Consider the following 57,671-nt stretch of genomic DNA (forward strand, 5'->3'; position numbering starts at 1 on the left):
GAGCACTGCGAGGTGCCGTTGGTGCACTCGTTGATGTCGTTGCAGGTGCGGCCGTTGCCGGAGTAGCCCGCCTTGCATGCGCAGGTGTAGCTGCCGGGCGTGTTGGTGCAGGTGGCGTTGGGGGAGCACTGCGAGGTGCCGTTGGTGCACTCGTTGATGTCGTTGCAGGTGCGGCCGTTGCCGGAGTAGCCCGCCTTGCACGTGCAGGTGTAGCTGCCGGGCGTGTTGGTGCAGGTGGCGTTGACGGAGCACTGCGAGGTGCCGTTGGTGCACTCGTTGACGTCGGTGCAGACGCTGGGGCTGCCCTGGCAGGTGTAGCCGGGCTCCACCTGACAGATGGTGCTACAGCCGTCGTTCGCCGTGCGGTTGCCGTCGTCACATGACTCGCCGGTGCTCACGCGGCCATCGCCGCACAGGGGGCCGGTCGTCTCGACGGCGTCGATGAGGTAGAGGCCCGCCAGGGCGCGGTTGAGGCGCACGTAGCGGTACGGGGTGGCGTTGGAGTAGGGGACGTCCACGGAGAAGCGGCCCACGCCCAGCTGGATGAGGTTCGCCTGACCGGTGGCGATGACGGTGCGGTCGGCGCTCAGGAAGTCCACCGTGAACAGCACGGTCAGCGTCAGGCCGCCGTAGTGGATGCGCAGGGGCCCGCGGCCCTCCTCACCCTGGCCCATGTCCAGGAGCAGCGAGCCGCCGAGGATGGAGAGCACGGTGGCGCGCTGGCCGTCGGGGGCGCCCACGGCGTTGTTGGGGTTGAGGACGACGTTGAGGCCGCTGGGCGTGGCCGCGTCCGCGTACGGGTCCACCACCGCCAGCTCCGCGCTCTCTTCGGACTGGGCGTCCTCGAGTGGCGTCTCCGACTCGCCTTCCAGCGTCTCTTCGTCCTGGGGATTCGCACCACAAGCACCGAGGACGGTGCACAGCAACACCGCGCCCAGCGCGCGCCACGTCGTGGCCCTTCGACTGAACTCCATGTCTCGCTCCATTCCAATCGCTCACCGACGGGCTTCCCGGGGGATGTCCCCTGGGCGGAAGCCGTCGGAGCGCATGGAAGGCACGATGTCGGTCTGGCGCCTGGAGCAAGGGGGCTTGTCGCACCCGACCCGTGAACCAGGTGACAGGCGTGTCGTTGAGTGTCGCGGTGTCGCGTGGCGGCGGACATCGGAGCGGCCCGGCGAGGCGACGTGGCGTGCGTGGCCGTGCGGGCCTCCCAGCGGGGCTTCAGCGCTTGCGGCGCCACGCCTTGAGCTCGGCCTTCTTCTCCGCGCCCAGCGCGTCCAGCCGCGCCTGCCAGCGCTCGCGGTGTGGCTTGAGCGCGGCCACCACGGCGCGGGCCACGACGAGGTTGCGGTACCACTTGGCGTCGGAGGGGACGATGCACCAGGGCGCCTGCTTCGTGGAGGTGCGCGCGAAGACGTCCTGGTAGGCCCGGGTGTAGTCCGCCCAGAGCTTGCGGTCCTCCCAGTCACCGGCGCTGATCTTCCACGCCTTGCGCGGCTCCTTCTCCCGGTCCATCAGGCGCTGCTCCTGCTCCTGCTGGCTGATGTGGAGGAAGAACTTCAGGACGATGGTGCCGTGCTCGGCGAGCATCTCCTCGAAGTCCTGGATGTGGCCGTAGCGCTCCTTCCAGAGGGACGGGGGCGCCAGCTCGTGCACGCGCACGGCGAGCACGTCCTCGTAGTGGGAGCGGTTGAAGATGGAGAACTCGCCCAGGCGCGGGGTGTGGCGGTGGATGCGCCAGAGGAAGTCGTGCTCGCGCTCCTCCAGCGTGGGCGCCGCGAACGACGCGACGGAGACGCCCCGGGGGTTGAGGCTGCCCACCACGTGCTTGATGGTGCCGTCCTTGCCCGCGGTGTCGCGGCCCTGCAGGACGATGAGCACCGAGTTGAGCCGCGAGCCCCACATCAGGTCCTGGAGGTCGAACAGCTCCTCGCCCAGGGCCTCGAACTCCGCCTTCGCGTCGACCTTCTGTTCGTGCTTCGGAGGCGTGGTGGAGAGCTTCTCCAACCGCACCTTGGCTCCCTGACTCGCGCTGGTGATGAGCTGCATGACTTCCTTTCGATGAGGCGTCGGTCCGGAGGCCAGCGTGCCACCCGAGGCGTCCGGGGCTGAGACAATCGTGCGGGCGCCGTGATGACTTCGTGAAGATGTGAGCACAGCCGGACACGTACCTTGGCCGCATGCTCCTTCTTGGACTGGGTTGGGCCGTCAGTCAGCTGCTGCACGCCTCCACCGAGGCTCCCATCACCGACGTCACCGTCTACAGCGACCGGGCGCGGGTGGTGCGGACCGCCTCCCTCCAGGTCTCCGGCACCGAGCGGCTGGAGCTGCCCCTGTTGCCGGAGGCGGTGGACCCGGACTCCATCCAGGTGGAGGCGGAAGGGGCCCGCGTCGCGTCCGTGGAGGTGCGCGCGGCCCAGCCGGCGCCGTTCCCCGTCGCGGAGGCCACCGCGTTGCTTTCGACGTTGGACCGGCTGGGGGACGAGCTCTCCCGCGTCAACGCGGAGCACGTGGCCAACCAGCGCCAGGTCGCCGCGCTCGGCCGCATCCAGCCGAAGGGGCCGGGCGCGGACGCCGACGACGCGAGCGGAGCGCTGGCGCCCGGGGGCTGGAGCCAGGCCGCCGCGTTCCTCGTCGACCTGCGCACGAAGCGCGAGGTGCGGATGCGGGAGCTGGAGGCGCGCATGCAGGTCCTGCGAAACGAGCTGGACGCCCGGCAGGTGGAGGCGGGCCGCCTGGGGGCGCTGCCCTCGCCCCGGGGCTTCGAGGTGCGGGTGGCCCTCACCGGCTCGGGCGCCGCGAAGGTGCGCCTGTCCTATGTGGTGCTCCAGCAGGCGCGCTGGTACCCGCGCTACGAGCTCCAGCTGAACCCGGCGCAGCAGCGGGTGCAGGTGGCCTTCTCCGGACGCGTCAGCCAGGAGACGGGCGAGGACTGGACCCAGGCCCGCCTCACGCTCAGCACCGCGCTGCCGTCCACCTTCACCGCGCTGCCGAAGCTGACCACGTGGAGGCTGGGCACCGCCGAGCGCTTCATCCCCACGGCGCGCAGGACCGACGAGCTCCCGAGCGAGCCGCCGCCGCTGCCCCGGCCCGTGGCCCCGCTGGACGTGGTGGCGCTGCTGCGCCGCGAGCTCGAGACGCGAGCCCAGGGGAAGGGCGCGCCGCGTGCCCCGCAGCAGGTGGCCCAGGCGTCGAGGCCGGCGCCGACGCCGACCGAGTCCCGGAGCCCGGAGCCGGAGTCTTCCCGTCCTTCGCCGACCGCGCGCGTCGCACCGGGCGGTGATGCCTTCGTCCTGGGCAACGTCATCGATGCCCAGTCGCGAACTCCCGTGGGCGACGTCGTCGTCACCGCCACCTCGCCGAGCCTGCCGGGGGAGGAGACCACCGTGACCGACGCGCAGGGGAACTACCGGCTCCCGCCCCTGCCGCCCGGCGTCTACACGCTCCGGTTCGAGAAGGAGCAGTTCAAGCCGTACGCGCGCGCGGACATCCAGGTGTGGATGCAGCGCACCGTCCGGATGAACGTGGAGCTGCTCCCGGAGAGCCTGGGCGAGGTCGTCGAAATCGTGGGCGCGCCGCCCACCGTCGACGTGGGCAGCACCCACACCGGGGTGGGCTTCTCGCTGCATGGCGCGCCCATGTCCAACTGGCGGCCGGAGCCCGTCGTGGACCGCTACGTGGGGCTGGCGCCGCCTCCGGGCTGGCGTCGTCCGGCGCTGGACTCGCAGCTGCCGGCGTCGCTCGCGGGAGGCCACGACCTGGCCTTCACCGCGCCGCGCTCGGAGACGGTGCCCAGCGGGCAGGGCGAGCGCACCATCCCGCTGCTCCTGGAGTCATGGCCCGTGCAGGTGGAGCGCCGCGTCTTCCCCGCGCTGGCGTCGGAGGCGTACCTGGTGGCGCGGCTGAAGAGTCCGTCGCGAAGCGCGCTGCCCGGAGGCACCGCCTCGCTCTTCGTGGGAGACGACCCGTCCGGCACCGCGTCGCTGCCGCTCATCGTCCCGGGCGAGCCCTTCACGCTGCCCCTGGGCATGGACCCGGCCGTGCGCACCGCGCGCGACGTCCGGCTGGTGCAATCAAAGGAGGGCTTCATCTCCAAGGACGACCTCAACACGTACGAAGTCACGCTGGAGGTCTCCAACCCCTATCCCTTCGCGATGCAGACGCACGTGGTGGACCAGTGGCCCCTGGGCTGGGGTGGCGACGTGGAGGCGACGCTCGTGCGCACCGAGCCCGTGGCGAGCCAGGACCCCAAGACGGGGGTGCTGCGCTGGGACGTGGTGATTCCCGCCTCCAGCAAGAAGACGCTCACCTTCGAGTACCGCCTGAAGCGCCCCCAGAACTGGAAGCTCACCCAGTAGCCGCGAGGAGCCACCATGACCTTGTTCCCCTTGTCCCTCCTGGTGCTCGCCGCCGCGCCCCAGGTGTCCTCCGTCGTCGTCTATCCGGACCGGGCCCACGTCACGCGCACCCAGGACGTGACGTGCCGTGGCCCCACCACCGCCGTCTTCGAGCAGGTGCCGGAGGCCGCCTCGCGCGAGAGCTTCCGGGCGCGGGCCCCTGGCGCGGACCTGGAGGGCCTCACCGCCGAGCGCCAGACGCTCGAGCAGCAGCTCTCCGCGGAGCGCCGCGAGTGGAGGGCGCGGTGGGACGCGCTGACCCAGGAGGAGCTCACGCTGGACGCGGCGCTCGCGCGGGTGACGGGGCTGGAGCGGCTGTCGGAGGGCTACACGGACGTGGCCGTGGACCACGTCACGCGGGAGCTGACGGGCCGCAAGCCGGACACGCGCGCGTGGGCCTCGGCGTTCGACGCGGCGTTGTCGGTGCGGATGCGCGCGGTGAGGGAGGCGTGGGAGCTGGCGGAGAAGCGCCGCGCGCTGAAGCAGCGCCGCGACGAGGTCTCCGCGCAGCTCTCGCGGCTGAGCACCGAGGCCGCCCGCGCCGAGTACCGGGTGGAGGTGCGCCTGTCGTGTCCCGAGGGGAAGAAGGCCCGGGTGTCGCTGACGTACCTGGTGGGCGGCAGCTCCTGGGAGCCGAGCTACGAGGCGCGCGCGGATGAGGCCTCGGGCACGGTGGAGCTGACGGCGCTCGCCACGGTGCGCCAGCAGACGGGCGAGGACTGGTCGGGCGCGAAGCTCGTGCTCTCCACGGCGCTGCCTCGCAAGAACGCCACGCCGCCGGAGGTGGCGCCGCTGCTCGTCCGGGCGCTGAAGCAGCCCAAGGAGCGCCAGGTGCTGACGGCGCGTCAGGAGGCGCGGCAATCCGTGGAGGGCGGCGTCGAGGGGGAGGCGGCCTCCGGCGAGGGCCCGCGGGCGGTGTCCCAAGGCGTGTCCGTGCAGTGGGAGGCCGAGGAGGCGGCGCGGGTGCCTGGGGACGGCGTGGCGGTGCGCGTGGTGCTGGGGCGTCACCGCCTGCCCGCGGAGTTCTCGTGGCGCACGGTGCCCAAGCTGCACCCGGTGGTCTTCCGCGTGGCGCGGCTGGCCAACACCACGTCCTTCCCGCTGTTGCCGGGTGAGGTCAGCCTCTTCCGGGGCACGGGCTTCCTGGGACGTCAGCGGCTGGAGCGCGTGGCGAGCGGGCTCCCCTTCGAGCTCACCTTCGGCATCGAGGAGGCCCTTCGCGTGACACGCACGACGGTGGAGGAGGTGAAGCGCCCGCAGGGGCTCTTCGGGGGCAAGCAGCGCTTCCGCTACGCCTACCGCTTCCAGCTCACCAACCTGCGTCAGCGCGAGGAGAAGGTGGTGCTGTCCGAGCACATCCCCGTCTCCGAGCTGGACGACGTGAAGGTGGAGGTGGCGCCGGAGTCGACGGCGGGCCTGGCACTGACGAAGGACGACGGCATCGCCACCTGGCAGGTGGCGCTCGCGCCCGCGGAGACGAGGACCTTGGAGCTCGTCTTCCACGTGGACGCGCCCTCCAGCTACGTCAGCGGAGGGCTGTAGGGACGCTCGCGGAGGAGTCATCCTGGGGAGTGTGGCTCCTCCGCGGGCGGGGTTGTTCCGGCGCCTCGTTTCCCTGGTCAACGCGTGGGAAGGGCGCTTGGATGGCGGGCATGTCGCCGCTGCTGCCGGACCCGGACCGTGCGCTGGGGGAAGCCAATCCGCTGGTCCTCACCCTCGAGGACCTCCTCAACGAGCACGAGTGCCAGGAGCTGGTGGAGCGAATCGAGGCGCTGGGGCCCTCGGCCGCGCCCGTCACCACGTCGCAGGGCATGGTGATGCGCCCCGACCTCCGCAACAACTCCCGGGTGATGTTCGATGACCCGGCGCTGGCGGACCTGCTGCACCAGCGCGTCCTCACCCACGTGCCGCGCAGGCTGGAGCGCACCTGGGAGCTGTGCGGCGCCAACGAGCGGCTGCGCTGCTACCGCTACGAGGCGGGGGAGTACTTCGCGCCGCACTACGACGGCGCCTTCGTGCGCGACAGGAACGAGCGCAGCCTGCTGACGTACCTGGTGTACCTGAACGACGGGGCCGAGGGCGGCGCGACGAACTTCCTGGACCTGGGGCGCTCGGTGACGCCCCGCCGGGGGATGGGGCTCGTCTTCAACCACCACCTGTACCACGAGGGCGCGACGGTGACGGGCGGCCTCAAGTACGTGGTGCGCACGGACCTGATGTACCGCCGCGCGCTGCCCTGAGGACCCGCCTCACCAGTTGGTGAGGCGGTAGTCCTTGAAGAAGTTGCCCCAGGAGTAGTCGCCGGTGTTCTCGGCGGTGGTGATGGGGTCGATGATGCGCGCCGCGCCGTCGACGATGTCCAGGGGCGGCTGGAAGTCCAGGTCCTCCACCTTGCGCTGGGAGAACACGGCCGGGTCCTCGTCGGTGACCCAGCCGGTGTCCACCGCGTTCATGTAGATGCGGTCCTTGGCGTAGTCCGCCGCGGACGTCAGCGTCATCATGTTCAGCGCGGCCTTGGCCATGTTGGTGTGCGGGTGGCGGTCCGTCTTCGTCCCGCGCGAGAAGCTGCCCTCCATGGCGGACACGTTGACGATGTGGCCCGGCGTGGTGCGGTCGCGGGTCATCAGCGGCTTGAGCTTGCCGCAGAGGATGAAGGGCGCCACCGCGTTCACCAGGTGCACCTCCAGCATCTCCGCCGTGGACACGTCCGCGAGCTTCATCCGCCACGAGTTCATGTCGCGCAGGTCCACCTGCTGCTCGTCCGCGTCCAGCCGGCCCTGGGGGAACAGGGCGCTGGTGTCACCCTCGTTCTCCAGCGCGTACGGCAGGAGCGACAGCGCGGCGGAGGAGTGGATGCCCAGCGCCGGGTCGTTGCTGCGCCACGAGGTGGTCATCGCGGAGGGCTCCGTGCCGCCCGCGCCCAGGACGGGGTTCAGCTCGGTGAGGCAGGCCCGGTGGCTGGCGAGCAGCGGGCGGGCCGCCTCGGGCAGCTCCTCGAACCGGCGCAGCTCCCCGTCGAGCAGGTGGGCGTAGAAGCCCGGCGGCCGGCGCACCGTCTGCGCCGCGTTGTTGATGAGGATGTCCAGCCGCGAGTGCGTCTGCTCGATGTGCCGGGCGAAAATCTCCACGCTGGGCGCGTGGCGCAGATCCAGCCCGTGGATGTGCAGCCGGTGGGACCACTCCGCGAAGTCCGGCTCCAGCATGTAGCGCCGCGCCGAGTCCTGGGGGAAGCGCGTGGTGGCGATGACGGTGGCGCCCGAGCGCAGCAGCATCAGCGACGCCTGGAAGCCAATCTTCACCCGCGCGCCGGTGATGAGCGCGACCTTGCCGGACAAGGGCGCGCGTTGGGTGCGCTTGGCGTAGTTGAAGTCCGCGCACTCGATGCACATCGCGTCGTAGAAGAAGTGCAGCTTGCGGTACTCCGCCTTGCACACGTAGCACTTGCGCGGCGTCTCCAGGAGCCGCTCGGGGCCCTCCTCGACGGGGACCTCGCCGGCCGGAAGCAGGGGCGCGTTGAAGACGGGGGCGCGGCGCATCGTGCGGATGCGGGTGCTGGCGCGCACCTCCCGGTCCTTGGTCTGCTTGTCGTGGCGCTTCTCGCGCCGCAGGGCCTTCTCCAGGCGGGACTTCGCGGTGCGGTCCGGCATGACGATGCGGCCGGCGGCGATGAGCAGGGCGCGCTTGTCCTCCTCGGGCAGCCTGGCCAGGAGGATGCGGTCCTCGGCCATGGCCTCCAGGAGGCGGGTGCACCGACGGACCTCGTCGAGCGAGGCGGGGGCTTCGGGGGGCGGGGCGGCGTCGAGCGCGGGCGAGGTTGTCTCAGCGTCCTTCATGGCCGTCGGTGCATATCCCGGCAGGGGGCCTCGAAGAAAGGACCGCTCGCGGGCCCTCCCTGGATGGAGGGGGGACGGCCGGGCGTCAGTGCCAGATGACCCGACCGCCGCCGTCCACGTCGATGTCCCGCAGGGAGGCGCTCCCCCAGAGCTCCACGTCCCCGGAGCCCTCGAGGGAGACCTTCACGCTGCCCCCCTCGACGCGGGCCTCCACGTCCCCGGAGCCCTCCAGCCGGACATCCAGGTGGACGGCCCCGAGGGCCCGGGCCTCCAGGTCGCTGCTGCCCGACAGGCGGGTGTCCAGCCGCTCGGCATGGCCCGAAAGCCGCGTCTTCCCGGAGCCCTCGCTCGTCACCCGCACGGTGTCGGCGGCGCCCGACCAGGACAGGGCCCCGGAGCCGGACAGGTGCAGCGCCACCGACTGGGCGACCCCCGACTCCGGCATGCACACCTTCAGCTCCCCGGAGCCGTCCAGGTGGGCCTCCAGCACGCGGGCCGCGCCGCAGTAGCTGAGCCTTCCGGAGCCCTGGGCGCGCAGGCGCACGTGCTCGGACTGCTGGCCCACGAAGCCGTCCACCCGCACCTGGCCGGAGCCGGAGAGTGAGGCGCCGGTCAGGCGCGGCAGGGTGACGTCCACATGCGCGGGGCCCTGGGGGGCCAGGTGGCCGTCCGTCTCGATGCGCAGCGTCCCGTCGGACTGGACGAAGGCGCGCACGTTGTCCTGGAGGTTGGAGTCCAGCGTCACCTCCACGGAGGAGGTGGCGCCCTCGCGTACGCGCACGTCCAGGTGGCCCTCGTACGCCACGGCCTCGAAGCCCTCGGCGCTCCGGGCCTCCGTCACGGTGTCGCCGTTGCCGCGCTCGTGGACGTCACACCCCGTCACCCAGCCCGCCATGAGCAGCACCACCGCCGCGCGCATCCACATGTCCATGTCTCCCCCGGGCCTGGGGCCCGCGTCCGGGGCCTGGAACACCGGCCGCGTGGGAAACTGTCACCGGGCGGGCGTGGGGGCCGAGGGCAGGCGCGTGGCGGCCACCGCCAGACAGAGGGTGGCCACGACGAAGTAGTAGTAGTTGCAGAACGCCTGTTTGTTGAAGGCGAAGAAGGTGGCGTAGGTGAGCGCGGTGGCGGCGGCGAAGCCCGCGGGGGTGCGGGGCGCGCGCCACAGGCTCAAGCCCAGCGCGGCGGCCACGGCGGCGAAGGGAATCCAGAGGGGTGGGGTGGGATGACCCTTGGCCACCCACGCGGCCAGGTAGCTCAGCGAGTCGACGCGGAACGGCTGGTGGATGTGCAGCGCCACCACGCTGTGGAAGAACGCCTTCGGGTCCGGCAGGGCGAAGGGGAGGCTGACGGCCAGCGCGGTGGCGGCGGCACGCCACAAGAAGCCCCAGAGCTGCTGGCGAGGCTCGGGCAGGAGCAGCAGCGCCAGCGGCAGCAGGAACACCGTGTGCTGCTTGATGGCGAGCGTCAGGCCGAAGACGTACGGCAGCGCGCGAGGGAAGCGCACGGCGCAGAAGACCGTGGCCGACAGCAGCAGCACGAGGAAGGGCTCCGTCCAGGACTGCTCCAGCACGAAGAAGCCGCGCGGCGTGAGCAGGTACAGCGCCGCGGCGCCCGCGCCCAGACGACCACCCCGCGTCCAGGCCATGAGGCCGGCGGCGAGCGCTGTGGCCACGAGCTGCGCGTGGCGCGGGTCCGTCGCCAGCGCGCGGCCCAGGGTGGCGAACATCAGGCTCAGGGGCGGGTAGGGGAAGCCGAACAGCAGCCGTCCGTCCCGCACGAGCCCCTCGCCGTACCAGTGCCCATGGCCGTAGATGTTGGGGAACGTCATCGCGTACGGGTTCTGGCCGCGCAGGAGCTCGTCCGCGCCCTGCACCTGGAACACGAGCACGTCGATGTGGGGCGAGGGCGCGTGGCGAAGAATCCAGAGCCCCAAGAGCAGGTACACCCCGAGGAGCGCGGGCACGCCGACCTTGCGCAGCCAGTTGGGCCCCGCGAGCAGCGCGCCACTGATGAGCGCCGCGGCCGCCAGCCGCTCGTGGAAGAGCGCGAAGGGCCAGGGCCCCTGGAGCCTGAGCGCGGACGACGGGTAGTCGGTGAGGAGCACCTGGAGCTGCAGGAGCAGCCCGACGCCCAGGCCCAGCGCGAGCGCCGCCTCACCCCACGTCCACGGGCGCGAGCCGCCGGGGCCGACGACGGCCAGCAGCGCCAGGCCCAGCGCCAGCGTGAGGCCTCGCAGGGACGTGTCCAGCAGCGTGCCGTTGCTGAGCTGGAGCGTCAGCGCCAGCACCACGGCGGCGGCCAGGCAGAAGAGGGGAAGACGCCAGGGGTCGACGCAGTCGCGCGCGGTGGGAGACGGGAGGCCGTCCATCCGGCGACTTATACTCCACGCGCGCGCCCCGTCATCCGCGCCGCGGAAGATGGACGCTGAAGGTCGTGCCCTCCGCTTGCGTGGACGCCACCTCGACGCTCCCTCCATGGGCCCGGGCAATCTGGTCCACGATGAACAGGCCCAGGCCCACGCTGCGCCGCTCCGCGCCGTTCGTGGTGCCGCGCTTCATGGGCTCGAAGAGGGTGGAGAGCACCTCCTGCGGGATGGGGGGCCCGTCGTTGTGCACCCGCAGGACCAGCTCCCCGTCATGCGCCTCGCTCGACACCTGGATGCGCGCGCCCGAGGGGCTGTACTGCATGGCGTTGGCGAGCAGGTTGTGCAGCACCTGGGCGATGCGGTCCGCGTCCCAGGTCCCCTGGCCGTGGCCCTTCGTCCGGACCTCCAGCACGCGCTCCGGCGCGACGGCCTGGACCTCCTCGACGACCTGACAGGTCAGCTCGTGCAGGTCCATGGGCTGACGGTCGACGGGCAGCACCTGGCCCATGCGCGCCTGGGTGAAGTCGAGCAGGTCCCGGATGAGCCGCTGCGCGCGGTCCGCCGAGTCGACGATGCGCCGCACCGCCCGGCGCGCCCGCTCGTCCAGGTCCGTGCGGCGCACCAGCGTCGCGGCGGACATGAGGATGGCGTTGAGGGGGTTGCGCAGGTCGTGGCTGACGATGCCGATGAGCTGCTCGCGCAGCAGGGCCGCCTCCTTCTCGTCGAAGAGCTGGGCCGCGCTGCGGTCCAGCGCGTCCTGGTTCTCGAGCTGATGGCCGATGAGGTCTCCCAGGTGTCGGAAGACCTCCAGCTTGTCCTGGGGGAGCGCGGCCGGGTTGGAGTCCAGCGCGCACATGACGCCGAAGAAGGCCCCATCCCTGCGGTACAGCGGCACGGCGATGTAGCTCTCCACGCCATAGAGCCTGGGCGCGGGGTGGCCCGCGAAGCGGGGCTCCTGGCTGGCGTGGTTGACGAGCAGCGGGGTGGCCGAGGTGCGCACCGTGTTGCAGAACGTCGTCGAGATGGCGAGCGTGTCGCCCGGCTTGAGGCCGAAGCTCATCTCGTCCAGCACCGCGCAGCAGCGCCACTCCTGCGCGGTGACGCGGGCCACGACGGCCAGCCGCAGGCCGGTGGTCTGAAGGAGCACTCGCAGGACCGTCTTGACGGCGTCGATTCGAGCGATGGCCTGGACGTCCGGGGTGACACCGCTCGCTGGAGACGGCTGGCTGGAGGCGGGCTGCGGGGTGTCTTCATGGACGCGCATGAAGTAGGCAACGCGGAGGACCCGGCGCGTCATCCTCTCTCTTCGAGGTGGGAGCCTCGGGGGCGAGGGCGGGCGAGGGCCTGCTAGACTCCTTTGCTCTCCGGGCTCCTCGAGGCCATATGCGCTCCGCGCTGTTCGTGCTGCTGCTCCTGACGATGGGCGCTTGTCGGCGCCAGGAAGCCCCACGCATCGAGAAGGTGGGCCCCGCGGAGCTCACGCACCAGCGCTCGTGCGAGTGGCTCGACTGGGAGAACAACTCCTGTCGCGCGGACTCCGTGCTGCGCGCGGGCGAGGTCCGCTTCGAGCAGGTGACCTTCGTCGAGGCGAACCCCAGCGCCACGCGAGCCCTCGTCGGCCAGCTGGCTGGCTCCAGCTCGCTCGTGGACCTGCGCTCCGGGGACATCGTGCTCCGCTTCCCGCCGCACACCTCGAAGCGCGCGTGGTGCGGTGACTCGCGACTGGTGGTGTCCTCGCCCCTGGCGGACTTCGGAAGCGCGCAGGGCTTGCTGGGCACCACGCTGGAGGCCGTGTGGTTCGACCCGGGCGGGGCCGCTCAGCGCGCGGTGCTGCACCGGGGGCTCAGGGCCGTGCCCCGGCTGTCCTGCGGCCCCGGTGACTCGCTGGCGTTCATCGTGTCGGGGACGCGCGGTGAGGCGCCCATCGAGCTGTATCGCTGGAGCCCGAAAGAAGGCTCGAAGCTGCTGGAGACCTGGGTCGGTGAGGTTGAAAACGGTGATTCATCGGACCTCGATATCTCCTGGTCTTCGTCGGGGCAGCCCGAGTGGTGCGCGTGGGTCCGGCCGTACAGCGTGAATCGCTGCGTGCCTCCGGTGCGTCCGATTGCCCGGTGAGCGCGCCGTGAAAAAGTCACACCCTGCCGAAGGGCTCGAGCCGAGCGCGGTCAGCCGCCGGCCAGCCGCCGTGAGCCAGGATGCGACCTGAAGACGCGAATGCGGTGTGCCACGCTGGGAGCCCTGGCGCTGGGCGCCGTGGGCTGTGGAGACGATGCGCCGCCCGCGAAGGGCTGGGCATGGATGACACCAGCATCGGCATGCTCGACATCGACGGCGTCAACATGGTCGCCATCCAGGCGCTGGAGCGGCGCACCCGGCAGCTGCGCGAGCGCGACGCGGAGGTGGACGCGCCGGGGGCGGAGCTGGCGGAGCTGCGCCGGAGCGTGGCCGAGCAGAAGGCCGCGATGCCCCGCGCGCGCTGAGGCGGCGGTCCGTCGTCGCGAAGGGCCCGGGGACTCGGCTCCGGGCCCTTCGTGCGTTCAGGGCAGCACGGCCCGCAGGCGCTTGCCCGACTCCGAGGGCGCCTCCACCGTGCGCAGCGGCGCGGTGTTCCCCGCCGCGTCCCGCGCGTACACGGTGATGCTGTTCGTGCGCGCGTTGGCCACCCACAGCTCCTCGCCGGAGGCATCCAGCGACACGCCCGTGGGCTGCGACAGCCCCGTCGTCTTGCCCTGGAGCACGCGCAAGGGCTTCACGGCCGCCGCCTTGGTGTCGAGCAGCGACGCCAGCGAGTACACGGCCACCGCGTCCGAGCCGTAGTCGGCGACGTAGAGCTCCTCGTGGACCGCGTCCCACGCGAGCCCCGCGGCCCGGTTGAGCTTGAGCTGCTCGCCCGTCCACCGCGCGCGCGGCGCCGTGTCGCCCTGGGCCTGCGCGTCGAAGAGGGCGAGGTACGCCCCACGTCCTCCCTTCGGCCCGGCCGTCAGCCCCGTCGCCTGGCCCTTGCCCGAGCCGGCCACGAAGAGGCGCTGGTGCTCCGCGTCGAGCGCCAGACCCAGCGGTCCGCTCAGCCCCGTCTTCTTCCCGGCGAGCACGCGCGCGGGCTGGAAGCCGCCCTGGTCGTCATGGCGGAAGACGGCCACCGAGTCTCCGCCCGCGTTGGCGACGTAGAGCTCGTCGCGCCGCGCGTCCAGCACCAGGGCCGTGGGCTGCTCCAGGCCCTCCTCGAGCTTCCCCACCGCGGCGTGGTTCTCCAGGCTCAGGCGCGCCACGGCGTTGGCGCCGGTGTCCGCCACGAGCAGCTCCTGCCGCTTCGCGTCCCGCGCCAGCCCCCACGGCTGCTCCAGCGCGGACGTCACGGTGCTGGACGCGATGAGCGTGCGCGGGCCGAGCGTCCCCGGGGCGATGCCCGGCGGCGAGAAGGTGAAGCTGCGAATCCAGAACCACAGCTCGAAGTCTCCGCCCTGCCGGCCGTCACCCCGGTTGGGGAGGCCGGCGGCGAAGCGCTGCGCCAGCGAGCGCGAAATCACCTCGCCATCCAGGACGCGGCTGCCGTCGCGCGAGTGGACGTAGCCGCCCCGGATGCGCAGCTTCACGAGCAGGCGGGGATTGGCGCGGTCCTCGGTGTCGTAGTTGCGCAGATGGCCCAGCCACCGGTAGGACTCCAGCGAGGGAATCCAGACGATGTCCGAGCCGAAGATGCGCGCCTCGCCGCGCAGCTCGAAGGTCTGATGACCGACGATGCCCACCAGCCGGCCCATCTGCTCGCGCCACCACGTCGAGTCGTGGGTGGTCAGCGGGTAGTTGATCTCCACCGACAACGACACGACGGGGCGGGGGAGCGGCAGCGGCGCACCCGCGGGCGACATGAGCGGCGCCAGCTCCTCGGAGCAGATGATGCGGATGCCCTGGGCCAGCGTGACGAAGGGCTCGAACTCCACGACGCTGTCGTTCTCGATGGCGAGTTGGGCGTTGGTGGCCATCTCCACGCGGGTGACCTTGACCGAGGGCTCGGCCGCGACGGAGACGGTGGAGCGCGCGTTGAACAGGATGGGCGGCACCCGCGTGGGCGTCTGGGCGTCCTCCACCAGCTGGGCGGACACCCGCTGCGTCGGCGCGTTCGACAGCGTCCACAGCGCGGCGGCGATGCCCTGCGTGTTGGTGCGCACCAGCAGCGACGCGCCGGGCGTGCCCGTTCCCTCGGCGGGGCGGAGGCTGGCGCCATCGGCGACCTGGAGGATGCGGAAGTGCACGAGCGCGTTGGCGACCGGGTTCTCGCCCTGCATCACCGCCACCATGAGCGGCGTGGGCAGCTCCTGCAGCGGCGCGCCCTCCTGGCCGTCTCCGCCCAGGTACAGGAACGTGCGCTGGCGGCACAGCGTGTCCAGCGCCTCCTGCACCGTGTCCGCGTTCAGCAGCGTCTGGCACCCGCCGGACTGGTAGGCCACCCGGTTCGCCAGGCTCAGGCGCGCGGTGAACACCAGGGGCAGGTGGGCCTCGACGAGCGGGCCGCCCTCGGACACCAGGAGCCGCGCCTCCACCTGCTGGGTGACGTCGTTGGGGTTGGGCAGCCACTCCACCAGGGCGAGGCCGTCGTCGCCGGTGGTGACGACGATGCTCTCCGTCCACGGGTTGCCCGAGCCCGCCAGCCGCACGCCGGTGTACTGGCCGCCGGCGCCGCTCAGCACCCGGAATCGGACCGACTGGTTCGCCGCGCGGCGCTGGTGACGGGCCACGCCCACGCGCAGCGGATGTGGCAGCCGCTCGCCGGGGAGCACCTCCTGGCCGTCACCGCCCTCGTACGTGAGCACCAACTGCCGGCTCAGCGTGTCCAGCGCCTGCTGGACGGTGTGCGTGTCGTTGAGGATCTCCTGCGCGTCGTCCGGGTCGTACGCCACCTTGGACGCGACGCTCAGGCTCGCGAAGTAGCGCAGCGGCGCGTGGATGGCCTCGTTCCCGTGGTCCAGCAGCCGGGCCTCCACCACCTGGCTGTGCCGGGGGTCGTTCACCGTCTGCCAGCCGTCGATGGCCGGCGTCCAGAAGACCTCCGCGATGCCGCTGGCATCGGTGTAGACGACAATCGTCGTCTGCGCGTCGTCCGGCAGGTGGACGTCCGCCACGGTGCCCTGGCCCTCGGACAGCACCACGCTGAACTGGACGCGCGCGCCCACCACGGGAATCCGCCCGTTGAACACGCCCGCGCGCAGGGGCCTGGCCAGCCGGCTGGGCGGCGCGGGCGGACGGGCGGGCAGCACCTCCTGGCCGTCGCCGCCCGCATACACCAGCGTCTTGTGCTCGGTGAGCGGGGGGAACAGGTTGCGGCAGTCGTGCACGTGCCAGCCGTCGGAGTTTCGCTCCAGCACGGCCAGCGCGCAGTAGTGGTGACGGATGCCGTGGGCGGGCTCGGAGACGGGCAGCCCTCCGTCCTGGGGCCACAGCACGTTGCGCGTCACCGTGCGCGCGGGGATGAGCCAGTAGTCGCCCGTGCGGTAGCGGCCCGCGGTGAAGCGCACCTGCACGCCGCTCTCCAGCGAGGTCCACCCCAAGGCCGGGTCCGCCGGAGCTGGGACGATGTCCAGCGCGCCCGTAGGACCCACGTTGTCCCAACCGCGCACGGTGAGCGCGCCGGAGGGCAGCGTGGCCGGCCACGTCGCCGCGTCGATGGTGATGCGGTTGCCCGTCATCGCCTCCACGCGGATGAGCTCACCGGGCTCGCCGCGCAGCACGCGCTCCTCGGTGGTCAGCTCCAGCCACTGGTTGGGCTGGAAGCGCCGGTAGCCGTCCTTTCCCGGCTCGGTCACCACCATGCGCCGGTTGAGGACATCCACCGACTCCACCTGGGTGAAGAGGATGCCGTTGTCGCGCGACCACTTGAAGGTGGCCGTGCCGCCGCCCGTGTTGCCGCGGTGCACCTCCACCCGGTAGAGCTGGTTCTCCAGCCGGCGGTAGCCCGCCTCGGCCGCGACGATGCACGGGTTGTCGCTGGCCTGCTCGGGCTCGCCGCGCGCCGCGAGCGTGCCGGTGCTGGTCAGCTCGTCGGGCAGCCACTCCGGGGTGCCGAAGGTGTGGCAGGGCACGCCCTCGATGGGGCCGGAGGCGTTCGTTCCCGTGAGCCGCAGCAGCCGCACCTGCCACACCGTGCGGGTGCGCGTGGCGGAGTCCGGGCCGCCCAGCGCCACCTCGCGCAGCTCCGGGTCCTCCAGCGCGGTGACGTGGCGCTGCCACACGTCCAGGAAGGCCAGGTAGCGCCCGTGCGCCACCGGCAGCGTGAAGCCGGGCAGGTCCGGCTGGGCGTCCAGCGCCACCGCCTGCTCGTTCTCGCAGAGGACGCCCTCCACGTAGTAGCGCCCGGCGCGCACGAAGGGGCGGGTGCCCTGCGTGAAGAGGGCGAACCCCGCCTGCTCGGCGGGCGTGCCGGGCTCCTGGGGTGTCCCGCTGTGGCCGATGACGTCCCGGCGCGTCGTCTGGTCCAGGTACTGCTGGATGTCGACGTGCTCGTTCCAGTCGGCGTCCAGCTGGACGCGTCCCTGCTGCATCCGCACGGTGGAGTAGTGCTTCGCGGGCCGGAAGGTGTTCCGGCTGAAATCGCCCTTCATGGCGTCTCCTCAGGTCACGAAGAAGAACCCGGCCTCGAGTCCGAAGCGCAGGTAGTCGGTCAGGCTGGCGCGCAGGTTGGCCTCGCGCTGCGGTTGTTGGAGGTGGTGGAACACGCCCATCTCCCCCTCGTCACTGGCACCCCGGCGGATGCCCGAATCGGTGTCGTCGCGGAGCTGGCAGTAGCCCGGCTCCAGGTAGCGGTCCGACGTGAAGACGGGCTTCACGCGGCGCTCGAGCTCCAGCCGCACGTCCTCGGGCGTCCCTTCCGCGTACGCGGGCTGGCAGCGGAAGCGCTGGGGCACGTGCGAGCCGGGCGGCACGTAGCAGAAGCGCATGCAGCCCTTCTGCCGCTGCACCACGTTCACCCGGCCCGTGAAGAGGCTGTCGCTGGCTAGCTCCAGCACCGTGGTCTCCACGGTGCCGAGCACCGTGCTGGCGAGCACGTGGAGCGTGCCCGTGAGGCCCTCCGCCTCCAGGTCCTCCTCCTCGGGGAGCAGCGGCCCCGGAGGTGTGGGCAGTCCCTGGAGCGCGGGGCCTCCCAGCCCGTCCACGATGCAGTCCTCCAGCCGCAGCACGGTGGCGCGGCCCGTGCGCACGGGGCCGGTGATGCAGCGATGCAGGAGCACGGTGCAGTCGCCGTCCTTCTCGCCCTTCACCACCAGGCTCGGCTCGGTGGTGCGCGGCTGGCCGTCCGGCAGCAGGTCCTGTCCGGGCACGAGCGTGCAGTGGCGCAAGTCCAGCGTGGCGTTGTCCGCGGCCTGCACCTCCAGCACGCCGCCGCGCACGAGCAGTCCGCTGAGCACCAGCGTGGCGCCCTCTCCCAGTCGTATCAGCCCCCGGCCGCCCTGCAGGTCGATGACGGGGCGCTGGAGGTTGGCGGCCCGCAGCTCCAGCCGCGAGCCCACCGCCACGTCCAGCGTGGCCAGCGGATAGCGCTCGCTGTCGAGCACCTCCACCAGCGCGTCCCCGCTGGCGCTGCTCGCGCTCAAGGCCGAGGCGAGCGTGGTGTAGGGGCCCACGCGCGTGTCGACGCGCCAGGCGCCGCGCTGCTCCAGCGGGAGCAGCGTCTCCTGGCGGTCATAGAAGCCGCCGCCCACCTCGCTGCTGAAGCCATACGCGTAGCTGACCGACAGCGCCGTGGGCACCGGCAGCCCCTCGGCGAAGGCGAGCCGCCCGTTCACCGGGTCCACCGCGACGCGGATGCTCCGGTTCACCGGCGGCAGGCTCGGGTCCAGCGGCGGGTAGGGCAGCGTGGCGGGCGGGCGGTGCCAGGTGGACAGGTCACAGATGAGGACCTCGTCCGGGGAGATGGCCTCGAACGCGCCGGGCCCCGCGTCCAGGTGGAGCGTGAAGGGCGGGGTGGCGCCGAAGTAGCGCTGCTCGGGCGTCTGGCCCCGGGCGAGCGCGGCGCGGCGGGCCTCCAGCTCGTCATACAGCGGCCGGCGGCGCAGCGGCGTCGGCACGTTGAGCTCCCCGGCCAGCGAGCTGAGCGTCGTCTCCGACTGCGGCAGGTTGAACAGGTGCGTGTCGCAGCCGAGCGCGTCGAAGCGGAAGAGCCCCTCCTCGGTGGCGCCGGGCTCGGAGGCCGGGAGCACCGGGTACGCGGGCGCGAGCACGACGGGATAGGACTCCAGCCGCCACAGGAAGAGGCCCACGTTGGGCAGGTTGTGCTGGCCGCGCTGGTTGTCGATGTGGCGCACGTCCACGGTGCGGGTGGCGTTCTCGAACGGGGTGCCCACCAGCTCCAGCGCGTTGGCGTCGCGCAGGTCCGGCGTGCGCAGGCTCGTCAGGCGCGGGTGGTTGAGGTACTGCGTCGTGCCCACGCGCTGGAAGAACTCCACGGCGCGCGCGGGCCAGCCCGTCACGTCGCGCGCGAGCTGCTCCAGCATGGCCGCGGTGCCCTTGCGGCGCCGGTACGCCAGGGTGTTGGCCACGTAGGCTCGCTGGCTGAAGAGGCCCGGGTCCACGGGCACCAGGTCGCGCACCTTGAGCAGGTCGCCGATGTACGGCACCACCCACTCCTGGCACGTCTCGATGAACCAGTTGTCATGCAGCTGGCCGATGTCCTCCTCGAGCGCCAGCAGCTCGTGCTCCATGATGGCCAGGAGCGCGCGCAACGGCTCGCCCTGCAGCGTGTCCTTGGCGCGGTGGATGGCGGGCAGCAGCTTGTACAGCCTGTCCCTGGGCGAGGGCGTCACGGGCTCACCTCCAGGTCGTGCACCAGCGTCACGCCCCGCCGCTCACCCTGGAGCGACGGGTCCAGCAGGAGCAGCTGCGCGGGCCGCAGGAGCGTGCGCTCCCAGCGGGCGCCGCGCGCGCGAATCACCGAGAACAGCTTCTGCTCCGGGATGAAGGGCGTCGTCGGGTGCAGCCGCTCCAGGTCCACCATCACCACGCCCGGCACGTCCTGGAGGACGCGGATGACCTCCGCGCCGCTCACCGCCTGGGCGAACTGGCGCCGCTCGAAGGAGAACGCCTCGCGCAGCGCGGCCTCCGCCCGGGCGAGCACGTCCTCGGGCAGGTAGCGTGTGTCCAGCCGCAGCCGGGCCTCCACGGCGAAGTAGAGCCGCTCGTAGGAGGAGAGCGCGAACTGGCGCACCGGGTCGTGGTGCGCGCGCAGGGCCTCCTCCAGGCTCTCGTGCAGCTGGGTCCCCGGCTCCACCGGCTCGCCGTTGTTCGCGGCCACGGTGACGTGCACGAGGATGCGCTCGCCGTTGGTGAGGTCCGCGGCCTGGGCCTTGCCGATGCCCGCGAAGGTGGATGCGAAGTCCTCGTAGTCCTGCAGCGACACCACGCGGCGCAGCGTCAGCACCGACGCGGGGGCGTTGTCGCGCGCCTCGTCCCGCGACTCCGGCGCGGCGGCCCCGGTGGCGGGCAGCGGGTTGCCCACCTCGCGGATGCCCAGCGGGCGCACCTTGAGGAGCGCGAGCTGCCCGGAGTCCACCTCGCCCTCCGGACCGATGCCGGAGCGGTACACCGCGGTGATGTTCTCCTGACCCGTGGGCAGGCGCGCGCCGGACACGCCGTCGCCGAACGTCACCACCACCGTGCCGTCGTCCTGCAGGCGCACCATGTAGACCTCGGCGCGCTCGTCCTGGCCGAAGAGCGTGGGCACCTCCTTCCACAGCACGCCGTTCACCCGGATCTCCAGCGTGCTCTCTCCGCCGGTGTCGGTGGGCGCCGCCACGTAGGTGAGCGGCGGCTTGCGCAGCACGAAGCGCTGATGCGTGCGCGAGCCGTCACCGCCGCCCAGCACCTCGCGCACCGTCTCGCCGTGCGTGGAGGGCGCCACGTTGCCGTGGATGAGCACCGTGTCGCGCGCGAGCGGCGCGGCCAGGGGCTCCTGGAGCACCAGCCGCGTGCGTCCGTCCGGGAGCGCCTCCGCGCGGTCCAACGCCACCACCTGCCGCAGCCACTCGCCCGACTGCCCGTCCACGAGCGTCCTGCCCTCGATGAGCAGCACGTGCTGGGGCTCCAGGCCCGCCACCGCGCGGTCCAGCTCGATGGAGTCGCCCTGCACCGCGTCCGTCCGCGGCATCTCGCCGATGGGCAGCTCCTCGCTCTGCGCGAGCACGACGGTGCTGCGCAGCGGGAAGTAGGACAGGTGCTCGTTGGTGTCGAACGTCAGCCGCGTCACCTTGGCGGTCATCGTGAAGTCTTCCCGCGCCCAGGGCTGGATGTCGGTGATGCGGTAGAGCTCCACGTAGCGCGACTTCCAGAGCGCCACCCAGCTGCCGTGCACCAGCGTGGGATACTCGCGGTCCAGGTCCACGATTCCCTGCACCGCGGTGGTGTTCTCGAACTGGGGCCACTGGGTGAAGCGCCCGTCGCCGGGGCGGTAGTCCGGGTTGTAGCGCTGCTTGATTTCGTCCGGCATCGCCTTGAAGGACGGCGCGTTGTAGCCGAACAGGTTGCCGCGCAGCCGCAGCACGAAGGCGCGCGGGTGGTCCGCCGGGTCCATGCGCGGCGTCTCGCTGCCCAGCCCCGGCTCCCACGTCACCACGGTGTGGTTGAGCTCGGGCTCCTTCGGGTTCGGCACCTGGGTGACGGTCTTCACCCAGCGCAGGTCCCACTGCTCGCTGCCCGGCTGGCGCTCGCGCTCCTCGCCCACGAGCAGCAGCGCGTCGCCGGGCTGGATGCCGGGCTGCAGGCCGCGCAGGTACAGCGTGCTCTCCCCGCGCAAGAGCGGCTGGGCTTGCGTCCTGGGCACCCGGAGCAGGTTCCACTCCGCGCGCGCCTCCAGCGCCTCGGTGGTCTCGAACGTCTGGGGCCGCGCGTCCTGGCCGGGGATGCTGAGCACCTGCACGCCCACCGGCACCTGGACGCGCGAGGGCGCGCCGGGCGCCGTCTCCACGGTGAAGACCAGGTACGTGCTCGCGGCGACGCCGGGCTTGAGCTCGTAGCCGAGCTGCCGCGCCAGCTCCAGCACCGAGCGCCGCTCCGTGGCGGTGCGCAGGAAGCCCTCGTTGGCGATGCGCTCCTGGTAGAACGTCAGCACGTCGGCGGCCGTGGCCCACGCGTCCAGCATCGCGATGGACAAATCCTCGGTGCCACGCGTGGACAGCGCCGCCAGCGGCCGGGTGCCGGCGAACTCCCCGTCCGGCAGGAACTCCCCCGGCAGGCGCGCGAGCATGCGCTGGAAGAAGCTGGAGTGCGTGCCGATGCGGTACGCGAGCGCGGGCTGGCCGGGGCGGTTGTACAGCGGCGCCGCCTCCGTCGCGCCTTGCGCCTCGCACGCGTCGCAGTCCCCAGAGCCCTTGATGGACGTGCTCACAGGCCCCCCTGCATGTAGAAGTCGAGCTTGCCGTTCTCCGGCTGGCTCGGGTCATTGTCGAGCCGGGCAATCTCCAGCCGGTCCATGGCGATGAGCCCGTTCTTCCACTCGTCGCGAGGCACCTGCCCGAAGCGCCGGAAGCGCTGCGGCTTGCCCGGCGCGTCCTCCGTCTCCACCCACGCCACGCCGGGGACCTTCATCGCCGTGGCCACCAGCTGGCTCAGGTACACCGGCTCGCCGAAGGTGAAGTTGTCCGGGTGGAAGAACGCGCGACGGCCATCGGGAAGCTCCCCGTTGCCGAAGACCTCCAGCAGCGCGGCCTTCACGTTGGCGGCCAGGTAGCCCGGCAGCACGCAGACGGTCATCGCGATGTCCAGCGGGACGAAGAGGGGCGCGTCGACGCGCAGGTCGTACCCGGCCAGCCGGAAGCGCTCCAGGAAGGTGGTGAGCCGCTCGGAGAAGTCCGCGTCCACCGGGAAGCCGCCGCGTCGGTCCACGGTGATGAACATGGTGTGCCAGCTCCCCGTCCACCGCAGGCTGCCCACCGCGCGCTGCACCTCGGGGTGGCGCTGGGCCACCTCCGCGTAGTCCTCCTCCGTCACCGCGCGCTGCTGGATGCGGAAGGCCTCCGGCGCGTCGATGCGCACCCGCTCCACGGCCTCCGGCTCCACGCCGCCCTGCGCCGGCAGCGGGTTGCGCACGCGGAGGATGCCGTCGCGCCACGCGCCGCCCACGGGCGAGTACACATGCGAAATCGACTCCGCGCCCACGTTGCCCGCGCCGCCGTTGCCGATGCGGTACGTGGCCGTCATCCCCACCCCGGCGCCGGGGCGCTCGCCGAGCACGTTGTCGCCGAAGCGCAGGCGGGCCCGGCCGTCGTCCTCCACCTCGGCCACCAGCTCCCGGCTGAAGCGGCCGCTGTTGAGCAGCGTGCGGCGCGGCACCCAGACGCGGCCGCTCTCCGCCTCGCGCAGCCAGAGCGCGGGCAGGGACTCCTCCGGCGCGGAGCGCAGCGCGGCGGTGGCGGACGCGGTGGGGTCCACCGCGCGGCCGCCCTCCACCCGCGACACCTGGGTGAGCGGGCCACGCGACAGTCGGGGACGGTAGCCCCCTGTCCCGGGCACGGCGGGCAGCTCCTCCGTCAGCGTGCGCCCATGGTCCACCAGCACCACGTTGCCGCGCGCCACGCTCACCGGCGCGGGCTGGCCGGGCACGTCCTCCTTCTCCCCGGTGGAGTCGTGGGGGACGGTGACGGTCCACAGGCACAGCTCGAAGGGCAGCGCGTCCTCGGTGTGCCAGGACACCTCCACCACGTCCACGCCGAGCAGAGGGTCCTCGCCGAAGGCCACCTGCGTCAGCCGCACCGCGTGGCGGCGGGACGGGTCCGCGTCCACGGCGCGCCCCGTCGAGGCGCCGCGCGCCTCCTCGAGGATGAGCACCTTGCCCTCGGAGAAATTCTCCGGCGTGAAGGTCTTCTTCGTCGGGTCCGCGGGCGAGGGCGGGTTGAGCAGCGTGGCCGCCGTGGCGCCCCGGGGAAGGCAGCAGCGGTCCTCACCCCAGGTGTGGAAGGTGATGCGGCCGTGGCCCGAGTAGAGCGTGGTGGGGTGGAGCGACTCGAACACCTCCGCGCCGGAGACGATGGCGGCCTGGAGCTGCCGGGCGTCCACCACGCGGGGCGCGTCCACGGTGGTGAGGAACACCGTGCCGGGCGTCACCTCGGTGGGGCCGGCCAGCGTCGTGCCCTCGGCATCGGGCGTGAGGCTCACCGTCACCCACGCGCGGGCGTTGCCGCCGTCGTGCATGGGGTAGTCGAGCAGCCGCGCGTGGCGGCGCACGGAGGTGCGCTTGCGCGCAGTGCCCAGGTACGCCTCGGTGGCCACCGCGTCCTGGTAGTAGCTGAGGTAGTCGGCCGAGTAGGCCATCAGCTCCACCAGCGTCACGCCCAGGTCCGCGGGGTTGCGCTCCTTCCACTGCGGCGCCACCTCCGACAGCCGGTCGAGGAGCAGCCGCCGGAAGCTGGCGTAGTCGCGCGTGAGGTAGTCGAGGGTCGGGTCCACGCCGTCCGGCGTGACGGCGGACTTCGGCGGGGCGCAGTCGAACTCGCTCGGGCACTCCACCTTGAAGGTGAAGTCCACGCGCGACAACAGGGCGTCGAAGCCCTCCAGGGGCACCGTGTCCAGGAAGCCCCGCAGGAGCGCGAGCGTGTACGTGGAGAAGTCGCCGGAGGACGTGGTGCGCACCACCAGCGTCTGCTGCGTCTCCGTCGTGCCGTTCTCCACGTCCAGCGCCACGCGCCGCGCGTACTCATCGCGCTCGGGCTGGGTGGTGAGCGGGTCCGGCGGCGGCTGGTCCATGCGGAACGCGAGCGCGACGCCGATGTCCTTCAGGCGCACGCCGCCGGTGATTCCCACGTTGTCCGCGCTGATGGTGACGGGCAGCGGCTTGTAGCAGCGCACCCACAGCGTGCGCTGGCGCTCCAGCTCGAGGGTGGCGGCCTCCTCGTCCAGGACCTCCAGGTAGTCGATGCCGTTGAAGGTGGGGTGGGCCTCCACCAACCGGCGTCGCTGCTCGCTCTGGCAGACGTAGCGCGCGCCCATGTCAGAGCTCCCGTGAGAACTGCGCCGTCTGGCGCTGCTGGGTGCGGCGCACCACGTAGCGCACCGTCACCTGGAGGGCGGCCTCCTCGCTGTGCGTCTCCACCGCCTCCACCTGGATGAGGTCCCCCAGCCACTGCTGGAGCGCGCCCTGCACCAGGAACTGCGTGGCGGTGGCCAGCTCCGAGCTGTTGGGCGCGAAGACGAGCTGCCCCAGGCCCGTGCCGAAGGTGGGCCGGTTGACGCGCTCACCGGGCGAGGTGAAGAGCACCTGCTCGATGAGGTGCCGCACGTGCGTGTCCAGGTCCGCGTCCGCCGTGCGGCCCCGTCCATCCAGGCGATAGGGGAAGGCGATGTGCATGGCTCAGGTCCCCCTCACGCGGACCTGCGTCATCACCACCTGCGGCGGTCCCAGGGGCGCGGCCCCCAGGGACATCCCCACGCTGTTCTGCAGGATGACGAACTGGCCCCCCACGCGCACGCGCACCGAGGGCACCATCCACTTCACCTGCACGCACGGCCCTCCGCTCTGTGGCGGGAAGGTGCAGCCCGTCACCAGGTACTGGTCCGCCATGGTGGCGACGAACTGCCCGCCCACCTTCACGCGCGGGTTGCCGGGCATCGTCTGCACCTGGCCCCCGTGCGGACACATCACCGTGGCTCCGACGTGGACGACGAAGGCTCCCATGGCTAGATGACCTCCAGCGCGCCGTTGTTGACGTTGACGCCCGTGGGGCCGAGCTTGATGTTGGCGGCGCCGAACGACAGCTCGATGCCGGTGGCGCTGAGCACCACCTTGGCCGTGCCCCCGTGGTTGATTTCGATGCCGGCCGCGGTGAAGGTCGCCTTCAGCGGCATGGGCACCGCGGGCGGGCTCACCTCGATGCTCAAGCCCCCCGCGCCCGGCAGGTCATCGAGCTTCACGGTGACGGCGTCCGTCTTCCACACCTTGGTGGTGGGAAGGCCCGGCGTGGCGGGCGCCTCGCCCTCGCCCCAGAAGCAGCCGGCGACGATGGGGTAGTTCAAGTCCCCGCGCTCGAACTCCACCCAGACCTTGGCGCCCACCGCGGGCACCGCGAAGAAGCCCTTGCCGCTGCCGCCGTACGGCATGCACGGCATGGCCCAGCCCAGCTGGCTGTCGCCCAGGACGGTGGGCACCTTCACCTGCACGCGGCCCATCATCAGGGGGTCGATGTTGTTGACGACCTCGCCGCGGTACTTCCCGAAGTAGGAGCTCATGGCGGCACCACCGGAGTGAGCGCCCCGGCACCCTCGCGCGTGAGGGTGAAGCGCTGCTTGTACTCACCGGGGCGGATGGAGTGGGTGACGTTGCGCACGTAGAAGAAGCCGTCGTGCTGGAAGCCCGCGCCGCGCACGCCGACCAGGCCCCGGGGACGCAGCACGTCGCCGTAGCGCGTGGCGTCCAGCTCCCCGGAGCCCGTGAGCACCTGGTCCGTGGAGGCGTCCGTCTGCCCCTGCGCCCGGGCGAACGCGGCGAGGTAGCCCGCGCCGTCCGGTACGTCCTCCAGCAGCGACGTGCGCACGCTGGACTGGGTGAGCAGCGCGGGCTGGCTCGCCAGCGGCGGGACGCGGAGGCTGGCGAAGGTCTGCACCGGCAGCGCGCGGCCGAAGACGATGGCCTGGCCCTTCACCGTGGTGGGCGCCAGCGCGTTGTACTGGAAGTCGAGCGAGTCCACGTTGGTCTGCGCGCCCAGGTTCACCGAGAGCGCCCGCTGGGGGATGCCCAGCCGGTTGGGCGGGCCCCAGTACGCGGTGTTCATCAGCGGCGCGGGGCCGGGGGTGACGTGGAAGACGTAGCCGTAGCGGCTGGCCATCTCCTGCAGGTAGGCGTAGTCGGTGCCTCGGAAGACGGGCGTGCGGTAGATGGGCAGCGGCACGTCCAGCGTGGGCGGCGGGATGATGACCGGCACCAGGCCGTACTGCGCGTAGCCCAGCACGAGCTGCGCGATGATGATGGGCTCCACCTGCGCGGGGTGCTCGTGGACCTTCTGCTCCAGGTCCATGGCCACGCTGATGTCCTCACCGGTGACGGTGAGCGTGGAGGCGCCCGGCTGATGGGAGGGCGTGAGCGTGCGGTGGGTGATGATGCCGTCGAAGAGCACCTGGGGCACCACGTTGAACGTCACCAGCAGCACCACCCGGTTCATGGGCTTGAGCAGCGGGTGGCCCACCAGCCCGTAGTCGAGCAGGTCCATGGCCCCCGCCCGGCCCACGCCGAAGGTGAGCTGGAAGCCCGAGCGGCCCTCGTCGTTGTGGGTGACCTCCACGTTCTGGAGGGCCTCCATGAACGACGCGGGCGCGGGCACCGCCACCGTGGGGCCCACCAGCAAGGTGAGATGGATTCCCAGCAGGCTCATCGGGCGCTCAGAACTCCGGCATGGCGATACGCACCACGGAGCCCGTCTCCCGCATCAGCTCGAAGGGGTTGAGCGTGTCGTTGGCGTCGCACACGCGCCAGAAGTGCTCCGGGTCTCCCAGCGTCCGGTGGGTGAGCAGGTCCAGCCGGTCTCCCTCGGTGACGGTGACCTCGGCCAGGACCTTGAGCGCGTTGCCCGCGGGGATGAAGCGGCGGCGCTTGTAGGCGGCCACGCGCCCGTCGGGCAGCGTGAGGGTGGCGGTCTCGAGATTCGCGTAGCGGCTGGTGGGGTCGAGCATGGTGACTCCCGGGTGACGAAGGGGCTTCAGCGAGGCAGCGAGGCGTTGGCCACGCCGGAGACGCTGCCGACGACGGCCAGGGCTTCCTTGACGACCTGGTGCGTGAGGAAGAGGGCGTAGCCGGGGTGCGTGAGGGGCAAATCGTTGTACGAGAGCACGCGCAGCCCCAGGGACACCTTGGCGCGGATGGGGTTGAGGTTCGGGTCGAAGGCTTCCTCGGTGATGGTGAACTCGGTGAGCTTCACCGGCAGCACGCGCTTGGGGCCCCAGACGAAGAGCGTCAAGGGCGCGGTGGCGGGGACGACCTCCAGCGTGCCCACCTGCATCAGCACGGCGTTGAGGATGACCTGCGCGGACTTGGGGTAGACGAGCATCTCCAGCGAGGACAGCTGCGGGTAGATGCCCACGCTGCCGGCCAGCGCGTCCCCCTGGGCGAGCTGGTCCGTGGCGTCTATCTCCACCTCCACGCGGATGTTCTCCACGGGCGCGCCCTTGAGCCTGAGCGCCTCCGTGCGGTCCCCGCCTTCGCCCGACATCTGGGGCGTCAGCGTGCGCGTCATGGTGTCCGGGTTGTATTGGAACACCACCAGGCTCGCGACGGGGTTGAACGGGTCCAACCCGACGATGGCGCCGCGCTGCGTGCGCGGGGTGCGAGGGAACGAGCTCATCGCGTCGGTCCTCCCTGGCCCAGGCCCGCGTACACCGCCTGCGCCACCTGGACGCCCAGCGACTGGGGCGCGGCGTGGGGCCTCGTGTGGATGGCGCCCGCGTCCACGCGCGGCACGGCGCCGGACAGGCCCTGGGGCAGGCCCCGCTCGGTGAGCAGGCGCGTCAGCTCCACGCGCACGGCCTCGCCCACCTGCTCGCGGTGGGAGGCGGGGACGCCGTGGAGCACCAGCTCGTCGATGTGCAGGCAGATGTGTCGTGGCGTCGTCATGTCCACCCCGAGACCTCGGCCTCCGCCAAGGGCTTGTCGAGCTTGCTGAACTCCGAGCGCACCGCGCGCTGGAGGTGGGCCATCCGCACCGGCTCGTTGGCGTCGGCGGCCAGGAACGCGGCGTTGAGGGCGATGGTGCGGATGTTGCCGCCGGTGACGCTGAGCCGGGCCAGGCGCGCGACGTCCAGGCCTTCCGTCGGCGTGGCGGCGGGGAACATGCGCCGCCAGATGTCCGCGCGCTGGGCGGCGTCCGGGAAGGGGAACTGCAACACGAAGCGCAGCCGGCGCAGGAAGGCCGTGTCCAGCGCGTCCTTCATGTTGGTGGTGAGGATGGCCAGGCCCCCGTACGACTCCATCTGCTGGAGCAGGTAGCTCACCTCGATGTTGGCGTAGCGGTCGTGGCTGTCGCGGACCTCCGAGCGCTTGCCGAACAGGGCGTCGGCCTCGTCGAACAGGAGGATGGCGCCGCCCTCCTGCGCGGCGTCGAACACGCGGCGCAGGTTCTTCTCCGTCTCGCCGATGTACTTGCTGACCACCTGGCTCAGGTCGATGCGGTAGACGTCCAGGCCCAGCTCCAGCGCGAGCACCTCCGCGGCCATCGTCTTGCCGGTGCCGCTGGCGCCGGCGAACAGGGCGCTGATGCCCAGGCCGCGCGCGCCCTTGGAGGCGAAGCCCCACGTCTCGTACACGCGCGTGCGCTGGCGCACGGCGGCGGCGATCTCCTTGAGGATGGCCTTCTTGTCCGGCGGGAGCACCAGGTCCTCCCAGCCCGCGGTCGGCTCCAGCCTGCGCGCCAGGTCCTCCAGCCGGGGACGCGACTGCACGCGGCAGGCGTTCCAGAGGGCCGCGCCCAGCGCGCCCTCGTCGTCGAAGGGGCCTTGCTCGCGCACCTCCAGGCTGGCGGCGCGGATGGCGTGCAGGGGCAGGTCGAACTGCTGGGTGATTCGCTCCAGCGCGCCGTTGAGCGGGACACCCTCGGGGCCGAGCGCTCCGGTCCACAGCGCCTGCTGTTCGACCCGCGTGGGCCGCTTCACCTCCAGCGGCAGCGACGCGCGGCCTCTCAGGCGCATGGGCTCGCGCGCGGCGAGGATGACCATGCCCTGCACCTGCTCGGCGAAGGCGCTCGCGGCGCGGAGCGACTCGGCGCTGGTGCCGTCGTCACACTCGATGAGCAGGCCGCTGCCAATCAGCAGGGCCTCGCGCTCCCAGAGCCGGGCGAGCATCCCTCGCTCCTCGGCGCCGAGGGGGAGCTGGCTCGCGCGCGCGACGTGGAGCTGCAGCCCCAGGGCCGCGCAGGCCGTGCTGGCGATGGCGCGCGCGCCTTCGGACTCCACGCCGCACAGCTGGATGACGGCGGCGCTCGCCTCGCGCTCCCAGAGTCGGTACATCCGCTCGGCGAGCTCCTGGTGCGAGGGCGGCGGCGGGGCCTGCGCGGGGACGGGCGAGACGAGCTCCTGGAGCCGGCGGTCCAGGTACGACAGGCCGGTGAGGTAGTGGAGGACGCGCTCGTCGATGCGCAGGGGACTCGTGGTGAGGCCGTCTTCCGGCGCGAGGGTGAGCAGCTCCCAGCGGCGCAGGGCGGCCACGGGGGTGAGGGCGCTCCAGTGCGCGTCCGGCAACATCGACAGGGCCAGGCCGAACGTGGGCCAGGGGCGCCGCGGGTCCCGGTTCACGGCGGCGAACAGCGCCCCGAAGCCGGTGCCCAGCTCCACGCTCGCGCAGCACAGCAGGATGTCGCGCTCGAAGGGGGAGAGCTGGAAGGTCTCGCACAGGTTCTCCAGCGCGGACGGGGCCGGCATCGCGGAGCCCGCCTGCGCGAGCGCGGCCAGGGCGGCGTCGATGTCGCTCCCCTCGGCGGGGAGGGACTCATCGCCCGTCGCGCGCACCTGCTGGAGCAGCCGCGCGCGCACCACCGCGAGCGCGGCGGTGAGCTGACGCTGGTTGGCCTCCTGCCAGGTGGTCGGCGCGGAGGTGCTCATGTGACGCTCACCCGCTGGGTGGGGTCGAACACGGGCGGGGTCTGGCTCCGGTCGATGAGGAGCGAGTCCACGCCGTCCACGCGCAGCCGGACGTGGTGGTCGCCTGCGTTGAACCCGCGTCCGGTGAAGGTGAGGTTGTCCACGGCGGCGACGCGCTCGGGCGCGGGGAGTTCCTGGCCACCGAGGAGCAGGGACACGCGCTGGTCCGGACGGACGTGCGGGCCGAAGGTGGCGGTGAGCGTGATTTCGCCATCGGGGCCGCGCGGCACGGGCGAGGGCGCGAGCGAGAGGATGCGCGGGGCGAGCGTGAGCGGCAGGGCGGGAGAGGCGTGCTCGACGCCGTTCGTGTCGGTGACGATGACGGACACGGCGTAGGTGCCCGCGGGCCAGTTGACCGCGTCATTCGGGATGGAGGTGGTGAGCCGCGCGGCGGTGACGTCGGCGGCGGGACGTGTCACCGGCGTGGTCCAGAGCGGATGCTGGAAGCGCACGCCCACGGTGTTGCCCGCGAGGTGGTGGCCGGTGAGCACGAGCACGTCCCCCAGGCGCGCGCTGGCCTGCTGCTGTGGAGGCGTGATGGCCTCGAGCAGGGGGAAGGGGGGCAGGGTGTCCGGCTGGACGGAGAGGACGGGACGCAGCACGGGGAGCGGCGTGGCGCGCGGACGGGTGCTCTCGATGAGGACGACGGAGACCTGGTAGACGACGGAGACCCGGTACTGCGTCTGGAACATGGTCCAGAGCTTGGAGAGCTCCTCCAGGGAGAGCGGCTCCGAGGTGATGCGCACGCGCTCGGCCTGGCGGTGGAGGTCATTGCCGGGGACGGCGACGCGGAGCTCCTCGGACCCGAGCAGCGGGTGGTCGTGGAGGACGCTCATCGCCTTGCCGAGCAGCTTGTGGCTCTCCACGTCGTCATCGGACGGGGCGTAGGGCGTGAGCAGGTACGTGAGCCGCAGCGCGAGGGGCGGGAGGCCCGACTCGCCGGGCTTCACGTGGGGCGGGAAGGTCGTGTTGCGGAGCGCGGCGTCGTGACCGACCTGGAAGAGGAAGAGGTTGAGCTGGTGGTGCGTGGCGTCCCGGGCGCGGGCCTTGTCCGGAGGCAGCGTGGTGACGGTGACGTCCGGCGTGTCCACCTGGAGGTGGTTGAACAGGAGGGTGCGCAGCGTCGCCGTCACCGTCGCGATGGAGAGCGAGTTGCTCATCGTCCACCTCCCAGGCGAGGCGCGAGGCGTGATGCATGTCGTGCGGCCATCCCGGGTCGGAGGAGATGACTCTTCGCCTGCCCGGACGCCCCCCGTGACGCATGACGCGTGGATGAGGTCGGGTGCGCGCAGCGTGAGGCCGCCCGTCGCGGTGCGAGGCACAATGCGTGGCGCGCGGCCATCGTCCGGCGAGGGAGGCGGTTCATCGGCCCCCTCCGTTGCGGCGCGCGAGGTAGTCCTCCAGCGACGGAGACGCAGAGGGGCGCGCGGGTACGCCCCGAGGAGGCGCGGCGGGCGCCACCGCGCGCACCTCGATGCGACCGATGGTGACGTTGATGACCGGGGCCTCCGGTGCCTGCGTCATGGAGGGCGGTGCGGCGCGGGGCTCCTGTCCGCCTCGCGCCCTGTCGCCCTCGCCCGATTCGAGCGCCGCGGCGAGCGCGCGCGCCTGACGAACGGGCGAGGCGGGGCGCATCGTGCGGTCCTGCTCCTCCGCGAGCGAATCGCGCGCCAGGCCCCGCGTCGTCTCCAGCGCGACGGACAACCCCAGGGCCGTGATGCCCCCGCGAGTCGCCTCGTGCGCGCCAGGTGCCGCGCGAAGTGGCTCATCCCGAGGCATGATGCTCCCCTCGCCGCGCGAGGACTCGTGCTCCGTGCGAGGCGTGAGCTCCCCGGCTCGCCGCGCGTGACGAGACGGGGACGCCGCCGAACCGTCGGAATGCTCCGTCGAGCGGGCGAGCGGTGACCCGGCGTCGGTCTCCTCCGCGCCCGGCGCCGACCTCGCACGCGAGGCAAGGCCCCCGTGCCCCGACGTCCTCGCACGCGGGACGACGCCTGACTCCCCTGACGTCCCTGCACGCGGGGCGACGCCCGCCTCCCCTGACGTGCGTACGTGCGTGAAGGACCCCTCGGCCCCCAGCGTCCTCGTACGCGGTTCACGCGTGAAGGCACCGTCCGCGCTGTTCCACGCGGACCCCGGCTGATGCCGAGCCTCGTCTTTGCGCCCCTCGTGTGGCGTGCCCGCCGCGCTCCATGACGACTGCTTGAGCCCCGTCGCGGTGTCGCGGTCCTTCGAATCCGAGGCCCGTCCCTCATCGGCGCGCGGGCCCAGGGCCGAAGCCGTCGACACGCGCGGACCGGGGTGTCGCGCGGGGCCCTCGCTCACCAGGGCCTCCGCGCGCTCACGGGAGCTCTCACCCCTCGACGCGGCCTCCGTCGATTCGGGCCCGCGTCCGAAGTGCCCCTCACCGACGCCAGGGCCTCCACGGCTCCGAGGCTCGCCGAGCAGCGGACCCACCCCGTCCCGAGCCTCTCCGGACCTGGGGGCCTGCGTGCCCAGGGGCTCGGCGAGCACCTGGCCCACCGCGCTCCAAGGTTCGCGGTGAGGCCGGACCTGGCCGAGCGGGGCACGCGATGCTTCACCTGACGTCTCCTCCAACTCCCTCACCACGCCCCGCGCCTCGGGCGCGAAGTACGACGCACTCCGAGGCCGGACTCCCTCCGTGGGGCGGACCTGCCGGGCCACCAGATGGCTCAAGTAGTCGCTCATCGCCCCACCAGCTCCAGATAGCGCTGCCGCTTCCAGGGGCTCATCGCGAGGATGTGCTCCTCGGACCAGCCATACAGGCTCGCCAGCGTGTGCACGTCACGCAGCAGCCGCTGCGCCCACGCCTCCACCTCGCGCCACAGGAACTCCGCGATGTCGAACCCCGCCGCCCAGCCATGGCCACAGCCGGGACACGTCGTGGCCAGCTCCACACGGGCCTGTGGATCCGCGGCCTCCATCGCCGAGCTGATGGCACCCACCACGTCCTCCGGCAGCTCCCGCACCTCCACGTGCGCCCCCTCTCGACGGGCCTCCACCACGCACCGCGCCAGCATCTGCCCGGGCCCAGCCGCCTCCCGCCCCGCCGCCAGCGCCGCCAGGTCCCGACTGTCCGGTAGCCGGAAACGCACCACGTGGCCCGCCCGCTCCACCTCCAGCACCTCCGGCGCCGCCGCCGTGGGGACGCGGATGTCCCCCACCTCGAACGCCAGCTCCACCTGCTCTGCGCACCGCGGACACGCCACCAGCCCCCAGATGGCCCCGCCGAACGTCCCCTCCCGCAACGACAGCAGCAGCGCGTCCCGGGCCCCCACCGGCAGCCGCGCCAGCTCGCCCAGGCTCCGCTCCGGGAAGGCCGCGCCCAGCAGCGCGAGCGCGCGCCCCGCGGACGGGTGCGGGTAGCCCGCCTCCCACGCGCCCAGCAGCTCCGAAGCCGTCAGCGAGCGCATGGGGCCTCGGTGCGTCAGGGATTGGGCTCGTTGAAGGTGGGCTCGGTGGGCTCGGTGACGTCGTAGTCACGCTCCCAGCCCTCGTTCTCCAGCTTCAGCGTCTGGATGGCCACCGCGTTGGCGTTGGCGTCCAGGTCCGGCATCGCCTGGTACTCCGACACCCAGCAGCGGTAGAGCTTGTAGGAGATGGCCAGCTGTCCGGCCTCGTTGTAGACCTCCAGGATGATGTCCTTCCTGAAGTCCTTGAGGGACACCTCGGCGCCCAGCCCGGAGCCGTAGTTCCAGACCTTGTTCGCCCAGCGCTCGAACTCGGTGTCGTGGGTGACGCCGCGCTCCAACGTAATGGCCTCGTACTCGCTGCGGCCCGGGGACTTGCGGCTGCTGCTGGGGTCGCCGCCCTCGCGGTGCTTCACCACCTCCGTGGTGCGCTTGAGCGCGCCCACCTTGCTGATGCCCGCCACGTAGCGGCCATCCCACTTCACCCGGAACTTGAAGTTCTTGTACGGGTCGAAACGCTGCGCGTTGACGCTGAACTGAGCCATGGAATGGGTCTCCCTTTACGCCGCGACCTGGCCGGCCATCTGCTGGAGCTTGAGGACCACGAACTCGGCCGGCTTGAGCGGCGCGAAGCCCACGACGATGTTCACCACGCCGAGGTTGATGTCGTTCTGCGTCGTCGTCTCCTTGTCGCACTTGACGAAGTACGCGTCCCGCGGCGTCTGGCCCTGGAAGGCGCCCTGCCGGAAGAGGTTCTGCATGAAGGCGCCCACGTTGAGGCGGATCTGCGCCCACAACGGCTCGTCGTTGGGCTCGAACACCACCCACTGGAGGCCCCGGAAGAGGCTCTCCTCGATGTTGAGCGCCAGCCGGCGCACCGGCAGGTACTTCCACTCGTCGGCGAGCAGGTCATTGCCGCGCGTGGTGCGCGCGCCCCACACCACCCGGCCCGCGGCCGGCAGCGAGCGCAGGCAGTTGACGCCCAGCGGGTTGAGCTGGCCGTTCTCCGGGTCCGTGAGCGGCACGCTCAGCTTGGGCACGCCGGTGAGCAGCGCGTCCAGGCCCGCGGGCGCCTTCCACACGCCGCGCTGGGTGTCCGTGCGGGCGATGACGCCGGCCACCGCGCCGCAGGGCGCGAAGGTGTCCAGCTGGCCCTCCCGCAGGGGGTTGGCCTGCACCAGCCGGGGGAAGTAGAGCGCCGCGTTCTTGCTGCGCAGGCTGCTGGCGTTGAAGCCGGAGACGGCGTCCGCCACGCTGTCCCAGGCCGCCGGCGGGTCGGCGATGAAGATGGCGCGGCGCTCCTCGCAGTAGGCCGCCGCGTCCGTGGCCAGCTCCGGCTCGATGTCGCCGCCCAGCGTGTGGGGCGCGATGCACAGCAGGTTGAAGACATCCACCTTCTCCAGCGCGAACAGCCCCTTCTTGTCCGCGCGCAGGCCCGCGGCCTGGGTGAAGTGGGTGCGGGTGAGCGCGCTGCCGTTGGTGCCCGCGTCGGCCGCGGCGGGCGTGTAGGTGCCCGCCGGAGGCCGGGCCGCGGTGGCGGGCAGGGTCCTCACCCGCAGGAGCGTGGAGCCCTGCGCGAGCACCGTCGGGTAGTAGCGCGCGCTGGCCGCGTCGATGGAGAGGTTGATGAACTTCTCCGTCACCTTGGTGCCCGTGTCGGTGACGGTCAGGTTGAAGAGCAGGTCGTCGACGGCCGGAACGCCCGTCTTCTTGGTGTTGTGGTCCACCACCACGCTGAGCTTGCCGCCCCAGGCGCCGGGGCTCGCCGCCTCCAGCACCAGCGGGCCTTCGGTGGTGGTGATGCTCAGGTCCGCGGTCTCCGAGCCGTTGTCCAGGCGGACGACGACGGCCTGGCCGCCTCCATTGAGGAAGAAGTCGCGGACGGCGAAGCTCATCGCTCCGTCCTCCCACAGACCTCCGAAGCTCCGCTCGAAGTCACCGTAGCCGTTGCAGACCACCGGCTCGTTCACCGGCCCGCGCAGCGCGCGTCCGACGAAGGCGGTAATCGACGTGGGCACCCCGGTGATGGTGCGGACCCCACTGGGAATCTCCTCGATATAGACGCCCGGATAACTGAGAGCTGCCGGCATGGACGACTCCTCCCTCTGCGGGTTCGTCGACTCCGCCCCGACTCACGAGGCAAGAGCCCTGCTACGCGCGGCGTGCTCCCAGTCCCCAGGGAGCACCCCGCACGTCGGGTGACACATTCAGCTGGAGGGGTTGCGGCAATCCATGCCGTCGTGGCAATTCCTATCGCGTGAAAACCGCGCGACCCCCCTGGTCTCGGAATCCTGGCTCACTGCTCGGCGACGTCTCGGGACTCTGCCAGAAACACGACGGAAAGTCATTCATTCCGTCGTAGTGGTTTCTACTTATGGTGCTTGGATGTGTCACGGGTCGGGTGCGCCGGACCAATCCAAGACATTGGATGCGGTGTGTTACACGGCTTCATTCATGGCCACCGTTGTACGAACGACGGCGGAGAGATTCCTTCGAAAGTCGTTTCAGCGGGGGCGTGGCGGTGCGTCACGTTTCGTCGGTGGCGTCCGAGTCCGCTGTGCCTGTCGCGTCCGCGAGGATGGCGGCGAGCCCCGCGCGCGTGCGGGCCTCCTGGATTCGCGCGGTGAGCTCCTCGGAGGTGCCTTCGGGGAGTCGGTCCAGGGCCTGCGCTCGGAGCTCCTCGGTCGCGGGGGCGCCCATCCGCAGCGTGAGCGCGCCCGCGACGGTGGCCTGGTGCTTCGCGTGGAAGGACTGGGCCTCGGGGCCCTGCATGTCGAAGTACCACCGTGAGGTTCCCTCGGCGTCATCCTCCCGGTTGAAGTTCTCGAGCGTGAGGCTGTCCTCGCCGTCGCGTGCGATCACCGCCGCGAAGTGGAAGCTCCAGAGTTGCTGTGGGTCCTCGGCGGTGCGCTCGCGGGTGCCGACGATGGCGTAGGACTCTCCGACCTCGGGACGTGCGTGGGCGTTGACGCCAATCCGTCGGCTCCTCTCGCTCATCGTCTGCTCGGGCAGTTCCCGGTAGGCCGTCGTCGTGGCGTTCCTGTCGTCCGCCAAGCGGGCATCGAGGTGCTGGGCGAGCCGGGTGGCCCAGCCCGCCTGGGTCTCGAGCTCCTCCCCGACATGGCCCGCCTGGATGAGCGGGGTGAGCACCTCCACGGCGAACTGCTGGAAGCCTGGCTGGTACTCATACCGGTCCTTCATGATGTTCTTGAGCAAGGCCCGGCGCAGCGGTTGGCTGGGGATGGCGTCCTCCAGCAGCGTGGAGGCCTCTTGCAGCGAGCTGGTCTCGACCTCGAGGCCGTCCCCGTAGGTGAAGCGGAATGATTCCAAGTCGTCCTCTCCGAAGCGCGCTTCCTGGGCGGCGACGACACCCTGAGGGGTGGGCGCCTCCTGGTTCGTCAGTTCCCGGGCGATGAGGTTGAGCTCCCCGACGGCCCCCGGGTAGGGGTTCTGTCTGCGCAAGGCCAGGTCGGCGTCATCGGGGCCCTGGTAGAGGGCGTGGGTCTGCCCCGAGTTCGTCACGCGGTCCGCCACATCGATGCACTCGTGGACGTCGAAGAGGGGCTGCTCGGCGACGACCGCCCTGGGCGTCACGGACTGCATTCCCGCCAGTGCTTCGGGGGCGTCGTCTCCAGCGAGGAGCCTCACGCGCGAGCCCATCGCCTCGAGGATGCGGTTGGACCGCTCGATGAGGGCGGGCGTGGCGAAGAACCGCTGCGTCTCGTTCTCGGCGGGCAGCGCGAACGCGCGGTTCGCGGAGATGCGATAGCCCGCCTCCTCGGTGAAGCGCTGGACCACGCCGCCGGGCCGCGCGGTCGACGTCCTCGCGCGCGCGCCCTGGTCCGCGTCGCGCTGTCGCTGGAGCAGCGACTGGACCGCGGGCCGGTGGTCCAACATCCGCTGCAGCGTGCGTTGGCGTGCGCCCGAGGCAGACTCCAGGCTGTCGCCAGCGGTGGCGCGAGGCTTGTGTGCTTCGGCGTGGTGCGTGGTGTTGCGCGGCCGCTCGTGGACCTTCATGGGCATCACGCTCCCTGGACGGAGCCACGAGCTTAGAGAGGCCGCGGGATGCGCTGAACGCCCTGGCACATCTCACGAGACCGAACTGGTGCACATGTCCCACCACACGCCTTGTCAGTCCAGGCAGCCGAGCAGGGTAGGTCCTGGGGGCACTTTGCACGGGGAATGACACGACACACCCTCCCTCCCAGTCTCTTCAGTAGGGGGCAGCATGTCGTGGCGCGGTGGGTGGATGGTGTCGTCGTTGCTGGTGTTGGGGGCGGGTTGTGGCGGTGCGCTTCCCGGGGAGGAGGTGCCCGCCCCCGCCGAGGAGGCAGAGGAGCGGTTGGATGGTTCCTATTGCCTGCCGACGGAGGATTCCACCCAGCGTGTGAAGACCATCCTCCCGCCCTCGGACATCGGGATTCCGCGCTACGCGTCGAGCCCCAGTGACTTCGTGCGATTCAAGGGCCAGCTGCACTTCGCGGTGAACTACGAGGATGGGAAGCGGGCGCTGTGGCGCAGCAACGGCGCCGCGGCGGGGACCACTGAAATCAAGAGCCTCCCCGCGACGGAGGGGAACTTCACGCCGCCGCTCGGGGGGCTCACGCCCACCTCGTCCCTGCTGTTCTTCCGGGCGGCGGACGTCGTGCACGGCACGGAGCTGTGGGTGAGCGACGGCACCTCGGGCGGCACCCGCATGGTGGAGGACCTGACGCCGGGGACGGCCAGCTCGTATCCGACGCACATGACGGCCACGGGCAGCGGCTCGGTGGTGTTCTTCCTGGAGCGCTACGAGTCGGGCTCCACGCGCGTGCGCTACGAGCTGTGGGCGTCGGATGGCTCGGCCGGCGGCACGTCACGCGTGCGTGACTTCGGCGCGGACGCGGAGGTGAGCTACCTGTCCGGCGCGGCGAACAACACGCTGCGCTTCTTCGTGCGGGACTTGTCCGGCGGCACCAGCCTCTGGAAGACGGACGGCACGTCGGCGGGCACCGTCCAGGTCAAGCGGCTCACGTCGGGGCCCAATGCCTTCATCAAGGACGCGCGGACCCAGGATGGGCTCACGCTCTTCATCCTGCGTCAGGACTCGGGGCTCCAGGAGCTGTGGAAGACGGACGGCACGTCGGGCGGCACGCTGCGCCTGGCGTCCTTCGGCGCCACCCGGGACGTGCGCCTGCTGGGCGCGCTGGGGTCGACCGTCTATGTCACCACCACGTCCCTGACGACGCAGTACATGGTCCTCTACCAGGTGCCTCTGGCGGGCGGCACCCCGACGTCCGTGGTCAGCCTGCCCAATGACTACACCTCGCTGGGCGAGGCGTTCCCCTCCATCGACAGCGTCAGCATCCCCCCGGGAGGCTCGAAGCTGTTCTTCTCCGTCATCATCGGCAGCAATGGCCCCGCGCCGCGCGACTCGCAGCTCTGGGTGACGGATGGCACCGCGGGCGGAACGGTGCGGCTGCGCCGGCCGCTGAGCCTCTCGGACGAGTACGCCTCGCCCGTGTATGCCGTGTCGGACGACCTGGTCTTCTTCAGCGCCTACGAGGCCGACGGAGGTGGCATCGAGCCGTGGGTGAGCAACGGCACGCCGTCCGGCACGCGCAAGCTGCGGGACATCGCGAACACGGCCCTCTCGACCTCGTCCTACCCTCGTGAGTACTTCCGGCTGGGCTCGCGGGTGTACTTCAGCGCGTATGACGACACCGAGGCGGGACAGCTCTGGTCCACGCAGCTGACCGACGCGTGCTTCGCGCCGCAATCCCAGCCGTAGGCTCGCGGAACGCAGTCACTCCTCGCGCCAGGTTGGGGGCGTGGGACACGTCAGGGCCGGTGGCTACGCTCCAAGGCCTGACGCGAGGAGTGCCTCATGAAGAGCTTCGAGTCGCGGCGCGCGGTGCTCTCATCTGAAAAGACAGGGGGTCGAGTCGCCCCTGTCCCCGCGGCGCCGACCTCCCGCGAGGCCGCGCTCCAACGGATGGAGGCCCGGCTCAACCAGTCGCCGCGCGTGGTGGCGCAGGCAAAGTTGTCCGCGAGCCTGTCGGGGCGTGATGCGTCCGCCCCCATCCAGCGGGTGGGCGGGCCGAAGTTCGGGCTTCGCCCCGCGGAAGGTGCCGACGGCTCGGAAGGGCTCGTCAGGCTCACCGCCGCCTATGCGGCCTACAAGGAGCAGGTCCGCAACCAGAAGCAGATGGCGCGGGCCGCCTTCACCGGGCACGAAGGCGACCACGGGGCGCAGACCGTCTACAGCCAGGCGCTGGCGGCCGCGGAGCTGACCTCCGAAGGGCTGATGGGCGCGCTCGGCGAGGGCTTCACTCGCGGCGAGGACGGGCTCATCTCTCATGGGGGCATCGCCGTGGCGAGCCTGCTTACGGGGGATGACGCCTATGAGGAGGTCGAAGAAGAGGGGCTCGCGCAACCCGTCTACAAGAAGCACACCCTGGAGGGGCTGAGCGGGAAGGATTACATGAGGGTCCATGGCGCCTATCTGCGACGCATGGCCTACCGTGGAATCACGCCTCCGGAGCGCAAGGCCTATCAGGAGGGTGAGGCGCTGCGGCCGCTCAACGACGGACCTGACGCGCGCGTGCAGGGACAGATGGGCTACACGTTCAAGGAGTCCGGAGTGGCGAAGGAGCGTTCTCGCAAGCCTCAACCCGGGGACGACGACAAGGAGCGGCAGACGGACCTGGAGTGGGCCCAAAGCCACTTCAACGACGAGCTGGAGTCCTTCGAGGACGACGAGCAGTTGTTGTCCTTCCTCCAGACGCGCAAGGGGGTGGGGAAGTTGCTGTCCGCCAGGTCCACGAAGAAGCCCATCACGTCCAACGCGGGCAAGGGGTTCTCCGGGTTCGGTGAAGTGACGATAGACCTCGCCCGCGTCCCCCCCGAGTGGATCTTCCACCACTACGCCGAAGGCGGCTTCGATGCGGGGGCGCTGGCGGGCCTGCTCGGGAAGGACCACGTCCCGGGTGCCTTGAGGTGGGAGGTCGACCGCGCGAACGAGACCGTCCTGCGCAACCGGGAGATCGTGCTGGCGGGAATCCCTCGGGAGGCCGTGACGAGGTTGAAGGACGTTCCGTCACGCGAGGCGTATGACCAGGAGTTCCGCCGCCTGTATGCGCCCCACTATCGGGAGGCCTATGAAGCCTTGGTCGAGGAGGCGACAGGATTCCAGGAGCCCGCGCCCGAGCCGGAGCACATCCCGTCGCCACAGGACCACTTCACGCAGCTGCAGGCGCGCTCGGACCTGAATGTGGCGCAGGCCCGGGCGGAGGGCCGCGGGGACGCGCGTGCGCGCATCGACTACATCGACCAGTTCCTGAAGTCCTACCCTCATGCGTGGACGCAGGCCTACGAGGACACGCTGTCCGAAGAAGGCGATTGGGAGCGATTCGATTATCCGGAGGCGCCCAAGGCGCCGAGGCCCGTCTCGGTGCCGTCGATGGGCGAGGAGCCCGACGCGGGAGTCGCGGGAAAGGACCAGGGCGCGGTGGAGGGCGCGGCGGCCGCGAGGGCCTTCCTGGCCAGGCTCGTCGAGGGCTCCAGGTCCGTGGAGGACGAGGGCGCGCAGCTGGATTCCGGCGAGGACGAGCCTGCCGCGAAGAGCCAATCCAAGAAGGGCAAGGCCAAGGCGCCGAAGAAGCAGCAGGGGAAGAAGGGCAGGGGCAAGGGCCACAAATAGCCTTGCCCGCATGCGCGAACGGGACACTCCCTCTCGACAGGGGTTGTTTGTCCGTGGCATTCCGCGCCCGGGTGCTGTTGTCTGTCGAGCATGGAGAAGACTGTTCCGACAGACCGCGTGGAGTCACCCCAAGAGCCGTTGCCGGCGCTGGATGGCCCTCGCTGCCCGCGGCACCCCGAGGTGGAGGATGCCCAGCCCTGTCCTCGCTGCGGCGGGTTCTTCTGCGAAGCCTGTCTGCCGGACTTGCTCGTGGTGGAGCGGACGCACTGCGCGGACTGCCTTGCCCGCGACAAGGCGCCAGAGGCTGTCCGGACGGCGCTCCTTCGAGACCTGACCCGGGTGCAGGTGGGCGTCATCGCCATCCTCATCCTCGAGGCCCTGTTCAGCACGTCCCTCGCGCTGGGTGCGCCCCGTGGCGTGATGCTGTTGGGCAGCCTGTGTCTGATGTCGCCCATCATCGCCCTCACCTTGCTGTTCGCGAGGTCTCGCAGTGCCACGGTGGGCTGGGTGCTGTGTGTCATCGACCTCGGCATGGGGCTGCTTCAGCTGTTCGGGGGAGGCAATGCGCTCGTCGGGGCCGCCGTCCTGCTCGCGGGGGTGCTCGCCGCCTTCCAGCTCTTCAAGCTGGGAAGTCTCCCACGACTCACCGCCTCGCCGGACTGAAGACACCGCGTGCGTCGGGTTTCATGTCATCACCGCGCTGTGAGCCATTCACGATGAGGCTGCAACCTCTGTTTCGTGGGTGAGACGTCGATGCACCGCCGTGAACAACCGATGAATCAGGAGCACCACGGGTCCATGACGAAGCAGCCGACGGTGACGCAGTGGGGGACGGAGACCTCCGCGAAGGAGGTCTGGTCGAGGGTGGTGGCGGCGGCGACGCCCGCGTGGCGTGAGCGTCTGTCCTCCTACTGGGAAGACCTGTCCCAGGACACGGTCCTCTTCCACGAGGGCGACCTGGAGACGGACGCGCTGGAGGTCGGCCCCAGGCCGCTGGTGGTCTCCGGAAGTGTCCGGCTCGCGGGGCTATTGTTGGATGGGCATCAGGCGGACCACACGCTCCTGGTCGTGCTCGGGGAGCTGGACGTGGAGAACGTCGCCACGGTGTCCGCGATGTTCGTCGCGGGGGACGCGCGGATTCGCGGGCTGCTCTTCGGCGACTCGCTCGGGGACGACGTCTTCTGTGTCGGCGGAGGGCTGAAGGCGAGGGCGCTCGTCGAGCAGCACCACCACCTCTTCGTGGAGGGCGCGCTCGACGTGGACGTCCTCGTCGGAAGCAAGCTCACCGCGAAGGGCGCGCCGCGCAAGCGACTGGAGCCGCATGAGGCGCTGCTGCCGGGCGCATGGACCGGCGAGGACGAGGATGACGACGGCAACGTCACGGACTCCACGCTGGACACCCGGGGCCTGCGGGCGATGTTGCGCGCGGGGCAGCCCGTGCTGGCCGACACGAAGCTCGGGCCGGTGGAGAAGGCGCTCGCGGCCGTGCGGGAGAAGGTGGCGCGCGGGGAGAAGGCGCCCAGGCTCTCGCTCGCGCAGAAGAAGCTGAAGGTGATTCCCGACGAGGTCTTCTCCCTCACCGCGCTCGAGGGGCTCACGCTGGACTTCAACCCCATCGACGTCGTGCCACCGCGCATCGGTGAGCTCAAGGCGCTGCGCTCGCTCAGCCTCGAGGACCTGCCGGTGACGTCCCTGCCCGAGGAGCTGGGCCAGCTGACCGCCCTCAGAAAGCTCAGCCTGCGCTACTGCAAGCACCTCACGCGCCTGCCGGAGTCGTTCGCCGGCCTGGAGTCCCTGGAGGAGCTGTACCTCGACGCGAAGGGGCTGGAGACCTTCCCCGAGGTGCTCACCCGGCTGCCGAAGCTCAAGAAGCTCTGGTGGTGGCGCTTCTTCGGCACGCCGCCGGAGAAGCTGCGCGCCCTCGTCGACGGCCTGGGCCGCATGCCCAGGCTCACCCACGCGGGGTTCCTGCAAGGCGAGCTGGGGCAGCTGCCGGAGGACCTGTCGCCGCTCGCCCGTCTCCAGCAGTTCAAGCTGGGCATGGACAAGGCGCCCGAGTCCGAGGTGCGTCGACTGGAGGCCGCGCTGCCACCAGGGCGCCTGCACGTGGGGTACTGAGGCGCCCCTGGTGGCGTGCGAGGAGGCATGAGGTCGCCCGCGGGCATCCCGGGCGCCCGACACCTGTCGAGCGTCCCCGCGCGCCCGCGACGCTTACCGACGCGGCGGGTCATGGCCACATGAGGACATTCACCGCTGACTGGGGAGGTCGTGGGGATGCACCGTCTGTGGCGTCACCTCCGGAGATTCTTTCGTCTCCAGCCGGGCCGGCCCGCCTGGGCGTTGGGGATTCGCGCGGCGCTGGCCGTGACGATTCCGTACTCGCTCGCCACGTTGCTGGGCCTCAAGGACGCCGGATGGACGGGGCTCACGGGATTGCTGGTGACGCTGGCGAACCCGGGCGGCGCGTACCAGGGGCGGGCGAGGGTGATGGGGGCCGTGGCGATGCTCGGCGCGCTGGTGGGCACCGTGGCGGCGCTGGCGGGCGGGCGGTTGTGGCTGGACGCCACGCTGATTCTCGTGGGCGTCTTCGTGATGACCTTCGCGCGGTGCTACGGCGACACGGCGGGCTCGGTGGGGGAGAAGCTCGCGGTCATCTTCGTGGCGTCGCTGGGGGCGCACGCGGTGGAGCTGGACGCGGCGCTGACGCGCGGAGGCGCGCTGCTGTTGGGCGGCGGCTGGGCGATGCTCCAGTCGCTGGTGCTGTGGCCGGTGCATCCGTACCGCCCCTCGCGCCGGGCCATCGCGGACGTGTACCTGTCGCTGGCGGCGGGAGCGAGGGACCTGGCGACGCTGTCGCGTGAGGGCGCCTCGGCGGACACGTGGGCGGTGGCCACGGCGCGGCACCTGCCCCTGCGCGCGAAGATCGAGAAGGCGCGCCAGACGCTGGCGACCACGCGGGTGGGGCGCGCGGACGAGACGCTGCGCGGTGAGCACCTGCTCGTGCTGTTGGAGCTGAGCGAGCAGCTGCTCGGCGTGCTGTTCGCCCTGGAGCAGGCGATGGAGGTGGCGAGCCCCGAGCGCGGGCTGGGGCCGGTGCGCGAGGAGGTGGCGCGGGTGTGTGACTGGTCCGCGGACATCTCGGAGCGGGTGGCCAAGGTGTCGCTCTCCCCGGAGGCGGCGGCCGTCTTCTGGCCCCTGTTCCCGACCAACAGCGAGGAGCTGGGTCGACACGATTCGTGGCTGCGGGTGGTCCCCGTCTCGGTGACGGAGTTGCTCGCGCGCCTGCGGGGCCACTGCGTGGCGGCGCAGCGGGCCGCCATGGCCATGCGGCGCGGAGACCCGGTGTCGCTGGAGAACGCCCGGTCGCTGCTGCCCTCCGACGAGCGACGGCCGCTGCTGCAGCCCTTGCGCGCGAACCTGCACTCGCGCTCGGTGGTGCTGCGCCATGCGCTGCGCGCGGGGACGGTGGCCGCCGTGGCGCTGATGCTCACGCGCGCGTTGGGGCTGGGCGAGGCGTACTGGGTGGTGCTCTCCACCATCGGCATCCTGCAGCCCTACTCGGCGAACACGGAGGAGCGCGCGCTCCAGCGCGTCACGGGCACGCTATTGGGCGGGACGCTCGCGGCGGTGATTGCCACGCAGGTGGGCTCGCCGCTGGTGCTCATCGTGGTGATTGGGGTGCTGACGGCCACCTCCGTGTCGCTGTTGCCCCTCAACTTCGGCGCCTTCCAGATTCTGCTCACCCCGGACTTCCTCCTGCTCGCGACGCTGAGCGCGGGGGACTGGACGGTGGCGGAGAACCGCGCGCTCGGGGTGCTGCTGGCGTGTGTGCTGGCCTTGGCGGGGGTGTGGCTCTTGTGGCCCTACCCGGAGCGGCGGCGCTTCCCGGACGCGGCGGCGACGGTGCTGCTCGCGGATGGGAACTACTTCCGCCAGGTGGCGGCGAGCCGCGATGGACGCGAGCCCCGGGTGAGCGCGGCGCGGAGGGATCTGGGCCTGGCGCTGCTCGACGCGGAGGCCTCGTTCGAGCGGCTGATGGCCGAGTACCGGGGCCCCGCGCACCGGCTGGAGCCCGCGATGGCGCTGTTGACGTACTCGCGCAGGCTGGCCGCCTCGGTGACGGCGTTGGGGGAGCAGAAGGGCGTGATTGCCTCCTCGGAGGTGCTGGACGTGGTCGCGCACAGGGCGAGCGGCACGCTGGATGTGCTGGCGGAGTCCCTGCGCAAGGGACAGACGCCGCCGCCGATGCCCGAGCTCCCCTTGCGACGCATCGCGAATGACCCGGTGTCGGGGAAGCTGGTGGAGCGGGTGCCTCGGCAGTTGGAAATCCTCCATGGCGCGGTGGAGAAGCTCACTGTCGGATGATTCCGCGTAAGGGGTTTCCGCCAGTGATTGTTTCCGGTGGGTCGTGAGGGACGGTTCGGTGGCAACCCGGGTTCGCGGCCTCCGATAATCCAGACATGAGCCCCATCAACGAACTGAACCGCCGTCGCCAGCCCGTCGTCCGTCCGCCGGAGCCGCCGCCGGCGGAGAAGACGCCCGCCCAGGCGAAGCCGGCCGCGCCGAACCGCGTGCTGCGGGACGAGTCCCTGTTCGAGGCGCCGGGCGCGAAGCCTCGGCTGGAGCTCAACCCGCAGCGGACGTTGGCGGAGAGCCCCGCGACGCCGCCCAAGGGCGGCCGGCTGGACATCGAGGCCATCTCCAACATGACGGACCCGGTGGCGCGCAACCAGGCCATCACGGAGGGCTACTTCCAGCTGTCCAATGACATGGCGGGGCTGCTCGGCAAGGAGAACGCCAACTGGGCCACCTTCGGTGTCTGGGCATCCAAGCAGGCCGGGGTGAGCATCCGGCAGGAGGACCTGCCCAAGGTCTTCATGGACCAGCTCAAGAACAGCAACGCCTGGGCCAGTGGCCTGACGGCGGGCGCGCTGTCGGTGCTCAGCCCCGTGGCGCCGCTGCTGGTGGAGGGGCTGAAGGTCCCCATCCGGGACGCGCTCAACCGCGTCAGTGACGCCATCGCGGACGGCAACAAGAAGCTGTTCCAGGACATCGCCCCGGAGTTCCAGCGCTTCACGGAGACCTTCAAGGGCGACACGAAGTACGACGCGGCGAAGGTGGAGAAGTACCTGGCGGCGTTCCCGCCCGGGAAGGAGAACCTCAAGGCGGCCTTCGCCGACTACGCCAAGGCGATGTTCGAGAGCGACCCGAACAAGAAGGCGGAGCTGATGCTGGCCGCCAACAACCGCGTGGGCGTGCACGAGCAGTCGCTCATCCAGGGCGAGGTGGACCGCGCGCTCAACGCGCCGCTCAAGGAGACCTTCCGTCCCATCGCCGAGGGCATCGTGGATGGGTTCGGCAACGCGCTGCCGTTCCCCGGCAACCTCGCCTACAAGGGCGCGGAGGCGACGGGCCTGGTGGACAAGGCCATCGACAGCGTAGTGGACGCGCTGGCCGGCCAGTTCCGCCAGTTCGCGACCGAGCACATGATGAAGATTGGCCTGCCCAATGGCTCGCTCAGCCTGGGGGATGACATCACGCCGGGCAACCAGGGCGCCTTCCCCGAGCACCTGCGCACGATTGAGAGCGGCGACCTCAACCGGCTGCTGGGCCAGTACGACAAGACGCCCAACTCGCTGAGGGGCTCGTCGGCCAATGACTGGTCGAAGTTCGACCAGCGCATGAACTACATCGTCGACCTGTTCCGCTCCCGCCAGAGCGACCCGAGCCTCTTCAACGCGCCCTGAGGCGCGTCAGACGCCAGTGACAGCATTCCCGCCACGTGCCTTCCACCCTGGAAGGCGTGGAGGTGTGGAATGCGTCCTGGCCTCTGGCTCCTCGGCGTCGTCCTCGTCGTCACGGGCTGTGCCGGGGGCGACGCGTCTTCTCGCAGGGGGACGCTCCAGCAACGCTCCGGGTTGGCGCAAGACGCGTGGCCGGATGCGCGCGGCCGAGCCTGCTCCTCTGCTCCGGATGACCCCTGGATTCCAGGCGTCCAGCGTCCAATCCCAGCGCCGGAAACCCGTGTTCCAGGCATAGACGGAGACCCTCCAGGACGGCTCCCCGACGCGCCTTGACATCCCTTCCCGGGTGCAGTTGAACTGCGCGCGATTCGCAACTGCGAATCATTCTCAAGTTTCCGCGTGCCCCCGAGGAGGACATGGCGACATCGACCCTGCTGATGGTGCTGGGCCTCGCCGTGCTCCGTGGCGTCGCGCTTCCGGACGGACTCCATCGCCACCGAGCGAGGGCGCTGGGCGCGCTGTGCGTGGCGGCGTCCGTGGCGTTCGCGGTGAGGGCGCAGGGGTGGGGCGTGGGGCTGACGTGCGCGGTGGTGCTGGCCATGCTGGTGGCGCCGGTGCTGGCGCTGGCGGTGCCGCTGTGGCCCCGGGCGACGCGCTTCGTCTGGCCGGTGTGCGCGCTGGGGCTCGCGGGCCTGTGGCTGGGAGGCGCCTGAGGATGGCGCACCAGCACGGAGCCGCGCGAATCTCCGCCGCCGTCACCGCGGCCCCCGCCGCCGCCGTGCTGGCGAGCCTGGCGCTGCCGGCGGTGCTGCCCGTGGCGGAGGATGTCCGGTTGTTGCTCGCGCTGCTCGTCGTCCTGCCCGCGGTGGCCACCGGCGTGTGTCTGGCGTTGCTCTCCCGGAGCGGCGCGCGCGCATGGGGCGGCTGCGCGCTGGTCTGCGCCCTGTCGTCGCTCGTGTTGGTGCTCACGTGAAGCTGTCGCCCCGGGCCTACGAGATCCTCTGGGACGCGCACGCCTGGGCGGGCGTGCTGTCGTCGCTGGTGCTGTTCGTGACGTTCTTCCTGGGCGCGTTCGCCCTGTTCGCGGAGGAGCTGTCGCCCTGGCAGGAGCCCACGTTCCGCGCGCCCGTGGCCGTGACGGAGGCGCGGGCCGTGGAGCTGGCGCAGCAGCTGGCCGAGGCGGAGACCCGGGCGCATCCCGTCTGGTTCGGCATCTCCCTGCCCACCTCCGAGGAGCCCTGGCTGCGGCTGTGGCGCATGTCTCCGGACGGGGCCATCAAGCCGCTCTGGGTGGACCCGGTGTCCGGGCGTCAGCTCGGAGAGCGAAGCGACCTGGGCGAGTTCCTCAACGCGATGCACTTCCTGGAGCCCATCCCCGGCGGCGCGCACCTGACGGGCATCGCGTCCGCGGTGCTGGTGCTGCTCATCGGCACCGGGCTGCTGCTCCAACTGGGCCGCATGCTGCGAGAGCTCGTCCAGTTCCGCCCCAAGGGCGCGCGGCGGGTCATCTGGTCGGACGCGCACAAGGTGATTGGCGTCATCACCGCGCCCTTCCTGCTCGTCTTCGCGGTGACCGGCGGCGTCCTCTGGCTGGACGACTGGTTCGAACCCGCCGTGGTGAAGACGTCGCTGGACGGCGACCTGAAGGCGCGTGAGCGCATCGTGGACTGGCCCACGCCGCCCGCCGCCGTGGGGCGCGATGCCGGCGCGCCGGACCTGGCGCACGCGCTGGCCGTGGCGAAGCAGCGCTTCCCCCAGTCCGAGCACAGCCACTTCTTCTTCGACCACCTGGGGGACGAGAACGGCACCGTCCACCTGCCGGGTGAGCGCGAGGGCACGCTCCACGCCTTCACCCACGTGCGCGTGGCCCGCACGGGGGAGCTGCTCTGGGCGCGCGAGACCGGGGGTGGGACCCTGTACTCGCAGGTGATGGACCCCCTGTACGGCCTGCACTTCGCCACCTGGGCCCGCTTCCCCGCCAAGGTGCTCTACGCGCTGCTGGCCTTCGTCTCCGCGTTCGGCATCCTCGCGGGCAACCTCTTGTGGCTGGAGCGCCGGCGCGCGAAGGGGCAGGGCCGCTTCGACACCGCGCTCGCGAAGCTCACCTCGGGCTTCTGCGCGGGGCTCGCGCTCGCGGTGGGCGGCGTCTTCGTGGCCAACCAGCTGCTGCCCGCGGACCTGCCCGAGCGGCCCTTCTGGGAGCACACCGTCTTCCTGGCCACGTGGGCCCTGTCCATCGCCAGTGCCTGGCTGGACGCCTCGCCCGCGAGGCACGCGCGCCGGCTGCTCTGGGGCGCGAGCGTGCTGCTGTTCCTCGTCCCCCTCCTCGACGCGGCGCGGACCGGGCGGCTGCCCTTCGCCTCCGGCTCCGCGCACCTGCTGGCGACGGAGCTGGGCCTGTTCGCCCTGGTCCTGGTGCTCGTGGGCGCCGCGGGCGTCATCCGCCGCCTCCAGCGGCCCCCGGTCCTTCCTTCCACCGCACCGGTCGAACCGGAGGCCCCCGCCCCCGTGCCGACCTGAGCTTCACCCCTCCCCCCCGAAGACGGAGTTGTCCCCATGAGTACGTTCCGCCGTTTCGCCACGGCCTCGGCCGCCACCTCGCTGCTGCTCTCCTCCGCCCTGGTGGGCTGCGGTGACGACGACGACAAGACGCCGCCGGACCCGACGCCCACGGAGAAGCCCGCCTACAGCCTGGCCACGACCGTCTCCCAGACGAACGGCGCCGTGACGTACGTGAGCCTCTTCGACTCGCTGGACATCACCAGCCTGGACCTCACCAAGGCCAGCGAACACTCCGGCTACGCCACCATCGGCGCCGTCGAGGGCCAGCTCTTCGTGGGCGACGGCGAGAAGCCGGAGATCTCCCGCTTCACCGTCGGCGATGACGGCTCGCTGGTGGCCGCGGGCCGCATCAGCTTCGCCAACTACGGCTTCACCGCCTCGGCGCCGCTGTACCTGAACCAGTTCGTGGACTCGACGCGCGCGTACATGTCGCTGGAGGAGTCGCGCCGCGTGGTGTGGAACCCCACGACGATGCAGATCTCCGGCACCGCCGACGCGCCGGGCCTGGTGCGCGAGCGCGAGGGCCTGGTGGTGAAGACCGGCTTCGACCGCGCCCGCGTCACGCGCGGCAACGACGTGTTCCAGGCGTTCTACTGGACCGACGGCAACTACTTCGACTTCCTGCCCACGTCTCAAATCGCCGTCTACTCGAAGGCGAACGACAGCCTGGTGAAGCTGCTGGACGCGCCCTGCCCGGGGCTCGACGTGGCGACGCAGGACGAGGCCGGCAACCTCTACTTCAGCAACTGGGTGTTCAGCAGCGCGGCGCCCCTGCTCAAGGACGGCGCGCCCGATACGTGCGTGGTGCGCATCAAGGCGGGCGAAACGGAGCTCGACGCCGCGTGGACGCGCTCGCTGTCCTCGCTGGTGGGCGGCCGTCAGACGGCGGCGTTCCGCTACCTGGGCAACGACGTGGGCGTGGTCGCCGTCTTCCACCATGAGAACGTGGACATCACCCCGACGACGGCGCCCGGGGTCATCACCGGCGGCCTGCACTGGAAGCTCTGGCGCGTGAACCTGGCGAGCAACACCGCGACGCCCATCGACGAGCTGGGCTTCATCGCGGGCGGCTACTACGCCTTCACCCTCGAGGGCCGCACCTTCCTGCTGCTGCCCACCGCCGACTACGCCCGCACGGCCGTGTGGGAGCTGGGCGTCAGCGGCACCCCGGTGAAGCGCTTCGAGGTGCAGGGCTGGGCCTACCAGTTCCTCCAGGTGCGCTGAGGCGTCGCTTCCTCCTCGCGCCCGGGTGCATGCGGGCGCGAGGGTGACTTCCGTCAGTACTCGAGCGTGCCCTTGAGCCAGCCCGCGCGGCCGGGCCGCTCGACGCCGTAGTAGTCGAACACCTTCGCGTCGGTGAGGTTCTCCAGTTCCGCCGTGAGCCCCACGGTGAGCTTGCCCCGGCGCACGCGGTAGCCCACGCCCGCCGCCTGGACGAACTGCGCGTCCAGGTCGTCCTTCGTGGACTCCAGCCCCAGGCCCTCCCAGTTGCGGAAGAAGCCGTGCACGTAGCGCGTGCTCCAGAAGGGCGACAGCTCGTCCTCCGCGAGCGCCAGTCCGCGCAGCGACAGGCGGGCCGTGGCGTTGGCGAAGAGCCAGGGCCTGTTCGGCAGGCGCCGGCCGTCGAAGTCGCCGAACGTCCCCTCGCTGGACGCGTTGCGCGGGTCCTGCGCGGTGGCGTTGGCGTCCACGCTGAACAGGCCGCCCGGTGACGTCCACCCCGCGGACAGCTCGACGCCGAGGATGCGGGCGCCGTACACGTTCTGGTAGCTCCAGTCGCGGTCCCTCCCCGTGAGCAGGATGAGGTTGTCGGCGAAGCGCGCGAAGCCGTTGACCTCGCCCCGGAAGCTGCCCGCGCGCGTGCGCAGCGGCACGGTGGACACGCTCAGGTTGAGGTTGTGGCTGTGCTCGGGCTCCAGGTCCAGGTTCTCCAGCACGAGCACGCCATTGCCGAAGACCTCGTCCGCGCGCGGCAGCCGGGTGGCGCGCTCGTAGCTCGCCTTGAGGTAGAGCGGGGTGCCCAGGCGCAGGCGCATCGACGCGCCGCCGCCCAGGTGGTGGAGGCCCTTGTCCTTGTCCAACCAGCCGCCCACGGCCAGGGGCTGCCGGGCGCGCCCCTGGTAGAGGTAGTCCTTGCCGAAGACGATGACCTCCAGCGCGTCGTCGAGCAGGTCGACCTGGTACTCGAGCCCGGTGACGAAGGTGAGCTGGGTGCGCCGGGGCGCCAGGCTGTCCGGGTCGCTGGGGCTGGCCCGGCGGCGCTCCTCGCCCGTGCGCGTCGTGACGGTGGGCGCGAGCGCGAGCCGCAGCGTGTGTGACGCCGCCACGTCCCAGCCCACGTTGACGCGGCCATAGGCGGTCTGCTGCCAGACGGTCTGGTCGATGGCGCCGCCGCCAATCTCGCCGGGCAGCTCGCGCGGGAAGACGCGGTTGCCGAACCAGTCGTAGCTCCACTCGGCGATGTCGACCAGGCGGGTGGCCTGCCACGCGTAGCCGGCCAGCGCGTCCAGGCGCACCGTGGGCGAGAGCGTCTTCGCGTAGAGCAGCTGCGCGCCCAGGGAGTCGGCGTCGTACGTGGCTTCACCGTACGGCGCGGCCATCACCAGGTTGTGTTGCAGCTGCTTGTCGTTGCGGGAGCCGAAGGCGCGCAGGACGACGCGGTCCGCCCAGGACAGCTCGGTGAAGCCCACCTCGACGCCGCCGCCGAGCGCTTCGTAGCCGTCGTGGAAGCGCTTGACGGTGACGGGGCGGAGGTTGCCCCGGTCATCCGCGGCCTCGACGTCGATGGCGTAGTTGTTCTTCGTCGTATCGGCGAAGAAGTGCGCGCGGGCGTAGAAGCCCGTCGGCGCGGGCTTGTAGCCGCCGCCCAGCGTGAGCCGGAGCGTCCCGAAGGCGCCGCCCTGGAGTGACACCGCGCCGTGCGCGCCGGGCTCCAGCGGCGTGGAGGTGAGGTTCACCGCGCCGCCCAGCGCGTCCGCGCCGTAGCGGATGGGGACGACGCCCCGGTAGAGCTGGATGGAGTCCACCAGGTTGACGGGGACGTTGGCGATGCCGAACGGATAGCCAGACAGGTCCAGCGGCACGCCATCGAGGAAGAAGCGGACCTGGTCGTCGGTGAGGCCGTTGAGCGTGAAGGAGGCGGAGCTGCCCAGCCCGCCCGTGCGGCGCACCTCGACGCCCTCCTGCGCGGCCAGCACCTGGCCCATGTCCACCGAGCGGGCCCGCGCGCGCTGCACGCTCACGACCTTCACCGCCTCGGCGGATTGCCGCTGGCGCTCCGCGTCCGAGCGTCCGGACACGGTGGTCTCCCGCTTCTTCTCCTCGGGCGCGGTGGCCGTGGCCTCGGCGGGCGCGGTGGGCGCCTCCGTCGGCGTCTCCGGAGTGGCGACGGGTGGCGGCGTGTCGAGCTGGAAGGTGTGGACCAGCTCGATCTGACAGGCCACGGGCTCGCCGCGCACGCGCGCGGGCTCGAAGCGGAAGGAGAGGCTCGCGGTGCGCACGGCCTCGTCGAAGGCGGGGCCCGCCGAGCGGACGACCTCCGAGTCGGTGACGACGCCGGTCTCATCCAGCGTCAGCCGCAGCACCACCTCCCCCTCGCGCCGCGCCGCCTGCTCCGCCTGGGGATAGGGCACCACCACGCTGTCGATGCGGCGGGGGACCTGGACCTCGTCCGTGGGCGGTGCTTCCTGAGTCGCCTCGGCGCCGGCGGGCGCCTGTTCCGATGAGGCAGACGAGGCCGGAGGCGGCGAGGCCACCGAGAGCAACAGCGCGAGAGGGGTGACCGGCAAGAACATCCGCAATCCCGGACTAGTTGGTTCTGCGACGCAATCTCAACGAGCGCCGGAGCCGGTATCAGGGATATGGGGTGGGGCGGTCAAGGCGCGCGGCGGAGAAGGCAGAAGCCCCAGGCTCGGCAGCCGCAAGCCGTCGCGATGCTGGCGGTTGCGCGGGATGCCCGCCCCCCTGTGCAGGGAGCGGGCACGGCGGGGAGCCTCGGGGCCTCGCCCGAGGCCCGGCACGTCGTCACTGCGCGATGGCGCCCAGCTCCGACTCCGCCGGGTCGATCTTCGCCTCGGTGCCGCTCCACACGAACGGGATGCCCGGCTGACGGTAGAGCGTGGCCGGGATGTCCTTGGCCAGCTGCGCGTGGAGCTCGGGCAGCTGGGACCAGTGCAGCCCGTGCTTGGTGTGGTGCGCGGTGTGGTAGCCCAGGTTGCCGGTCATCAGGTTGTAGCCCTTGTGGAGGATGTTGTACGAGGCCTGCGAGTGCTCCGTGACGTCCAGCCCCACGTGGTGGAAGTAGGTGGCCCAGACGGTGACGTAGAGCGACACCGCCATCGGCAGCAGGAACACGAAGAGGGCGTTGTACCAGTTGTGCCAGAACAGCACGCCCAGCAGCGCCACCTGCAGCGCGCCCATGCCCAGGAACACGCGCAGCGCCTTCGGATGGGACAGGCCCACGCGGTACGCGCGCGGATACGCCATGAGCCAGTTGAGGACGGAGAACTCCACCTCACCCATGGTGGTGCCGTCGGCGCGCTTCCACCCGGCCTCGTCCTTGGTCTGGTCCAGGTAGTTGCGGTGGTGGCCCACCACGTGGTGCAGGAACCACGCGTGGGACGTCACGCCCGTCTGGAAACCGAACATGATCTCCAACAGCCGGTTGGGCAGCGCGTGACGGAACATCGTCACGTGCTGGTGGTGGTGGTTCCAGGCGCTGATCCACCCTTTGGGGATGACTCCGAGGCCGAGCCAGAGGATGGGCAACCACCAGCTCGTCGCCGTGAAGAAGACCGTCAGGTCCAGGGCGAACATCAGGGTGAACAACAGGACGGGGATGCGGTCTCGGGGATGTCGGAACAAGGTCATGCGGATTCCACTGCCGGGGGGAGGGGGGCTTCCAGGGAAGCGGGGTGAAGGGTGGACCGCTCTCGCGGGATGATTCTGCCCGTGACGCCCTGGGGACGCACCACGCCGAAGAAGAAACCCTCCTCGAAGGGCTCCGTCGAATCGACGTGGATGCGCGCGCGGGCGCTCAAGGTGGCCAGCGCCGTGCGCAGGTACACCATGGCGAAGTCCCCGGCCACGCAGGCCCGGGGGCCCCGGCCGAAGGGGAAGAAGTGCCCGCTGCCGAGCGGGTCTCTCGCCGCGCCCCCGTGGAGCCAGCGCTCCGGGTCGAACGTCTCCGGGCTCGCCCAGTGGCTCGGGTCGCGGTGCAGGTGCTGGTTGGACACCATGAGCGTGGTGCCCGGCGGCAGCGTGACGCCCGCCAGCCGCGAGGGCGTCAGCGGCGAGCGGCGCATGAAGACGCGCACCGCGGGCAGGATGCGCAGGGCCTCGTACGCCACGGCCTCGCCCCACGGGGCCTCGGCCACCAGCCGCGACAGGCTCAAGGGGCCTTGGGCCAGCGCGTCGGACTCCAGCGCCAGCCGTTCCAGGGTGGCGGGGTACTTGTTGAGTTGATGGAAGGCACCCACGAGCGTCGTGCTCGAGGAGAACACACCCCCGAAGAAGAACCCGCCGAGCAGGTGGGCGTGCACCTGGTCGTCGAGTCGGGGCATCTCCCGCAAGGTCCACGACATCAAATCCACGGCGGTGGAGGAGCGCGCCTGCCTGGCCTCGTGGATCTTCCGGGCGAACACGCCGTAGAAGCGCTCCTTGGCGGCCTCGAAGCCCTTGGGCGCCGAGACGAACCGCAGCGGCAGCTTCGCCTGGATGCGCGCGTCCGCGCCCGCCGCCAGCAGCATGAAGTCGTCGTAGTACGACGCCGGCAGCTTCTCGCCCACCGTCGCCACGCAGAACGCGTCGAACGTCATCTTGCGCAGCGTGGGCGTCAGGTCGACGGACGGGTGCGCGAAGCAGGCCTCCACCGATTCGAGCAGCGCCCGGCGCAGCGGCTCCACCTGGGCCGCCTGCCACGCGGGCGTCCAGGGCTGCGCCAGCGGGTCCATGGCGTGCTTGCGTGACCAGTCGTCACCCTGCTCGGCGATGAAGGGCGTGTCGTCCGTGGTGGAGTGGCGGATCTGCTCGCCGATGTTGCCCTTCTCGAACTCCAGCCGCCGCGTCTCCATCACCTCGTGGATGACATCCGCGTCGTTGAGGATGAGCGCGGGGGACGGCCCCAGCCACGCCACGGTGACGGGGCCGTACTCGCGCGCGTAGCGGGCGCAGACCTCCCAGGGCTGGGTGCCCAGGAAGTCACCCAGGTTGCCCAGCAGGCCCGGCGTCGGCCCGGGCAGGCTCGCCAGGGGCGCGCGGCGGCCGCCGAAGAACAGGTTGAAGAGACCTCGGGAGAGCAGGTTGGGCACGCGCGTCTCCAGGGCTCAGACGGTGATGCCGCAGGGAATCCGGTCGGGACTCAGCACGGTGTAGGGCACCTGGGCGCCCACGTTGCGCGCCGCCACCACGTCGCGCTGGGTGCGCAGGCGCTGCTCGAACCGCTCGCGCAGGGCCTTCACCTCGGGCTCCTGGAAGTACTCCTCCCGCCAGCCTCCCTCGTGGAGCAGGTACTCCTCGTCGTCGCCGAAGCTGGACAGCGCCCGGCCGATGGCGACCTGCCAGAGCGTCTGGGACTTGGAGGGAATCATCTCGGGGATGTCCTCGGCGCGCAGCGTCCCCTTCTGTCGGGGCGGCTCCCTGCGCATGCACAGGGGCGCGTTGGGTACGAAGGCGTAGTGTTCGTATTGCAGGTAGTTCACCGCCGCGTGCTGCACGCTGACGGTGAAGACGACGGTGGTGAGGATGTCGACCAGGTCGTCGACGCGCGACAGCTCCCGGCACGGCAGCTTGTCCACCGGCAGCCCGTGCTCGGTGAGGTCCTTCCACCAGTGCTGCATCTCGGTGTCGCCCTCGAGGTCGGCGTCGGTCGGGTAGAAGTACCGGAGGACCCCACCGACGTATTCCTCCAGAGCATCCCACAAGGGCAGCGCGTCGTCGCGGTAGGGGTAGTACGGGAGCACCGCCGGGTCCAGCACACCCCGGCGCTCGAGGTCCTGACGGGGCCGGTTGTCCGTGAGCTTCCAGCGCTGGTAGCCCTTCTTGCCCAGCTGCAGGTGTCCCTTGTCGGGGCCGCCCGTGGCGATGAAGTCGTCGAACACCCCGCCCGCGGCGAGCAGCCCCTTTCGTGCGCCCTCGTTGATGGCGAGCGTGTAGCGGAAGTGCCGGCGCAGGAGCTTGTAGACCGGATGCGGGTCCGGGAGGTTGCGCATCGTCGCCATCACGAAGGGCTCCGCCACGAAGTGCGTGCGCAAGGCGTGCGCCACCATCTGGTGCGTGTTGCCCTCGCTGCAGCGCAGGTAGATCTTCGCCGCGAGCCAGTCGTACGTGTCGTCGTTCGGCGTGAAGACGGGGTCCTTCCCGCCGTCGCGCCCCAGCTGGATGGCCAGGGGCCTGAGCTGCCGCAGGTCATCCAGGTACAAGAGGCACCGCGCCGCGGGCGCCCACCGGCGCTCCTCCACGCCGTCCTCGTCGACCTTCCGGTACATCGGGATGTCCTCGAGGATGTCGAAGTCGAGCAGGAAGATGCGCTTGGAATCCAGCGCCCGGGCCAGCGTGGTGTCGGGGGACAGGATGCCCCTCACGTCCTCGTCCGTCAGCGGCATGCCCGGGGGCAGCTGGGGGATGAGGGTGATGTGGAGCGGGTTGATGCCCTGCACGGCCTGACGCGCGAACTCCAGGTCGTCCTGCCAGCGCGGGGCGAGCCGGGGCACCTCCAGGCCCTTGAAGAAGTCGAAGATGTCCACCAGCCCGTTCCAGGCCTTGGACAGCAGGGGCAGGTGCAGCTTGATGGCGGCCAGCGTCCTGGCGATGACCACCTCGTAGCTGCCCTCCGTCAGCCCCCGGTACAGCTCGTCCTTCGGCAGGGGCCGTGACTCGCTGAGGTCCAGCGCGCCCGGAAGCCCCTCGGTCGCCTCCGCCGGACGCCACGGGTACATGCGCCTGCGCGCCTCCAGCAGCTCCCGCCTCGCAGCGGTCTCCCGCTCACAGCCCGCATGGCGCGCGAGCTTCGCGGTGCCCTCCAGCACGTCCACCGTGGCCCCACCCCGCACCCAGCGGAAGAAGG

43 protein-coding genes (1 of these 43 running past the window's edge) are annotated in these 57,671 nt (G+C 71.3%); 15 read left to right on the forward strand and 28 right to left on the reverse strand.

Features of this window, described 5'->3' with window-relative positions; genetic code table 11:
* Nucleotides 1–974, reverse strand: a 974-nt coding sequence (locus K8640_RS37480) for an EGF domain-containing protein (protein WP_223751485.1), incomplete at its 3' end; no start/stop codon positions are given.
* A 247-nt stretch (nucleotides 975–1,221) separates the two neighbouring features.
* Nucleotides 1,222–2,049, reverse strand: a complete 828-nt coding sequence (locus K8640_RS37485; RefSeq protein ID WP_223751486.1) for a polyphosphate kinase 2 family protein — start codon at nucleotides 2,047–2,049, stop codon at nucleotides 1,222–1,224.
* A gap of 131 nt (nucleotides 2,050–2,180) precedes the next feature.
* On the opposite strand from K8640_RS37485, the gene K8640_RS37490 reads away from it, so the two are divergent.
* The 3 genes from K8640_RS37490 to K8640_RS37500 all read left to right on the forward strand — a co-directional run bounded on the left by K8640_RS37490 (nucleotide 2,181) and on the right by K8640_RS37500 (nucleotide 6,637).
* Nucleotides 2,181–4,358, forward strand: coding sequence for a mucoidy inhibitor MuiA family protein (locus tag K8640_RS37490; protein WP_223751487.1), 2,178 nt, complete (start codon nucleotides 2,181–2,183; stop codon nucleotides 4,356–4,358).
* Between the two features lie 15 nt (nucleotides 4,359–4,373).
* On the forward strand, nucleotides 4,374–5,939 hold the full coding sequence (locus K8640_RS37495) for a mucoidy inhibitor MuiA family protein (protein ID WP_223751488.1): 1,566 nt from the start codon (nucleotides 4,374–4,376) through the stop codon (nucleotides 5,937–5,939).
* A gap of 110 nt (nucleotides 5,940–6,049) precedes the next feature.
* Nucleotides 6,050–6,637, forward strand: a complete 588-nt coding sequence (locus K8640_RS37500; RefSeq protein WP_223751489.1) for a 2OG-Fe(II) oxygenase — start codon at nucleotides 6,050–6,052, stop codon at nucleotides 6,635–6,637.
* A gap of 9 nt (nucleotides 6,638–6,646) precedes the next feature.
* On the opposite strand, the gene K8640_RS37505 is transcribed toward K8640_RS37500, so the two are convergent.
* The 4 genes from K8640_RS37505 to K8640_RS37520 form a co-directional block, all read right to left on the reverse strand.
* Nucleotides 6,647–8,230, reverse strand: coding sequence for an SDR family NAD(P)-dependent oxidoreductase (locus K8640_RS37505; protein ID WP_223751490.1), 1,584 nt, complete (start codon nucleotides 8,228–8,230; stop codon nucleotides 6,647–6,649).
* Nucleotides 8,231–8,315: 85 nt separating this feature from the next.
* A complete protein-coding gene (locus K8640_RS37510) occupies nucleotides 8,316–9,161 on the reverse strand; it encodes a head GIN domain-containing protein (RefSeq protein ID WP_223751491.1) in 846 nt (281 codons plus the stop codon).
* A gap of 60 nt (nucleotides 9,162–9,221) precedes the next feature.
* Complete coding sequence (locus tag K8640_RS37515) at nucleotides 9,222–10,601, reverse strand: hypothetical protein (RefSeq protein WP_223751492.1); 1,380 nt, start codon at nucleotides 10,599–10,601, stop codon at nucleotides 9,222–9,224.
* Nucleotides 10,602–10,632: 31 nt separating this feature from the next.
* Nucleotides 10,633–11,895, reverse strand: a complete 1,263-nt coding sequence (locus tag K8640_RS37520; protein WP_223751493.1) for a GAF domain-containing sensor histidine kinase — start codon at nucleotides 11,893–11,895, stop codon at nucleotides 10,633–10,635.
* An 86-nt stretch (nucleotides 11,896–11,981) separates the two neighbouring features.
* On the opposite strand from K8640_RS37520, the gene K8640_RS37525 reads away from it, so the two are divergent.
* Together K8640_RS37525 and K8640_RS37530 are read left to right on the forward strand one after the other, a co-directional pair.
* Nucleotides 11,982–12,713: a hypothetical protein gene (locus tag K8640_RS37525; protein ID WP_223751494.1), complete on the forward strand. Its 732-nt coding sequence runs from the start codon at nucleotides 11,982–11,984 to the stop codon at nucleotides 12,711–12,713.
* Between the two features lie 179 nt (nucleotides 12,714–12,892).
* Nucleotides 12,893–13,078 carry a hypothetical protein gene (locus K8640_RS37530; protein ID WP_223751495.1) on the forward strand — a complete coding sequence of 62 codons (186 nt, stop codon included), beginning with the start codon at nucleotides 12,893–12,895 and terminating at the stop codon, nucleotides 13,076–13,078.
* 57 nt (nucleotides 13,079–13,135) lie between these two features.
* Here the strand turns inward: K8640_RS37530 and K8640_RS37535 are convergent, their stop codons facing one another.
* The 18 genes from K8640_RS37535 to K8640_RS37620 all read right to left on the reverse strand — a co-directional run bounded on the left by K8640_RS37535 (nucleotide 13,136) and on the right by K8640_RS37620 (nucleotide 37,639).
* On the reverse strand, nucleotides 13,136–17,191 hold the full coding sequence (locus tag K8640_RS37535) for a DUF6519 domain-containing protein (RefSeq protein WP_223751496.1): 4,056 nt from the start codon (nucleotides 17,189–17,191) through the stop codon (nucleotides 13,136–13,138).
* 9 nt (nucleotides 17,192–17,200) lie between these two features.
* Nucleotides 17,201–19,390: a hypothetical protein gene (locus tag K8640_RS37540; protein ID WP_223751497.1), complete on the reverse strand. Its 2,190-nt coding sequence runs from the start codon at nucleotides 19,388–19,390 to the stop codon at nucleotides 17,201–17,203.
* Nucleotides 19,387–21,966 carry a putative baseplate assembly protein gene (locus K8640_RS43360; RefSeq protein ID WP_223751498.1) on the reverse strand — a complete coding sequence of 860 codons (2,580 nt, stop codon included), beginning with the start codon at nucleotides 21,964–21,966 and terminating at the stop codon, nucleotides 19,387–19,389. Before K8640_RS43360 ends, K8640_RS37540 begins: the two co-directional genes overlap by 4 nt.
* A complete protein-coding gene (locus tag K8640_RS37550; protein WP_223751499.1) occupies nucleotides 21,963–24,563 on the reverse strand; it encodes a putative baseplate assembly protein in 2,601 nt (866 codons plus the stop codon). Before K8640_RS37550 ends, K8640_RS43360 begins: the two co-directional genes overlap by 4 nt.
* A 1-nt stretch (nucleotide 24,564) precedes the next feature.
* Entirely contained in the window at nucleotides 24,565–24,921 is a 357-nt protein-coding gene (locus tag K8640_RS37555) for a GPW/gp25 family protein (protein ID WP_223751500.1), read from the reverse strand.
* Between the two features lie 3 nt (nucleotides 24,922–24,924).
* Nucleotides 24,925–25,248, reverse strand: a complete 324-nt coding sequence (locus tag K8640_RS37560; RefSeq protein WP_141328759.1) for a hypothetical protein — start codon at nucleotides 25,246–25,248, stop codon at nucleotides 24,925–24,927.
* A gap of 2 nt (nucleotides 25,249–25,250) precedes the next feature.
* Nucleotides 25,251–25,799: a phage baseplate assembly protein V gene (locus tag K8640_RS37565; RefSeq protein WP_141328757.1), complete on the reverse strand. Its 549-nt coding sequence runs from the start codon at nucleotides 25,797–25,799 to the stop codon at nucleotides 25,251–25,253.
* Nucleotides 25,796–26,938 carry a hypothetical protein gene (locus K8640_RS37570; protein WP_223751501.1) on the reverse strand — a complete coding sequence of 381 codons (1,143 nt, stop codon included), beginning with the start codon at nucleotides 26,936–26,938 and terminating at the stop codon, nucleotides 25,796–25,798. The genes K8640_RS37565 and K8640_RS37570 overlap by 4 nt, the downstream gene beginning before the upstream one ends.
* Before the next feature lie 7 nt (nucleotides 26,939–26,945).
* Entirely contained in the window at nucleotides 26,946–27,236 is a 291-nt protein-coding gene (locus K8640_RS37575; protein ID WP_046712450.1) for a hypothetical protein, read from the reverse strand.
* A 26-nt stretch (nucleotides 27,237–27,262) separates the two neighbouring features.
* On the reverse strand, nucleotides 27,263–27,904 hold the full coding sequence (locus K8640_RS37580; protein WP_223751502.1) for a hypothetical protein: 642 nt from the start codon (nucleotides 27,902–27,904) through the stop codon (nucleotides 27,263–27,265).
* The gene (locus K8640_RS37585; protein WP_141328751.1) at nucleotides 27,901–28,173 is read right to left on the reverse strand and encodes a hypothetical protein; all 273 of its coding nucleotides are present in this window, start codon (nucleotides 28,171–28,173) and stop codon (nucleotides 27,901–27,903) included. The genes K8640_RS37580 and K8640_RS37585 overlap by 4 nt, the downstream gene beginning before the upstream one ends.
* The gene (locus K8640_RS37590; protein ID WP_223751503.1) at nucleotides 28,170–30,152 is read right to left on the reverse strand and encodes an ATP-binding protein; all 1,983 of its coding nucleotides are present in this window, start codon (nucleotides 30,150–30,152) and stop codon (nucleotides 28,170–28,172) included. The genes K8640_RS37585 and K8640_RS37590 overlap by 4 nt, the downstream gene beginning before the upstream one ends.
* Entirely contained in the window at nucleotides 30,149–31,351 is a 1,203-nt protein-coding gene (locus K8640_RS37595) for a DUF4255 domain-containing protein (RefSeq protein WP_223751504.1), read from the reverse strand. The genes K8640_RS37590 and K8640_RS37595 overlap by 4 nt, the downstream gene beginning before the upstream one ends.
* Nucleotides 31,352–31,553: 202 nt before the next feature.
* Nucleotides 31,554–31,970 carry a hypothetical protein gene (locus K8640_RS37600; protein WP_223751505.1) on the reverse strand — a complete coding sequence of 139 codons (417 nt, stop codon included), beginning with the start codon at nucleotides 31,968–31,970 and terminating at the stop codon, nucleotides 31,554–31,556.
* 926 nt (nucleotides 31,971–32,896) lie between these two features.
* The gene (locus tag K8640_RS37605) at nucleotides 32,897–33,625 is read right to left on the reverse strand and encodes a hypothetical protein (protein ID WP_223751506.1); all 729 of its coding nucleotides are present in this window, start codon (nucleotides 33,623–33,625) and stop codon (nucleotides 32,897–32,899) included.
* Between the two features lie 14 nt (nucleotides 33,626–33,639).
* Nucleotides 33,640–34,167 carry a phage tail protein gene (locus K8640_RS37610; RefSeq protein WP_046712457.1) on the reverse strand — a complete coding sequence of 176 codons (528 nt, stop codon included), beginning with the start codon at nucleotides 34,165–34,167 and terminating at the stop codon, nucleotides 33,640–33,642.
* A gap of 15 nt (nucleotides 34,168–34,182) precedes the next feature.
* Nucleotides 34,183–35,712: a phage tail sheath subtilisin-like domain-containing protein gene (locus K8640_RS37615; protein ID WP_223751507.1), complete on the reverse strand. Its 1,530-nt coding sequence runs from the start codon at nucleotides 35,710–35,712 to the stop codon at nucleotides 34,183–34,185.
* Between the two features lie 436 nt (nucleotides 35,713–36,148).
* Nucleotides 36,149–37,639 (reverse strand): hypothetical protein, encoded by a 1,491-nt coding sequence (locus tag K8640_RS37620; RefSeq protein WP_223751508.1) that lies wholly within the window; start codon nucleotides 37,637–37,639, stop codon nucleotides 36,149–36,151.
* Nucleotides 37,640–37,850: 211 nt separating this feature from the next.
* Here K8640_RS37620 and K8640_RS37625 point away from each other — a divergent pair, with 211 nt between their 5' ends.
* The 10 genes from K8640_RS37625 to K8640_RS37670 all read left to right on the forward strand — a co-directional run bounded on the left by K8640_RS37625 (nucleotide 37,851) and on the right by K8640_RS37670 (nucleotide 50,833).
* Nucleotides 37,851–39,392: an ELWxxDGT repeat protein gene (locus K8640_RS37625; RefSeq protein WP_223751509.1), complete on the forward strand. Its 1,542-nt coding sequence runs from the start codon at nucleotides 37,851–37,853 to the stop codon at nucleotides 39,390–39,392.
* Nucleotides 39,393–39,488: 96 nt separating this feature from the next.
* Entirely contained in the window at nucleotides 39,489–41,303 is a 1,815-nt protein-coding gene (locus K8640_RS37630; RefSeq protein WP_223751510.1) for a hypothetical protein, read from the forward strand.
* Nucleotides 41,304–41,393: 90 nt separating this feature from the next.
* On the forward strand, nucleotides 41,394–41,966 hold the full coding sequence (locus K8640_RS37635) for a hypothetical protein (RefSeq protein ID WP_141332636.1): 573 nt from the start codon (nucleotides 41,394–41,396) through the stop codon (nucleotides 41,964–41,966).
* 135 nt (nucleotides 41,967–42,101) lie between these two features.
* Complete coding sequence (locus K8640_RS37640) at nucleotides 42,102–43,421, forward strand: leucine-rich repeat domain-containing protein (RefSeq protein WP_223751511.1); 1,320 nt, start codon at nucleotides 42,102–42,104, stop codon at nucleotides 43,419–43,421.
* A gap of 156 nt (nucleotides 43,422–43,577) precedes the next feature.
* Nucleotides 43,578–45,668, forward strand: coding sequence for an FUSC family protein (locus K8640_RS37645; protein WP_223751512.1), 2,091 nt, complete (start codon nucleotides 43,578–43,580; stop codon nucleotides 45,666–45,668).
* 95 nt (nucleotides 45,669–45,763) lie between these two features.
* Nucleotides 45,764–47,050, forward strand: a complete 1,287-nt coding sequence (locus K8640_RS37650) for a DUF2515 family protein (RefSeq protein ID WP_223751513.1) — start codon at nucleotides 45,764–45,766, stop codon at nucleotides 47,048–47,050.
* Nucleotides 47,051–47,463: 413 nt separating this feature from the next.
* Nucleotides 47,464–47,760 carry a DUF3325 family protein gene (locus K8640_RS37655; RefSeq protein WP_141326279.1) on the forward strand — a complete coding sequence of 99 codons (297 nt, stop codon included), beginning with the start codon at nucleotides 47,464–47,466 and terminating at the stop codon, nucleotides 47,758–47,760.
* A gap of 2 nt (nucleotides 47,761–47,762) precedes the next feature.
* On the forward strand, nucleotides 47,763–48,020 hold the full coding sequence (locus K8640_RS37660; RefSeq protein ID WP_223751514.1) for a hypothetical protein: 258 nt from the start codon (nucleotides 47,763–47,765) through the stop codon (nucleotides 48,018–48,020).
* Complete coding sequence (locus K8640_RS37665; protein WP_223751515.1) at nucleotides 48,017–49,567, forward strand: PepSY domain-containing protein; 1,551 nt, start codon at nucleotides 48,017–48,019, stop codon at nucleotides 49,565–49,567. Before K8640_RS37660 ends, K8640_RS37665 begins: the two co-directional genes overlap by 4 nt.
* 36 nt (nucleotides 49,568–49,603) lie before the next feature.
* On the forward strand, nucleotides 49,604–50,833 hold the full coding sequence (locus K8640_RS37670) for an MxcI (RefSeq protein ID WP_223751516.1): 1,230 nt from the start codon (nucleotides 49,604–49,606) through the stop codon (nucleotides 50,831–50,833).
* 53 nt (nucleotides 50,834–50,886) lie between these two features.
* Here K8640_RS37670 and mxcH read toward each other — a convergent pair whose 3' ends face one another.
* The 4 genes from mxcH to K8640_RS37690 form a co-directional block, all read right to left on the reverse strand.
* The gene (gene mxcH, locus K8640_RS37675) at nucleotides 50,887–53,403 is read right to left on the reverse strand and encodes a TonB-dependent siderophore myxochelin receptor MxcH (RefSeq protein ID WP_223751517.1); all 2,517 of its coding nucleotides are present in this window, start codon (nucleotides 53,401–53,403) and stop codon (nucleotides 50,887–50,889) included.
* 229 nt (nucleotides 53,404–53,632) lie between these two features.
* Nucleotides 53,633–54,478: a fatty acid desaturase gene (locus K8640_RS37680; RefSeq protein ID WP_223751518.1), complete on the reverse strand. Its 846-nt coding sequence runs from the start codon at nucleotides 54,476–54,478 to the stop codon at nucleotides 53,633–53,635.
* Nucleotides 54,475–55,917 (reverse strand): cytochrome P450, encoded by a 1,443-nt coding sequence (locus tag K8640_RS37685; protein ID WP_223751519.1) that lies wholly within the window; start codon nucleotides 55,915–55,917, stop codon nucleotides 54,475–54,477. The genes K8640_RS37680 and K8640_RS37685 overlap by 4 nt, the downstream gene beginning before the upstream one ends.
* 15 nt (nucleotides 55,918–55,932) lie before the next feature.
* On the reverse strand, nucleotides 55,933–57,671 hold the 3' portion of the coding sequence (locus K8640_RS37690) for a lipoxygenase family protein (protein WP_305070712.1). It continues 292 nt past the right edge of the window; 1,739 of the gene's 2,031 nt are visible here — the last part of the coding sequence; its start codon lies off the right edge, out of view; it ends in the stop codon at nucleotides 55,933–55,935.

Origin of the sequence: Myxococcus sp. XM-1-1-1 (assembly GCF_020037095.1) — a bacterium.
Lineage (GTDB): Bacteria > Myxococcota > Myxococcia > Myxococcales > Myxococcaceae > Myxococcus > Myxococcus fulvus.

Coding starts and splice junctions, on each gene's coding strand:
- K8640_RS37535 (WP_223751496.1), bottom strand. CDS start 17,191: ATGAAGGGCGATTTCAGCCGGAACACCTTCCGGCCCGCGAAGCACTAC.
- K8640_RS37660 (WP_223751514.1), top strand. CDS start 47,763: ATGGCGCACCAGCACGGAGCCGCGCGAATCTCCGCCGCCGTCACCGCG.
- K8640_RS37655 (WP_141326279.1), top strand. CDS start 47,464: ATGGCGACATCGACCCTGCTGATGGTGCTGGGCCTCGCCGTGCTCCGT.
- K8640_RS37510 (WP_223751491.1), bottom strand. CDS start 9,161: ATGGACATGTGGATGCGCGCGGCGGTGGTGCTGCTCATGGCGGGCTGG.
- K8640_RS37530 (WP_223751495.1), top strand. CDS start 12,893: ATGGATGACACCAGCATCGGCATGCTCGACATCGACGGCGTCAACATG.
- K8640_RS37645 (WP_223751512.1), top strand. CDS start 43,578: ATGCACCGTCTGTGGCGTCACCTCCGGAGATTCTTTCGTCTCCAGCCG.
- K8640_RS37610 (WP_046712457.1), bottom strand. CDS start 34,167: ATGGCTCAGTTCAGCGTCAACGCGCAGCGTTTCGACCCGTACAAGAAC.
- K8640_RS37620 (WP_223751508.1), bottom strand. CDS start 37,639: ATGAAGGTCCACGAGCGGCCGCGCAACACCACGCACCACGCCGAAGCA.
- K8640_RS37555 (WP_223751500.1), bottom strand. CDS start 24,921: ATGCACATCGCCTTCCCCTATCGCCTGGATGGACGGGGCCGCACGGCG.
- K8640_RS37640 (WP_223751511.1), top strand. CDS start 42,102: ATGACGAAGCAGCCGACGGTGACGCAGTGGGGGACGGAGACCTCCGCG.
- K8640_RS37525 (WP_223751494.1), top strand. CDS start 11,982: ATGCGCTCCGCGCTGTTCGTGCTGCTGCTCCTGACGATGGGCGCTTGT.
- K8640_RS37585 (WP_141328751.1), bottom strand. CDS start 28,173: ATGACGACGCCACGACACATCTGCCTGCACATCGACGAGCTGGTGCTC.
- K8640_RS37595 (WP_223751504.1), bottom strand. CDS start 31,351: ATGAGCAACTCGCTCTCCATCGCGACGGTGACGGCGACGCTGCGCACC.
- K8640_RS37600 (WP_223751505.1), bottom strand. CDS start 31,970: ATGCCTCGGGATGAGCCACTTCGCGCGGCACCTGGCGCGCACGAGGCG.
- K8640_RS37500 (WP_223751489.1), top strand. CDS start 6,050: ATGTCGCCGCTGCTGCCGGACCCGGACCGTGCGCTGGGGGAAGCCAAT.
- mxcH (WP_223751517.1), bottom strand. CDS start 53,403: ATGTTCTTGCCGGTCACCCCTCTCGCGCTGTTGCTCTCGGTGGCCTCG.
- K8640_RS37570 (WP_223751501.1), bottom strand. CDS start 26,938: ATGAGCCTGCTGGGAATCCATCTCACCTTGCTGGTGGGCCCCACGGTG.
- K8640_RS37575 (WP_046712450.1), bottom strand. CDS start 27,236: ATGCTCGACCCCACCAGCCGCTACGCGAATCTCGAGACCGCCACCCTC.
- K8640_RS37495 (WP_223751488.1), top strand. CDS start 4,374: ATGACCTTGTTCCCCTTGTCCCTCCTGGTGCTCGCCGCCGCGCCCCAG.
- K8640_RS37505 (WP_223751490.1), bottom strand. CDS start 8,230: ATGAAGGACGCTGAGACAACCTCGCCCGCGCTCGACGCCGCCCCGCCC.
- K8640_RS37590 (WP_223751503.1), bottom strand. CDS start 30,152: ATGAGCACCTCCGCGCCGACCACCTGGCAGGAGGCCAACCAGCGTCAG.
- K8640_RS37630 (WP_223751510.1), top strand. CDS start 39,489: ATGAAGAGCTTCGAGTCGCGGCGCGCGGTGCTCTCATCTGAAAAGACA.
- K8640_RS37550 (WP_223751499.1), bottom strand. CDS start 24,563: ATGGGCGCGCGCTACGTCTGCCAGAGCGAGCAGCGACGCCGGTTGGTG.
- K8640_RS37650 (WP_223751513.1), top strand. CDS start 45,764: ATGAGCCCCATCAACGAACTGAACCGCCGTCGCCAGCCCGTCGTCCGT.
- K8640_RS37490 (WP_223751487.1), top strand. CDS start 2,181: ATGCTCCTTCTTGGACTGGGTTGGGCCGTCAGTCAGCTGCTGCACGCC.
- K8640_RS37485 (WP_223751486.1), bottom strand. CDS start 2,049: ATGCAGCTCATCACCAGCGCGAGTCAGGGAGCCAAGGTGCGGTTGGAG.
- K8640_RS37605 (WP_223751506.1), bottom strand. CDS start 33,625: ATGCGCTCGCTGACGGCTTCGGAGCTGCTGGGCGCGTGGGAGGCGGGC.
- K8640_RS37625 (WP_223751509.1), top strand. CDS start 37,851: ATGTCGTGGCGCGGTGGGTGGATGGTGTCGTCGTTGCTGGTGTTGGGG.
- K8640_RS37670 (WP_223751516.1), top strand. CDS start 49,604: ATGAGTACGTTCCGCCGTTTCGCCACGGCCTCGGCCGCCACCTCGCTG.
- K8640_RS37520 (WP_223751493.1), bottom strand. CDS start 11,895: ATGACGCGCCGGGTCCTCCGCGTTGCCTACTTCATGCGCGTCCATGAA.
- K8640_RS37680 (WP_223751518.1), bottom strand. CDS start 54,478: ATGACCTTGTTCCGACATCCCCGAGACCGCATCCCCGTCCTGTTGTTC.
- K8640_RS37615 (WP_223751507.1), bottom strand. CDS start 35,712: ATGCCGGCAGCTCTCAGTTATCCGGGCGTCTATATCGAGGAGATTCCC.
- K8640_RS37565 (WP_141328757.1), bottom strand. CDS start 25,799: ATGAGCTCCTACTTCGGGAAGTACCGCGGCGAGGTCGTCAACAACATC.
- K8640_RS37560 (WP_141328759.1), bottom strand. CDS start 25,248: ATGGGAGCCTTCGTCGTCCACGTCGGAGCCACGGTGATGTGTCCGCAC.
- K8640_RS37635 (WP_141332636.1), top strand. CDS start 41,394: ATGGAGAAGACTGTTCCGACAGACCGCGTGGAGTCACCCCAAGAGCCG.
- K8640_RS37515 (WP_223751492.1), bottom strand. CDS start 10,601: ATGGACGGCCTCCCGTCTCCCACCGCGCGCGACTGCGTCGACCCCTGG.
- K8640_RS37580 (WP_223751502.1), bottom strand. CDS start 27,904: ATGAGCTCGTTCCCTCGCACCCCGCGCACGCAGCGCGGCGCCATCGTC.